Annotated in this window: 51 protein-coding genes and 1 pseudogene (1 of these 52 cut by a window edge); 24 read left to right on the forward strand and 28 right to left on the reverse strand. The window is 59.1% G+C overall.

Annotated elements, in window-relative coordinates; all coding sequences use genetic code 11:
- From IB246_RS16320 to IB246_RS16340, 5 genes are all read left to right on the forward strand, one after another.
- Positions 1–1,018 carry the 3' portion of a copper resistance system multicopper oxidase gene (locus IB246_RS16320; protein WP_008037671.1) on the forward strand. It extends 674 nt beyond the left edge of the window, so 1,018 of the gene's 1,692 nt are visible here — the last part of the coding sequence; the start codon falls outside the window, past its left edge; its stop codon occupies positions 1,016–1,018.
- Positions 1,019–1,028: 10 nt separating this feature from the next.
- Positions 1,029–1,940, forward strand: coding sequence for a copper resistance protein B (locus tag IB246_RS16325; protein WP_008037672.1), 912 nt, complete (start codon positions 1,029–1,031; stop codon positions 1,938–1,940).
- 54 nt (positions 1,941–1,994) lie between these two features.
- On the forward strand, positions 1,995–2,366 hold the full coding sequence (gene copC, locus IB246_RS16330; protein WP_008037673.1) for a copper homeostasis periplasmic binding protein CopC: 372 nt from the start codon (positions 1,995–1,997) through the stop codon (positions 2,364–2,366).
- Positions 2,367–2,369: 3 nt separating this feature from the next.
- A complete protein-coding gene (copD, locus tag IB246_RS16335) occupies positions 2,370–3,305 on the forward strand; it encodes a copper homeostasis membrane protein CopD (RefSeq protein WP_008037674.1) in 936 nt (311 codons plus the stop codon).
- A 92-nt stretch (positions 3,306–3,397) separates the two neighbouring features.
- Positions 3,398–4,183 carry a transporter substrate-binding domain-containing protein gene (locus tag IB246_RS16340; protein WP_008037675.1) on the forward strand — a complete coding sequence of 262 codons (786 nt, stop codon included), beginning with the start codon at positions 3,398–3,400 and terminating at the stop codon, positions 4,181–4,183.
- Between the two features lie 60 nt (positions 4,184–4,243).
- Here IB246_RS16340 and IB246_RS16345 read toward each other — a convergent pair whose 3' ends face one another.
- Positions 4,244–4,462, reverse strand: coding sequence for a hypothetical protein (locus tag IB246_RS16345; RefSeq protein ID WP_008037677.1), 219 nt, complete (start codon positions 4,460–4,462; stop codon positions 4,244–4,246).
- A 249-nt stretch (positions 4,463–4,711) separates the two neighbouring features.
- Between IB246_RS16345 and IB246_RS16350 the strand changes: the two genes are divergently transcribed.
- Positions 4,712–5,812 carry an acyltransferase family protein gene (locus IB246_RS16350; RefSeq protein WP_008037681.1) on the forward strand — a complete coding sequence of 367 codons (1,101 nt, stop codon included), beginning with the start codon at positions 4,712–4,714 and terminating at the stop codon, positions 5,810–5,812.
- A 118-nt stretch (positions 5,813–5,930) separates the two neighbouring features.
- On the opposite strand, the gene IB246_RS16355 is transcribed toward IB246_RS16350, so the two are convergent.
- Both IB246_RS16355 and IB246_RS16360 read right to left on the reverse strand, forming a co-directional pair.
- The gene (locus IB246_RS16355; RefSeq protein ID WP_008037682.1) at positions 5,931–6,593 is read right to left on the reverse strand and encodes a hypothetical protein; all 663 of its coding nucleotides are present in this window, start codon (positions 6,591–6,593) and stop codon (positions 5,931–5,933) included.
- Positions 6,594–6,691: 98 nt separating this feature from the next.
- A pseudogene (locus tag IB246_RS16360) lies at positions 6,692–6,811 on the reverse strand (site-specific integrase); the annotation flags it as partial.
- Between the two features lie 100 nt (positions 6,812–6,911).
- Between IB246_RS16360 and dusA the strand changes: the two are divergent.
- Together dusA and tal are read left to right on the forward strand one after the other, a co-directional pair.
- Positions 6,912–7,931, forward strand: coding sequence for a tRNA dihydrouridine(20/20a) synthase DusA (gene dusA / locus IB246_RS16365; protein ID WP_008037685.1), 1,020 nt, complete (start codon positions 6,912–6,914; stop codon positions 7,929–7,931).
- A gap of 178 nt (positions 7,932–8,109) precedes the next feature.
- Positions 8,110–9,036: a transaldolase gene (gene tal, locus IB246_RS16370; protein ID WP_008028427.1), complete on the forward strand. Its 927-nt coding sequence runs from the start codon at positions 8,110–8,112 to the stop codon at positions 9,034–9,036.
- 206 nt (positions 9,037–9,242) lie between these two features.
- Here the strand turns inward: tal and rssC are convergent, their stop codons facing one another.
- Both rssC and rssB read right to left on the reverse strand, forming a co-directional pair.
- Complete coding sequence (gene rssC / locus IB246_RS16375) at positions 9,243–9,725, reverse strand: anti-sigma factor antagonist RssC (RefSeq protein WP_007935262.1); 483 nt, start codon at positions 9,723–9,725, stop codon at positions 9,243–9,245.
- A complete protein-coding gene (gene rssB, locus IB246_RS16380) occupies positions 9,725–10,906 on the reverse strand; it encodes a two-component system response regulator RssB (RefSeq protein ID WP_032832382.1) in 1,182 nt (393 codons plus the stop codon). The genes rssC and rssB overlap by 1 nt, the downstream gene beginning before the upstream one ends.
- 276 nt (positions 10,907–11,182) lie before the next feature.
- Here rssB and IB246_RS16385 point away from each other — a divergent pair, with 276 nt between their 5' ends.
- Positions 11,183–11,482 (forward strand): PilZ domain-containing protein, encoded by a 300-nt coding sequence (locus tag IB246_RS16385; protein ID WP_008037695.1) that lies wholly within the window; start codon positions 11,183–11,185, stop codon positions 11,480–11,482.
- A 62-nt stretch (positions 11,483–11,544) separates the two neighbouring features.
- On the opposite strand, the gene IB246_RS16390 is transcribed toward IB246_RS16385, so the two are convergent.
- Entirely contained in the window at positions 11,545–12,234 is a 690-nt protein-coding gene (locus IB246_RS16390) for a VacJ family lipoprotein (protein WP_008037696.1), read from the reverse strand.
- 201 nt (positions 12,235–12,435) lie between these two features.
- On the opposite strand from IB246_RS16390, the gene IB246_RS16395 reads away from it, so the two are divergent.
- Positions 12,436–13,056 (forward strand): hypothetical protein, encoded by a 621-nt coding sequence (locus tag IB246_RS16395; protein WP_008037697.1) that lies wholly within the window; start codon positions 12,436–12,438, stop codon positions 13,054–13,056.
- A gap of 109 nt (positions 13,057–13,165) precedes the next feature.
- Entirely contained in the window at positions 13,166–13,429 is a 264-nt protein-coding gene (locus IB246_RS16400) for a DUF4404 family protein (RefSeq protein ID WP_008028435.1), read from the forward strand.
- A gap of 172 nt (positions 13,430–13,601) precedes the next feature.
- On the opposite strand, the gene queF is transcribed toward IB246_RS16400, so the two are convergent.
- Together queF and IB246_RS16410 are read right to left on the reverse strand one after the other, a co-directional pair.
- Positions 13,602–14,432, reverse strand: coding sequence for an NADPH-dependent 7-cyano-7-deazaguanine reductase QueF (gene queF / locus IB246_RS16405; protein ID WP_008028439.1), 831 nt, complete (start codon positions 14,430–14,432; stop codon positions 13,602–13,604).
- A gap of 61 nt (positions 14,433–14,493) precedes the next feature.
- Complete coding sequence (locus IB246_RS16410) at positions 14,494–15,015, reverse strand: plastocyanin/azurin family copper-binding protein (RefSeq protein WP_008037698.1); 522 nt, start codon at positions 15,013–15,015, stop codon at positions 14,494–14,496.
- Positions 15,016–15,170: 155 nt separating this feature from the next.
- Between IB246_RS16410 and IB246_RS16415 the strand changes: the two genes are divergently transcribed.
- Both IB246_RS16415 and IB246_RS16420 read left to right on the forward strand, forming a co-directional pair.
- The gene (locus IB246_RS16415; protein ID WP_008028443.1) at positions 15,171–15,851 is read left to right on the forward strand and encodes a heavy metal response regulator transcription factor; all 681 of its coding nucleotides are present in this window, start codon (positions 15,171–15,173) and stop codon (positions 15,849–15,851) included.
- Positions 15,851–17,200, forward strand: a complete 1,350-nt coding sequence (locus IB246_RS16420; RefSeq protein WP_008037699.1) for a heavy metal sensor histidine kinase — start codon at positions 15,851–15,853, stop codon at positions 17,198–17,200. Before IB246_RS16415 ends, IB246_RS16420 begins: the two co-directional genes overlap by 1 nt.
- Positions 17,201–17,338: 138 nt before the next feature.
- Here the strand turns inward: IB246_RS16420 and IB246_RS16425 are convergent, their stop codons facing one another.
- From IB246_RS16425 to IB246_RS16435, 3 genes are all read right to left on the reverse strand, one after another.
- Complete coding sequence (locus IB246_RS16425) at positions 17,339–18,583, reverse strand: lipoprotein-releasing ABC transporter permease subunit (RefSeq protein ID WP_008037700.1); 1,245 nt, start codon at positions 18,581–18,583, stop codon at positions 17,339–17,341.
- A gap of 64 nt (positions 18,584–18,647) precedes the next feature.
- The gene (gene lolD / locus IB246_RS16430; protein ID WP_167362922.1) at positions 18,648–19,331 is read right to left on the reverse strand and encodes a lipoprotein-releasing ABC transporter ATP-binding protein LolD; all 684 of its coding nucleotides are present in this window, start codon (positions 19,329–19,331) and stop codon (positions 18,648–18,650) included.
- A 7-nt stretch (positions 19,332–19,338) separates the two neighbouring features.
- Positions 19,339–20,589, reverse strand: coding sequence for a lipoprotein-releasing ABC transporter permease subunit (locus IB246_RS16435; RefSeq protein WP_008028449.1), 1,251 nt, complete (start codon positions 20,587–20,589; stop codon positions 19,339–19,341).
- 94 nt (positions 20,590–20,683) lie between these two features.
- On the opposite strand from IB246_RS16435, the gene IB246_RS16440 reads away from it, so the two are divergent.
- Positions 20,684–21,262 (forward strand): PilZ domain-containing protein, encoded by a 579-nt coding sequence (locus tag IB246_RS16440; protein WP_008037701.1) that lies wholly within the window; start codon positions 20,684–20,686, stop codon positions 21,260–21,262.
- A gap of 14 nt (positions 21,263–21,276) precedes the next feature.
- Positions 21,277–21,999: a glycerophosphodiester phosphodiesterase gene (locus tag IB246_RS16445; protein ID WP_008028453.1), complete on the forward strand. Its 723-nt coding sequence runs from the start codon at positions 21,277–21,279 to the stop codon at positions 21,997–21,999.
- A 42-nt stretch (positions 22,000–22,041) separates the two neighbouring features.
- On the opposite strand, the gene sthA is transcribed toward IB246_RS16445, so the two are convergent.
- Both sthA and IB246_RS16455 read right to left on the reverse strand, forming a co-directional pair.
- The gene (sthA, locus tag IB246_RS16450) at positions 22,042–23,436 is read right to left on the reverse strand and encodes a Si-specific NAD(P)(+) transhydrogenase (protein WP_008028455.1); all 1,395 of its coding nucleotides are present in this window, start codon (positions 23,434–23,436) and stop codon (positions 22,042–22,044) included.
- A gap of 207 nt (positions 23,437–23,643) precedes the next feature.
- Positions 23,644–24,630, reverse strand: a complete 987-nt coding sequence (locus IB246_RS16455) for an FAD:protein FMN transferase (protein WP_008037702.1) — start codon at positions 24,628–24,630, stop codon at positions 23,644–23,646.
- A 118-nt stretch (positions 24,631–24,748) separates the two neighbouring features.
- On the opposite strand from IB246_RS16455, the gene IB246_RS16460 reads away from it, so the two are divergent.
- Positions 24,749–26,047 carry an MFS transporter gene (locus IB246_RS16460; RefSeq protein ID WP_008037703.1) on the forward strand — a complete coding sequence of 433 codons (1,299 nt, stop codon included), beginning with the start codon at positions 24,749–24,751 and terminating at the stop codon, positions 26,045–26,047.
- 186 nt (positions 26,048–26,233) lie between these two features.
- On the opposite strand, the gene IB246_RS16465 is transcribed toward IB246_RS16460, so the two are convergent.
- Entirely contained in the window at positions 26,234–27,697 is a 1,464-nt protein-coding gene (locus IB246_RS16465; protein ID WP_008028461.1) for a glyceraldehyde-3-phosphate dehydrogenase, read from the reverse strand.
- A gap of 363 nt (positions 27,698–28,060) precedes the next feature.
- On the opposite strand from IB246_RS16465, the gene mfd reads away from it, so the two are divergent.
- The 3 genes from mfd to IB246_RS16480 are packed head-to-tail and all read left to right on the forward strand — an operon-like array spanning position 28,061 to position 34,789.
- The gene (mfd, locus tag IB246_RS16470; RefSeq protein WP_008037706.1) at positions 28,061–31,510 is read left to right on the forward strand and encodes a transcription-repair coupling factor; all 3,450 of its coding nucleotides are present in this window, start codon (positions 28,061–28,063) and stop codon (positions 31,508–31,510) included.
- 10 nt (positions 31,511–31,520) lie between these two features.
- A complete protein-coding gene (locus tag IB246_RS16475) occupies positions 31,521–32,087 on the forward strand; it encodes a CsiV family protein (RefSeq protein WP_008028464.1) in 567 nt (188 codons plus the stop codon).
- 11 nt (positions 32,088–32,098) lie between these two features.
- The gene (locus IB246_RS16480; RefSeq protein ID WP_008037707.1) at positions 32,099–34,789 is read left to right on the forward strand and encodes a DEAD/DEAH box helicase; all 2,691 of its coding nucleotides are present in this window, start codon (positions 32,099–32,101) and stop codon (positions 34,787–34,789) included.
- Positions 34,790–34,907: 118 nt separating this feature from the next.
- Here the strand turns inward: IB246_RS16480 and IB246_RS16485 are convergent, their stop codons facing one another.
- The 3 genes from IB246_RS16485 to IB246_RS16495 all read right to left on the reverse strand — a co-directional run bounded on the left by IB246_RS16485 (position 34,908) and on the right by IB246_RS16495 (position 37,534).
- A complete protein-coding gene (locus tag IB246_RS16485) occupies positions 34,908–35,645 on the reverse strand; it encodes an S-methyl-5'-thioinosine phosphorylase (RefSeq protein WP_008028469.1) in 738 nt (245 codons plus the stop codon).
- 12 nt (positions 35,646–35,657) lie between these two features.
- Positions 35,658–36,668: a beta-N-acetylhexosaminidase gene (nagZ, locus tag IB246_RS16490; protein WP_008037708.1), complete on the reverse strand. Its 1,011-nt coding sequence runs from the start codon at positions 36,666–36,668 to the stop codon at positions 35,658–35,660.
- Between the two features lie 158 nt (positions 36,669–36,826).
- Positions 36,827–37,534, reverse strand: a complete 708-nt coding sequence (locus IB246_RS16495) for a TetR/AcrR family transcriptional regulator (RefSeq protein WP_008037709.1) — start codon at positions 37,532–37,534, stop codon at positions 36,827–36,829.
- Positions 37,535–37,763: 229 nt separating this feature from the next.
- On the opposite strand from IB246_RS16495, the gene lexA reads away from it, so the two are divergent.
- Positions 37,764–38,372: a transcriptional repressor LexA gene (lexA, locus tag IB246_RS16500; protein ID WP_007944149.1), complete on the forward strand. Its 609-nt coding sequence runs from the start codon at positions 37,764–37,766 to the stop codon at positions 38,370–38,372.
- Between the two features lie 10 nt (positions 38,373–38,382).
- Positions 38,383–38,856 carry an SOS-induced cell division inhibitor SulA gene (gene sulA, locus IB246_RS16505; RefSeq protein ID WP_008028477.1) on the forward strand — a complete coding sequence of 158 codons (474 nt, stop codon included), beginning with the start codon at positions 38,383–38,385 and terminating at the stop codon, positions 38,854–38,856.
- Between the two features lie 86 nt (positions 38,857–38,942).
- Here sulA and IB246_RS16510 read toward each other — a convergent pair whose 3' ends face one another.
- The 7 genes from IB246_RS16510 to IB246_RS16540 form a co-directional block, all read right to left on the reverse strand.
- A complete protein-coding gene (locus IB246_RS16510) occupies positions 38,943–39,176 on the reverse strand; it encodes a hypothetical protein (protein ID WP_008028479.1) in 234 nt (77 codons plus the stop codon).
- A 154-nt stretch (positions 39,177–39,330) separates the two neighbouring features.
- A complete protein-coding gene (locus IB246_RS16515) occupies positions 39,331–39,855 on the reverse strand; it encodes a DUF6586 family protein (RefSeq protein WP_008028481.1) in 525 nt (174 codons plus the stop codon).
- Between the two features lie 141 nt (positions 39,856–39,996).
- Positions 39,997–42,624: a type I DNA topoisomerase gene (gene topA / locus IB246_RS16520; protein WP_008037710.1), complete on the reverse strand. Its 2,628-nt coding sequence runs from the start codon at positions 42,622–42,624 to the stop codon at positions 39,997–39,999.
- A 114-nt stretch (positions 42,625–42,738) separates the two neighbouring features.
- Positions 42,739–42,975 (reverse strand): DUF1653 domain-containing protein, encoded by a 237-nt coding sequence (locus IB246_RS16525; RefSeq protein ID WP_008028485.1) that lies wholly within the window; start codon positions 42,973–42,975, stop codon positions 42,739–42,741.
- A 98-nt stretch (positions 42,976–43,073) separates the two neighbouring features.
- Positions 43,074–44,249: an acetyl-CoA C-acyltransferase FadA gene (gene fadA, locus IB246_RS16530; RefSeq protein WP_008037712.1), complete on the reverse strand. Its 1,176-nt coding sequence runs from the start codon at positions 44,247–44,249 to the stop codon at positions 43,074–43,076.
- Positions 44,250–44,281: 32 nt separating this feature from the next.
- Complete coding sequence (gene fadB / locus IB246_RS16535) at positions 44,282–46,429, reverse strand: fatty acid oxidation complex subunit alpha FadB (protein ID WP_008037714.1); 2,148 nt, start codon at positions 46,427–46,429, stop codon at positions 44,282–44,284.
- 602 nt (positions 46,430–47,031) lie between these two features.
- On the reverse strand, positions 47,032–47,469 hold the full coding sequence (locus tag IB246_RS16540; RefSeq protein WP_008028493.1) for a hypothetical protein: 438 nt from the start codon (positions 47,467–47,469) through the stop codon (positions 47,032–47,034).
- 104 nt (positions 47,470–47,573) lie between these two features.
- On the opposite strand from IB246_RS16540, the gene IB246_RS16545 reads away from it, so the two are divergent.
- Complete coding sequence (locus IB246_RS16545) at positions 47,574–48,014, forward strand: universal stress protein (RefSeq protein ID WP_008028495.1); 441 nt, start codon at positions 47,574–47,576, stop codon at positions 48,012–48,014.
- Positions 48,015–48,180: 166 nt separating this feature from the next.
- Here IB246_RS16545 and IB246_RS16550 read toward each other — a convergent pair whose 3' ends face one another.
- Complete coding sequence (locus IB246_RS16550; protein WP_008028498.1) at positions 48,181–50,100, reverse strand: ATP-binding cassette domain-containing protein; 1,920 nt, start codon at positions 50,098–50,100, stop codon at positions 48,181–48,183.
- A gap of 213 nt (positions 50,101–50,313) precedes the next feature.
- Between IB246_RS16550 and IB246_RS16555 the strand changes: the two genes are divergently transcribed.
- Complete coding sequence (locus IB246_RS16555; protein WP_008037718.1) at positions 50,314–52,242, forward strand: transglycosylase SLT domain-containing protein; 1,929 nt, start codon at positions 50,314–50,316, stop codon at positions 52,240–52,242.
- 63 nt (positions 52,243–52,305) lie between these two features.
- On the opposite strand, the gene IB246_RS16560 is transcribed toward IB246_RS16555, so the two are convergent.
- A complete protein-coding gene (locus IB246_RS16560) occupies positions 52,306–53,340 on the reverse strand; it encodes a Fic family protein (protein WP_008037719.1) in 1,035 nt (344 codons plus the stop codon).
- Between the two features lie 67 nt (positions 53,341–53,407).
- Positions 53,408–55,183, reverse strand: coding sequence for an ABC transporter transmembrane domain-containing protein (locus IB246_RS16565; RefSeq protein WP_162130706.1), 1,776 nt, complete (start codon positions 55,181–55,183; stop codon positions 53,408–53,410).
- Between the two features lie 247 nt (positions 55,184–55,430).
- Here IB246_RS16565 and IB246_RS16570 point away from each other — a divergent pair, with 247 nt between their 5' ends.
- A complete protein-coding gene (locus tag IB246_RS16570; RefSeq protein WP_008037721.1) occupies positions 55,431–55,610 on the forward strand; it encodes a PA1571 family protein in 180 nt (59 codons plus the stop codon).
- 191 nt (positions 55,611–55,801) lie between these two features.
- Here IB246_RS16570 and pdxB read toward each other — a convergent pair whose 3' ends face one another.
- Positions 55,802–56,944 carry a 4-phosphoerythronate dehydrogenase PdxB gene (gene pdxB / locus IB246_RS16575; protein ID WP_008037722.1) on the reverse strand — a complete coding sequence of 381 codons (1,143 nt, stop codon included), beginning with the start codon at positions 56,942–56,944 and terminating at the stop codon, positions 55,802–55,804.
- Positions 56,945–57,141: the final 197 nt, after the last annotated feature.

Genomic DNA, 57,141 nt, shown 5'->3' on the forward strand with positions numbered 1-57,141 from the left:
AAAGATGTGGGCCGAAATGAAGATGAATCCCACAGACCTCGCCGACGTCAGCGGCGCCACTTACACCTATTTAATGAACGGCCAGGCGCCGGACTCGAACTGGACGGGCGTGTTCCGGCCAGGTGAAAAACTGCGACTGCGGTTTATCAACGGTTCGGCCATGACCTACTTCGACGTGCGCATTCCCGGCCTGAAAATGACGGTGGTCGCGGCGGACGGGCTGCATGTCAAACCGGTGAGCGTCGATGAATTCCGCATTGCGGTGGCCGAGACCTTTGATGTGATTGTCGAGCCGACGCAGGACGCTTATACCGTGTTCGCCCAGTCGATGGATCGCACCGGTTATGCACGCGGCACGCTGGCGATGAAGGCGGGTTTGTCCGCACCTGTGCCTGCACTCGATCCACGACCGTTGGTGAGCATGGACGACATGGGCATGGGCGGGATGGATCACGGCAGCATGGCCGGCATGGACCACAGCGCGATGGGTGGCATGCAAGCGCATCCCGCGACGGAAAACGACAACCCGCTGGTGGACATGCAAGCCATGAGCACTTCGCCGAAACTCGACGATCCCGGCCTTGGCTTGCGCAACAACGGCCGCCGCGTCCTGACCTATTCCGACCTGCGCAGCACCTTCGAAGACCCGGACGGCCGCGACCCGGGCCGCACCCTCGAACTGCACCTCACCGGCCACATGGAGAAATTCGCGTGGTCGTTCAACGGCGTGAAATTCTCCGATGCCGAACCGCTGCGCCTCAAGTACGGCGAGCGCGTGCGCATCGTGCTGGTCAACGACACGATGATGACCCACCCCATCCACCTGCACGGCATGTGGAGCGACCTCGAAGACGAAAACGGCGAGTTCATGGTGCGCAAACACACCATCGACATGCCCCCCGGCTCTCGACGCAGTTACCGGGTGACCGCCGACGCACTCGGCCGCTGGGCCTATCACTGCCACCTCCTGTACCACATGGAAATGGGCATGTTCCGTGAAGTTCGCGTGGAAGAATGAGGCGCTACCCATGACCAGACTTACATCGATTTTTCTCGCCGTTTGCACAACGGGCCTGACGCTTTCTTCGGCGAGCGCCGCCACCGGCGACATGCAGAACATGGATCACAGCCAGATGCCGGGCATGGACCATGGCCAGATGCAGGGCATGGACCATAGCCAGATGCAAAGCATGGACGACGGCCAGATGCAGCCCGCCGCTCCAACTGAAAGCCGCACGCCGATCCCGCCGCTGACCGATGCCGACCGCGCCGCCGTGTTCGTCAGCCCCGGCGGCCATAACGTGCATGACTCTGCACTCAATCACTACTTCCTCGCCGACAAACTCGAATGGCAGGACGCCGACGATGGCAGCGCGCTGGCCTGGGATTTATCGGGCTGGATCGGCGGTGACATTGATCGCCTGTGGCTGCGATCCGAAGGTGAGCGCAGCAACGGCAAAACCGAAGACGCTGAAGTCCAGGCGTTATGGGGCCACGCAATCTCGCCGTGGTGGGATGTGGTGAGCGGCGTGCGCCAGGACTTCAAACCCGGCGCCCCGCAAACCTGGGCCGCGTTCGGCGTGCAAGGCATGGCGCTGTACAACTTCGAAGCCGAAGCCACGGCGTTCATCGGCGAAGGCGGCCAGAGCGCGGCGCGGCTGGAAGGTGACTACGACATCCTGCTGACCAACCGGCTCATTTTGCAGCCGACCGCCGAGCTGAACATTTACGGCAAAAACGATCCGCAGCGGGGCATTGGTTCCGGGCTCTCCAACACCGAAGCCGGGCTGCGGTTGCGCTATGAAATTCGTCGGGAAATCGCCCCCTACATCGGCGTGACCTGGAACCGCACCTACGGCAAAACCGCCGATTTCGCCAAAGACGATGGCGAGGATCGCAGTGAAACACGCGTCGTTCTCGGCGTTCGACTGTGGTTCTGATCGCACTCACATCACCATCAAAAAAAACCGCTTCGAGCGGTAAAGAGGCCTTGCATGCGCACAATGAAAACCACCGCTGTTGTCATCGGCTTGCTCATGAGCACACTGGCTCAGGCGCACCCGAAACTGCTCTCCTCCACCCCGGCCGAAGGTGCGGATGGCGCGGCACCGAGCACGATCGAACTGCACTTTTCCGAAAGCCTCATGACCCAGTTTTCCGGCGCGAAACTGGTCATGACCGAAATGCCAGGCATGGCGCATTCCCCGATGCCGATGAAAGCCAAAGTCACCGGCGGCAGCGACCCGAAAACCATGCTCATCACCCCGCTCTCGCCGTTGCCCGCCGGCAGCTACAAAGTCGAATGGCGCGCGGTGTCTTCGGACACTCACCCGATCACCGGCAACGTTACGTTCAAAGTGAAGTGATTGATGAGCGACTGGGTCAGCATTGCACTGCGGTTTGGGTTGTATGTGGATTTGATGGTGCTGTTTGGGCTGGGTTTGTTCGGGCTCTACAGCCTTGCGGGCCGGGAGCGGGTGTCCGGGGCGGTGCTGCCGTTTCGGCCGATCCTTCAGGTGACGGCCGCGTTCGGCGTGCTGTTGTCCGTGGCGGGCATGCTGACGATGGTGAGTGCGATGAGCGGAGAGTCGGACTTCACCGAGCTGCGCCCGCATGTCCAGATGATGGTGTTCGAGACGGATTTCGGGTTGGCCTGGGCAGCGCGCATCACCGTGCTGGTTATCGCCGGTTTGGCGGTTACGCTTAATGACCGTGCGCCGGGATTCAGCCTGCTGATTGCGTCTTTTGCCGGCGCTATCGCCTTGGCCAGCCTGGCCTGGAGCGGTCATGGGGCGATGGACGAAGGCAGCCGTCGTTATTGGCATTTTGCGATGGATATTCTGCATCTGCTGGCGGCAGGCGCGTGGCTGGGTGCGCTGGTAGCGTTTGTGCTGATGGCGAAAATCAACGCGCTGAAAACCGCAGAGCGCATCAGGTTACTGGCTCGGGCCGTCGCTCGATTTGAATCGGTGGGCGCGGTGATCGTGGTCGTCATCACGGTCACAGGCGTGGTGAATTACCTGTTCATCGTCGGGCCGAAGCTTGATGACTTGTTGCTAAGTACCTACGGGATTTTGCTGTTTATCAAAGTGGGGTTGTTTGCCGGGATGCTGGTGCTCGCCGCGTTGAACCGGTTTCACCTTGGGCCGTTCCTGGAGCGGTCGTTACGGGAGGGGAAATACGAAGTTGCCGCCAACGCGTTGCGACGCAGCATGGTTGTTGAGTTGGCGCTCGCGGTGTTGATTGTGGGGCTGGTGGCCTGGTTGGGGACGCTGAGTCCGGAAATGGAGGCCGCTGCGCAATAGCCAATCGAGCAGCAGAATCCGAAGTACTTATAACCATCGGCAGGAAAAATTAAGTACTCTCAGCCCCAATCCATCACGGAAGTCGGGTACACATGAAAACCAATAAATGCACAGTAATGCTCGGTAGCCTGCTCGCACTATCGTTCGGCGCCCAGGCCGAACAATCGCACCTGGACAGCGTCATCCAGCAAGGCCAGCTACGCGTGTGCACCACGGGCGATTACAAGCCCTACACGTTCAAAGCCGAGAACGGCGAATACTCGGGCATCGACATCGCCATGGCCCGCTCGCTGGCCGACAGCCTTGGCGTCAAGGTCGAGTGGGTACCGACCACCTGGAAAACCCTGATGCCCGACATGCTGGCGGGCAAATGCGACATCGGCATGGGCGGGATCTCGGTCACCCTGGAACGTCAGAAAAAAGCCTTCTTCAGCACCACGCTGGACGTCGACGGCAAAATCCCGTTGGTGCGCTGCGAAGATCAGGCGAAGTATCAGACCGTCGAGCAAATCAACCAGCCTTCGGTTCGCTTGGTCGAACCGGCCGGCGGCACCAACGAAGCGTTCGTTCACGCCTTCCTGCCCAAGGCGCAATTGAGCCTTCACGACAACGTGACCATCTTCCAGGAGCTGCTGGACAAGAAGGCGGACGTGATGATCACCGATGCGTCGGAGGCGTTGTATCAGCAAAAACTCAAACCCGGTTTGTGCGCGGTGAATCCAGGCCAGTACATGCAGTACGGTGAGAAAGCTTATTTATTGCCGCGAGACGACATGACGTGGAAGTTGTACGTCGATCAATGGCTGCACCTGGCCAAAGTGACGGGCAACTACCAGAAAGTTTTAGGCCAGTGGATCGCCACACCCGAGACTAAATAGGCTTATTTCAGGTAACAGCTGGGCGAACAGGCAACGGCAGGATTACCGCGCCGTTGCCGGTCAGTCGTCGTGCAACAGTCCCGAACCGTATTCACCGAAGCTGCTGCCCAATGCACTGCCATGGAAGTTCAGCTGACTGTGGCTATTGGTCGGGCCAGGACCGAAGCCGGCGGACGGCTCGAGGTCTTCTGAATAGTCGTTATGGGTGCTGACGCCCGAACAGGCGCTCAACAGCAGCGCACCACCGATCAGCAAGACTTTGAAGAAGTTCGAGATCATTTTTCAGGTTCCCTGTGGCCGGAGGTGGGGTGATGCAATCTTCAGTGTCCATCCTAGGCTGCGAACCCGGCAGCATCGTGAAACTTCACGCAGCGACAGCATTTGTTCAGGTATTCCGATTTCCCGAGCCCTCCAAAAAGGCTGTGGACGGTGGTGTTCGCAAGTTCGACAGGCTGCTGCAGCTGCTAAGCTCTGCGTTCAGTGCCCGCACAAAAAACAACATCCGCCGCGAGAGAAAGGAAGCATTGAATGAGTGGAATCACCGTTGATGACAAACATCGTCTTGCCCTGGTTGACGCATTGCGCTGTTTTGCATGCTTCTGGGTGGTTCTGTTTCATTTATCCGAAGGAAATCACATCCCAACCCTGCTGGCAGCCATTCCAGGCTGGTTGAAATACATGGTCTTTGACGCAGGCCATTTGGGAGTGCCTATATTTTTCGTACTAAGCGGCATTGTCATGGCGACCACGACATCCCGGGTGCCAATGAATAACGTGAACGCCACAAACTTTGTGGCACGTCGCCTGGTACGCCTCGCCCCTCCCTACTACGCCGCCATTGCACTGGGCGTGGCCGTGATCGCCGTAAAACACATGCTTGGGCAACCCGGAATCGAAATCCCCGGCGTGACGGCCATACTCGCCCACGTGCTGTTTCTCCAAGATTTCCTTGGCATCAGAAACATCATCACGGTGTTCTGGACCCTGTGTATCGAGGTGCAGTTCTACATCTTTTTTGCGGTGCTGCTGTGGTTAGCCGATCGTGCTGGAGAGGGTGTAACACCCAAGCGTCGCAACCTCTGGATTTGGGGCAGCGCATTGCTGGCGCTGCTGTGGCCCGCCGGGATAATTCATGCGATAGGCTGGAAAGGCGGATTTATTGCGTTCTGGTTCAGCTTCATGGCCGGGGTGCTGTGCGCTCAAACCCTGAGCGGCACTAAACAAAGCCATTACATCGCCATTGGTTACTGTGCATTGGCGCTTGTTATCGGTCTTGCAACTAAAAACTCATTCACCATTGCTGCCGGGTTGACGGGCTTACTGTTCTGCTTCCTGGTTAATCGCTCCACCACGCTGGGTTTTATATCCAGCTACCCCGTGCAGAAAATTGCCCTGATTTCCTACAGCCTGTACTTGTTCCATTCTCCTGTGACCGGTTTCTTCATGCGCGTTTACCGGGCTTTCATGCCAACCGGCCTTTTCTCGGATGCACTGGCCGCCGTCCTGATCATTGCAACGTGCATCGCATTCTCGGCCATGGCCTATCTATTGTTCGAACGTCCCGCCATCGCGTGGAGCAGACGCATCAAGTTCAAGCGGCCTGATGCCGTCGTTCTGAATCGTACGTAAAGTCAGGCCAACCTGAGTCGCCCGCTCGCGGTCACAGACAGGGCTTGTCGGTGGTAGTGAACTCCAGAAATGAAAAAACCTCGCTTTGGCGAGGTTTTTTACATAACAAGGATCGACGTCAGAAAGCCTCGACAGGCTTCTTGGCCTGCTGAGCCATTTTGTGCTCATCGAGTTTCGGGAAAGAAAATTTGATGATGATCATGGACTCATCGCCCTCACCAGAAACAATCAAATCAGCCCCTCGAATGTTGTCAGGCGCTGATGCCACCACGCTATGAGCGCTAGAAGCACCACTGGCCGAGGTAATTCCTTCAAAAAAGGTGTAGGTCAAATCGTTGGCGGCCAAAGCAACACTCTCGTAATTTGAGAGCTTGGCGGCGTATTCATCTTTGTTTTTTACTTTGCCTGCGAGATCAACAAGGTCCAACACCGATTTCCCATCAGTCAGTGCAAGCAGACCAAACGTCTTGGAAAGAGCGCCAATTGACCGTGCGAACACATCGCGATCGTAGGGCGTAAACAGCGAAACAATAACCAGTTTGTCACCACTGAAAACTAGACTCGCTGTGAATTTATGATCGATAAAACCCACATCGTCGAGACACCTTGCAGTAGCTCCCACATCTGCTGAGCAGTCATAGAAGCCCGCGGCCTCGGTGTAATTCGCGAGAGGACTGTCATAGGCGTAACTTTTAAACAGGTTGTCACTGGCAAGAGCACTCTGCATTCCAGTGATAGCTCCCATAGCGCCTAGCGCTATGGCAAAAATTCTTTTTGGCATGGACTCCCTTCCTAAACGCACATCGAAATTGATAGCCAGATGCTATCAGGTGCGTATCAGATCTGTCTTCCTCAATCCCGGAGCGTCACGCCTCCAGCCTGCTTGCGGTCGAAAGTCTGGCTTTCCTGATAAACTGTGCGCCCGTCCCTATTGATCCGTATCTGCGCCGTGTAGGCCGTCGAGTTGTCCTTGCGCTTGCGTGATGTGATCGTGCCCATTTCCAGTTGCTACCTGCGGAATTCGCTTGCTACTTCATGGCAATCGACGTTCAACAACAAGGAAAATGGGTAAAAACCGCCGTATAAAAGATCAGTACCAATGACCGTCGAAAAACCTGAAGCACCCGTAACGACTAGCCTTTCGCGCTCTGAGCCTTCCCGCCGCTTCAGTGTGGCGCCGATGATGGACTGGACTGACAGGCATTGCCGGTTTTTCCTGCGCCTGCTCTCCAAGAACGCCCTGCTCTACACCGAAATGGTCACCACCGGCGCGCTGCTCAATGGCGATCACGAGCGTTTTCTGCGTCACAACGAAGCCGAGCACCCTCTCGCCCTGCAACTCGGTGGCAGCGTTCCGCTGGACCTGGCCGCGTGCGCCCGCATGGCGCAGGAGCACGGTTACGACGAGGTGAACCTGAACGTCGGCTGCCCGAGTGATCGGGTGCAGAACAATATGATCGGTGCGGTGTTGATGGGGCATCCGCAGTTGGTGGCCGATTGTGTGAAGGCGATGCGCGATGCGGTGTCGATTCCGGTGACGGTGAAGCACCGGATCGGGATTAACGGGCGGGACAGTTACGAAGAGCTGTGTGATTTCGTCGGCACGGTGCGCGATGCCGGGTGCACGAGTTTTACGGTGCATGCGCGGATCGCGATTCTGGAGGGGTTGTCGCCGAAGGAGAACCGCGATATTCCGCCCCTGCGTTATGACGTGGCGGCGCAGTTGAAGAAGGATTTTCCGGAGCTGGAGATTATTCTCAACGGCGGGATCAAGACGCTGGAGGCCTGTCACGAGCATTTGCAGACCTTTGACGGTGTGATGCTCGGTCGTGAGGCGTATCACAATCCTTATGTGATGGCTGAGGTCGATCAGCAACTGTTCGGCAGCACGGCACCGGTGATCACTCGGGCGCAAGCGCTGGCGCAGTTGCGGCCTTATATCGCGGCGCATATTGATGCAGGCGGTTCGATGCACCACATCACCCGGCATGTGCTGGGGCTGGGCAGCGGGTTTCCGGGGGCGCGCAAGTTTCGGCAGTTGTTGTCGGTGGATATCCATAAGGCCAAGGAGCCTCTGGCGTTGCTGGATCAGGCAGCGGAGTTGCTTGAAGGGCGTTAACGGTCAACCGCGTTGAACCTGCGCCCGGATTTGGCATCGTATTTACGGACACCGCGCCCCGCCTTTCAAACATCCGTTTTCCAGATGTTGCCGCCGGGGCCTTCGATACGTACATGTGCCCTTGAGTGGCTGTCAGCGCTCGGGTAATGTCATTAGACCCATAGGACAGAGCACGCCCATGACTTCCAAGCTGGAACAACTCAAACAGATGACCACCGTGGTTGCCGACACCGGCGACTTCGAAGCGATCGCTCGCGTTAAACCGGTGGACGCTACCACCAACCCTTCCCTGTTGCTCAAAGCCGCGGCCATTCCAGGCTATGCCGAGTTGTTGAACGCTTGCGTCAGCGACTGCAAGGGCGATGTGGGCCTGGCCAGCGACCGTTTTGGCGTCGCGGTAGGGCAAGAGATCCTGAAAGTGATTCCTGGCCGTATTTCCACAGAAGTGGACGCGCGCCTCTCGTTCGACACTGACGCCGTATTGAAGCGTGCGCACCGTCTGATCGAGCTGTATGAAAAGGCCGGCATCGGCCGCGACCGCGTGCTGATCAAGATCGCTTCCACCTGGGAAGGCATCCGCGCTGCCGAAATCCTGGAAAAAGAAGGCATCCAGACCAACCTGACATTGCTGTTCTCGTTCGCCCAGGCGGCGGCGTGTGCCGATGCGGGTGTGTTCCTGATTTCGCCGTTCGTGGGCCGTATCTATGACTGGTACAAGAAGGCCAACGGCAACGACTACACCGGCGCGGATGATCCGGGCGTGCAGTCGGTGACGCGTATCTACAACTACTACAAGGCCAATGACTACAAGACCGTGGTCATGGGCGCGAGCTTCCGTAACCTGAATCAGATCGAGCAACTGGCCGGTTGCGACCGTCTGACCATCAGCCCGGACTTGATCGACAAACTGGCGGCGGACACTGGCAAGCTGGAGCGTAAATTGGCGCCGGGTCATACCGGTGAAGCGCGCTTGAGCCTGAATGAAGCGCAGTTCCGTTGGTTGTCCAACGAAGATGCGATGGCGACCGAGAAACTGGCGGAAGGGATTCGTCAGTTTGCCCGGGACCAGGAGAAGCTTGAGGCGCTGTTGCAGGCCAAGCTGTGATCTAGTTCAGTGCAATGCAAAAAGGGCGAACCTAGATGGGTTCGCCCTTTTTTGTGTGCGTTTGTTTGGTGCGGGTTTTGTGCCTGGGAATTTGGGGGATTTCAGGCCGCCATCGCCAGCAAGCTGGCTCCTACACAGATGATGATTTTGTAGGAGCCGGCTTGCTGGCGATGAGGCCAGTACAGGCTTCCTACCTTTTCAAAGGATCAGTGACGCTCCAACGCATTCACCAGATCATGAAACGCTTCACGATTCGAATCATTCAGCCCCATGAGGATCTTGTGCGCTTCGAGCACTTTGATCCGCACCACTTCTTCCGACTGGTCCTGGTCAGGCAAGTCGGTCAGGCACTCAGGGCACGGGATCGGGCGGTCAACGATGTTGAACACCTGCTCGAAGCCCATGGACTGCAACAGACGGGTGATGTCTTCGTGGGTGGTGACGACGGTCGGCAGCAGGCCGACTTTCTGCCGCGACAGGATCGACAGTTTGGCCAACAGGCCAAGGGTGGTGCTGTCGATGCTGCGGGTTTCGGTCAGGTCGATCACGATCGCGTTGAAGTTCAACGCCGTGAAGATCCGCTCAATAGTCGCATCCAACGCCGAACACAGGGTCAGGCGAACTTCACCGACGAACTTCAAGACGAAGGTGCCGTCCTGCTCGGCGAACTGGATTCTACCGGTACTCATTAAAGATTCCTGCTCAACACCAACAGGGCGATATCATCCGGCATCTCCCCTAGCGTGGCCAATCCAAAAACCTGCCGCAGCCCATCCAGGGTGCCGCCCGCTGCTTTGACCCGCTGGGGCAAAGCCGCTTCTTTTTCTTTGAGTGTAGGTTCTGGCAAAAGGTCCAGAATGCCATCGGACATCAGCGTCAGGCTGAACGTCGGCGGCAGCTCCAGCACGTGATCTTCATAGGTGGCTTCATTGAAGAGGCCCACCGGCAGACCACGCCCTTCCAGATATCGAACACTGTCTGGCGTGTACAACACAGGCAACGGCAAATGACCACCGATGCTATAGGTCAACAAACCTGTCTCCTCGTCGATGACTCCACCGACCATTGTGACGTGTTTACCCAGCTTACAACTGATCAGGCCCCGGTTGATATGACCAAGGACCTCTGAAGGCTTGAATTCCGGCAATGTGCCGTTGCGCTTGGATTCGAACAGCAAGCGCGTGGTCATGAATTTCAGCAGCACCGTAACGAAGGCTGAAGAAGCGCCATGACCGGAAACGTCCGCCAGGTAGAACGCTACCCGACGCTCGTCGACCCGAAAGTAGTCGACGAAATCACCCGACAGATACAAAGACGGGATGATCTGGTGTGCAAACTTGAATTCGTCAATGGTCCAGGGGCTAACCGGCAGCATGTTCATCTGCACCTGGCGACCGGCATTCTGGTCTTCCTGGAGCAGGTTCAGGCTGGCTTCGAGCTCGCGATTGGCCTTTTCCAGCTTCTCACGGTAGCGCTGGTTTTCCAGCAGCAGACGCGCGCGATCCAGGGCCCGGCGCACAGAGTGCTCGAGCACGGCCAGATCTTCGAGAGGCTTGATCAGGTAATCCGCCGCGCCCAGGCGCAAGGCCTCGACTGCGTCGTTCATCACGCCGGCACCCGAAACCACAATCACTGGGGTTTGCGGTGACCGCTCGGTGACCTGGCGAATGAGTTCGAGTCCGCCCATCTGCGGCATGCGCAGATCGCAGATGACCAAGCCGGGCTTGTCTTGCTCGAATACCTGAAGACCCTGCTGGCCATTGCTGGCCTGCAAGACGCTGAAACCACTGTCTTCCAAATAGGCGGCGAGGCTCGCGCGCACTACTTCGTCATCATCGATTATCAGCAGCGTGGCACTGGTTTTTGGCATGTGGGCAAACGGCGCCAGAATTAGGTTGGCGTAGCAGGCTGGGCAATTGACCCCGCACACACTACTGGATTCGCTTTCTAGCCTCTCTGTTGCACCGCTTTCGGGCATCGACCCTACTGACAGGCACACCAGAGGTGCCCTTCTAAGGCGCAGACGGTACTCCCATCCGCGGGGCGTTTCAAGCTCACGCCGATGGTCGCTTGACGTCTTTACTTGTCAAATCACCGAGAGTTATAAGAACTGATAAAACCGTAACCCAATGGAAGGATGAAGCCCATGAGCCAAACCGAACGGGACTACAGCGAAAAGCGTGATTTCATCCGCATGCGAGTCGATGCTGATGTCGCGCTGATTCATGAAGGGGACGAAGTTGCAGCCGTCTGCATCGACCTTTCCAGCAGTGGCATGCAGGTTGAGGCACCGCGTCGGTTCAAGGTCGGCGACCGGCTCAGCGTGCGCATCGACTCCGATCATGCGGCACTCAAAGGGCTCGAAGCCGACACTGAGGTGGTCCGGGTTAAAGAACAGGACGGCGCCAGTCAGAAACTCGGCCTTACAATCTTGAAAATGAAATAACCCGGATCCAAAACCAAAAAAGGCGGCCAACAGGCCGCCTTCTTCGTTTTTACCGGTCTAGATCAAAAATCGTCTTCGACCTGACCGTCTTTGACTTTGAACTCGCGGTTCTGCAAGTACGCATTGCGGATGAAGGTGTACTTGTCGCCGCTGATCAGCTTCTCGGCCGACAGCAGACTGGCGCGGGTGTCGACGACGTTCAGGGCGAAGATCGAGTTACGCACCGGTACGTCGTGGATGTACGGGTACGGGCCGGTGTAGCCGTCGACAAATTTGGCGGGTGCATCACGCAGAGTGCTTGGGCCCAGCAACGGCAGCATCACGTACGGGCCGCTTCCTACACCCCAGTAGCCCAACGTCTGACCGAAGTCTTCGTCGCTGCGATTGAGGCCCATCTTGGTGCCCACATCGAAGAAGCCCAGCAGGCCGAAGGTGGTGTTGAAGATCAGGCGTGCGGTGTCGACGCCGGCAGCTGCCGGTTTGGCCTGCAAGATGTTGTTGGCAAGGTTGGTGACATCACCGACGTTGCGGAACATGTTGTGGATGCCGTCTTCGAGAAATTGCGGGGTCACGAACTGATAGCCCTGCGCCAGAGGCTTCAGCGCATAGGTGTCGAGCACATCGTTGAACTTGTAGATCGGACGGTTGATGCTTTCCCAAGGGTCCTCTTCCGTGGCTGCCTGGGCAGCGAACGGAGCCAGCAACACACTGGCGCACACACAAAACTGAGCTAGATGATTGCTCCAGCGCATAGAAAAACTCCTTGGTTTGTACTGGCGCGGGCGTCTTGGCCCGAACATTAAGCTGGTGAGTATAAGACGGAAAAGCCGCTTTAGGCAGCATCGTGCGTGATGGCCTACGGATGATTCGCCATGACTGTGAGCGATTCACATCCATGTCACTCAACTGTCACCGGCGGCGCATAGCCTTGACGCTATTTCAGGGATGTTGACATGCCGCACGCCGAAACCTTGCCCCTCGCCGCCCCCAGCCTGACCGCCGTCCTGTTTGGCCTCAGTGGTTGCCTGGTGGACTTCGGCGCCCGCACGCGCCAGCACGGCGACCATTGCGCCGAACATGCCGAAGTCACACCTGGCGCTCTGGACAGCCTGCACAGTTTGCAGCGCCAGCAGATTCCCTGTGCCTGGCTCGACGAACTTCCCCCCGCATTGAGCCTCTCGCTGGCCGCCGCCCTGCCCGACTGGGTCAAGCCGTCGCAACACCCCGCAACAATCAATCCGTGGCCCGCGCCGAATGCATGCTGGCAAGCCTTGATGGCGTTGAATGTCGGGCAACTGGATGGTTGCGTGCTGGTCAGCGGCGAACCGCGATTGCTGCAATCGGGCCTGAATGCCGGGTTGTGGACGATTGGCCTGGCGTCCTGCGGCTCGCTCTGCGGGCTGGCGCCCAGCGAATGGCAGGCCTTGAGCCAAAAGGAACGCGAACACCTGCGCGGCAAGGCCACCGTGCAATTGTTCGGCCTGGGCGTGCATTCGGTGATCGATCACCTCGGCGAACTCGACACCTGCCTGGCCGACATAAGCCTGCGTCGGCTCAAGGGTGAAAAGCCCTGATCGAGATCATGCAGGTTGCGCGCGAGTGGATTAATCTAAAGGTCAGCCATAGACCTTTGGCGCGCTGCCACGGTCTATGCCAGTGCCTATCGATAAAAGGAAGAACGCCATGCCTGCCCGCGAACTGCAACAACAGCTCAATGCCCTGCGCGAGCAATTGGAACAGAATCCTCCGCTGACCGAAGCAGAGCGCGCCGACCTGCATGCGCTGATGCAACAGATCGAACTTGAGCTTGAACTCGAAACCAAAACCCAGGACTCCAGCCTCGCCGATGGCGTAAACCTGGCCGTCGAACGCTTTGAACTTGAACACCCCGCCATTGCCGGCACCTTGCGCAACATTGTGCAATCTCTGGTCAGCATGGGGATCTGAACCCGCCAGATACAAAAAAGCCCCGCTAGTGATAGCGGGGCTTTTTCATAGTCCGGATTTGCAATGCAACCCCCTGTAGGAGCGAGCCTGCTCGCGATGGCTGAGTGTCAGTCAACATCAATGTTGAATGTGCTGGACTAATCGCGAGCAGGCTCGCTCCCACAGGGGTACTTTACTGGCGGACCAGGCGATGGTTCGGCAGTTGCACGTCTTCAGTGCTGCGATACGGGTTGATGTCCAACCCGCCGCGACGCACATACCGCGCGTACACCGTCAATTTCTCCGGTTTCAGCAAGCGTTGCAGGTCGAGGAAGATCCGTTCCACACATTGCTCATGGAAGTCCGAGTGCTGACGGAAGCTCACGATGTACTCCAGCAGACTCGCGTGATCCAGCGCCGCGCCACGGTATTCCACCACCACGCTGCCCCAGTCCGGCTGACTGGTCACCGGGCAGTTGGATTTGAGCAAATGACTGTGCACGCTCTCCTCGACGATGCGCGAATCATCACAACGCAGCAGCTCCGGACGCGGATGCTCATAGTTGCTGACGCTGATGTCCAGGTCATCGATGCACACACCCGGCAGCGCCACGACGCCTTCGGCTTCAACGTCTTTCAGGCGGCGAACCCGCACGCCGACCGGCTTGCCTGCCGCAGCGGACAGGTCGTTCACCAGCGTCGCTTCAAGGCTTGCGATATCGGCAAACGGAGTCTGATTCAACGAGTTCAGATACAGCTTGAACGACTTGGATTCGATGATGTTCGGCGAATCCGCCGGGATGCAGAATTCGCCGATCGCCACCACGGGTTTACCGGACGGCAACAGCCACGACAGCTCGAAGCAGTTCCAGAAATCCACGCCTTTATACGGCAGGGTTTCAGCCGTCAGCCCCAACTCGGCCCATTTCGCGGTGCGCGGGATCGGAAACAGCAAGGACGGCGTGTAAGTGGCGATGTATTCGCTGGATTTACCCAGCGGCGAGTGTTCGGCTGCGGGATGCATGGCGGAAACCTGACTGAAGAATCAGCGGATTCTACCAGCCTTTGCTCGCGCCTTAGAGTGCTTACTGACTGACTGTCAGTTTACCGACCATGCCAGCCTGATAGTGACCTGGAATATTGCAGGCAAATTCCAGGTTGGTGGCCTTGGTGAAGGTCCAGGTCAGTTCGGCGGTTTTACCCGGCTCGACCAGCACGCTATTGGGGTCATCGTGTTTCATACCATGATCCATTCCCGCCATCGCGCCGTGGTCCATTTCCTTCATCCCTGTAGGTGTAAGCATGCCGCTCTGCTGCATCTTCATCATTTCCTGCTGATGTTTTGCATGCATCGCCGCGTCACCGAGGTTGAATTCGTGCAGCAACTGGCCTTTATTCACCAGCACAAAGCGAACTGTCTCACCGGCCTTGATATCGATGGTCTTTGGGGTGAACGACATGTCGCCCATCACCACCTCAACGCTGCGGGTCGCCTTGGCAGCCGGGGCCGGTTGCCCGAAGTCGTAGGTGTGCGCCGGCGATGCCCACACCGGCGAACTCAGCACCAGCAGGCACGCAGCCAGCACCAGGGGTTTGCGCAAAAACATAGTCGTACTCCAACAAGATAAAGTTCAGCCTGTGGAAAACACTAAACTGCTGCCACTGCCCGTAACCTGACAGCCAGATTACAACTTTGTCAGGTTGACCTGCACAACCGCTGCCCACGGTATAAAGCGTTCGTTCCATTTGCCTCGAGTCGCCCATGAAACTGCTGATCGTCGAAGACCAACCGAAAACCGGCCATTACCTGCGTCAGGGCCTGACCGAAGCCGGGTTCAACACCGAACTGGTGGCCGACGGCGACACTGGCCAGCAATTGGCATTGAGCGGTGACTACGCGCTGTTGATCCTCGATGTGATGTTGCCCGGTCGCGACGGCTGGCAAATCCTCCAGGCAGTGCGCAGCGCAGGCCTCGACACGCCAGTCCTGTTTCTGACCGCGCGAGACGCGGTGGAAGACAGGGTTCACGGCCTCGAACTGGGCGCCGACGATTATCTGGTCAAGCCGTTCGCCTTCTCCGAACTGCTGGCCCGGGTTCGCAGCCTGTTGCGTCGCGGCAGCACCACTCCGCAGGAAACCAGCCTGCAACTGGCCGATTTGCGCCTGGACCTGATCCGCCGGCGCGTCGAACGCAGTGGCCAACGCATCGACCTGACCGCCAAGGAATTCGCCCTGCTCGAAATGCTCCTGCGCCGTCAGGGCGAAGTGCTGCCCAAATCGCTGATCGCTTCCCAGGTCTGGGACATGAATTTCGACAGCGACACCAATGTCATCGAAGTCGCCATCCGCCGTTTACGCCTGAAAATCGACGACGAGTTTCCAAACAAATTGATCCATACCGTGCGCGGCATGGGTTACGTCCTCGAAGAGCGCCCGGCCTGATGCGCCGACTTTCATTGAGCAGCCGTCTGGCGCTGCTGTTTGCAGCTTGCACCGCCGTGGTTTCGTTGTTCGCGGGCGTGTTGTTCAGTCGAGCCAGCGAGGCGCATTTCGTTGAACTGGACCAGCAATTGCTGGACGGCAAACTCATTGGTTTGCGCCGAGCGCTTCACGATCTTCAGTCCAGTGAAAGCGAAGTCAGACTGGCGGATGAATTGAACCGTCAGGCTGATTTGTCCCTGCGCATTTCCGGCAGCGACGGCAAGCGCTGGTACGACAGCGCCGCGAGCCTGCCCGATAAACTTCCGCAGAGGCCGGGTTTGTCGACCATGAACGACAACGGCACCGACTACCGCGTCCTCAATGCGCCGTTGTTTGTCGACAAGCCTGACTCACCGCAATTGACCCTGCTGTTGGACATCACCCACCACCAGCACTTTCTGCAGCGCATGCAGCACTTGATCTGGCTGACCGTCGGCTTGTCGGCCCTGGCCACCGCTCTGCTGGGTGCCTGGGCGGCGCGTAGCGGGCTGCGTCCGTTACGGCGCATGAGTGCGATCGCCAGTGGCGTTTCCGCGCAGTCGCTGAATGCCCGACTGCCCGAAGAGAACATGCCCCCCGAACTTGCGGAAATGGCCCACAACTTCAATGCCATGCTCGGACGCCTCGACGACTCTTTTCAGCGGCTATCGGCGTTTTCTGCCGACATCGCCCATGAACTGCGCACCCCCCTGTCAAATTTGCTGACCCACACCCAGGTCACCCTCACCCGCCCACGCCCCCTTGAGGATTACCGCGAAGCACTGCACAGCAACCTCGAAGAACTGCAATGGATGGCGCAACTGGTCAACGACATGTTGTACTTGGCCAAGGCTGATCACGGGTTGCTGATGCCCAAACGTGAACCCCTGGAATTGGCGGAAGAAGCAGATGTGTTGCTGGAGTTTTTTGCGCCATTGGCCGAAGACGCCCAGGTGACGTTGAGCCGTGAAGGCGACGCGCGCCTGGAGGGCGACCGGAGCATGTTGCGTCGGGCACTTTCGAATTTGCTGGATAACGCGCTGCGATTCACGCCGGCCGATGGCGAGGTTCGGGTGCGGATTATCGAGCGGCCTGAAGGTTTGAGTCTGACGGTCGAGAACAGCGGCGACGGCATTGACGGGGCATTACTGCCGCGTTTGTTTGATCGGTTTTATCGGGCAGATCCGGCGCGACAGGAAGGCAGCAGTGAACATGCTGGGTTGGGGTTGGCGATTACCCAGTCGATCATTCGGGCCCATGGCGGGCAGATTCGTTGCGAATCGGAGAATGGGTGGACGCGGTTTGTGATTGAGTTGCCGAAGGGAGATTGAGGCCAGCAGGTCCGACCCCTTCGCGGGCAAGCCGGGTCGCCGCACCGCTCGCTCCTACAGGTTTTGTATCGACGCAATAAAACCTGTAGGAGCGAGCGGTGCGGCGACCCGACTTGCCCGCGAAAGCGATATTACGCCTTACGAATACCGCAACGCGTGAGCCGGTTCGATCTTCGCCGCCCGCCACGCCGGGTAAACCGTCGCAAGGAAGCTCAACACAAACCCGGCCGAGCAAATCAACAGCACATCCCCACCCTGCAATTCCGAAGGCAGGTTGCTGACGAAATACACGTCAGAACTGAAGATGTGCTGCCCACTGACCCGCTCCACCCAGCCCACCAGCTCACTGACGTTCAGCGCGGCAATCACGCCGAGCACGCCACCGATCAAGGTGCCGACCACGCCAATCACCGTGCCCTGAACCATGAAGATCGCCATGATCTGCCGTGGCGTGGCACCGATGGTACGCAGGATCGCGATGTCCGCGCCCTTGTCGTTCACCACCATGATCAAGGTCGCGATGATGTTGAACGCTGCCACCGCAACGATCATCAGCAACAGCAGGCCGATCATGGTTTTTTCCATCTTCATCGCGCTGAACAGGCTGCCCTGGGTGTGAGTCCAGTCGTCAGCCTTGTATGCCGTGCCCAAGCCGCCAGCGATATCGCTGGAGACCTTCGGTGCCGCGTACAAATCCTTCACCGCCAGACGCACGCTCTGCACCTGATTCGGTTCCCAATGCTGCATCTGCGCGGCATCTGCAACGTGGATCAACGCCATGGAGCCGTCCAGCTCTGCGCCGACCTTGAACACGCCCACCACGTTAAGCCGCTGCATCCGCGGGGTGATCCCGCCCGGTGCGGTGCTGACTTCCGGCACGATCAGGGTGATCTTGTCGCCGACATTCAAGCGGAAACGTCGTGCGGTGATCTCACCGATCACCACACCGAACTCGCCCGGCTTCAAGGCATCGAGACGACCCTGGACAATGTGCTGGGCAACGATCGAGACCTTGCCTTCCAATGCCGGATCGACGCCACTGACCTGAATCGGCTGCATCGTGCCTTTATAGGAGAGCATGCCTTCCATCTCGGTGAACGGCACGGCGGCGGTCACTTCCGGGTTTTTCATCGCGGCGTCGGCCACCGGCTGCCAATCGTCGATCGGGTTCACGCCGACGATGGTCGCGTGAGGCACCATGCCGAGGATGCGCGAGCTCATTTCGCGCTGGAAGCCGTTCATGACCGACAACACCACGATCATCGCCAGCACACCGAGGGCGAGGCCGATCATCGAGGTCATCGAGATGAACGAAACAAAGCGATTGCGGCGCTTGGCGCGGGTATAGCGCGTGCCGATAAAGATCGATAACGGTCTGAACATTCGCTGGGGCACCGTATAAAAACAAAAAGACCCGATGTCTTTTCAGACATCGGGTTTCGGCCAATCAGATAGGCGTCAGGCAACCTTCCTGCAAGTGCAGGACGCGATCCATCTGGCGAGCCAGGTTCATGTCGTGAGTCACCACCAGGAACGCCGTGCGCATCGAAGTGCTGAGTTCCAGCATCAAATCCTGAATACCTTGGGCGGTGTGAGAGTCGAGGTTACCGGTCGGCTCGTCGAGCATCACCAGCCCTGGCTTGTTCACCAGCGCGCGGGCGATGGCCACGCGTTGACGTTCGCCACCGGACAATTCCGCCGGTTTGTGCTCCAGGCGATGGCCCAGCCCTACCCGCTCCAGCAACGCCGTCGCACGCTGACGCGCTTCCGGGATCGCGGTCTTGCCGATCAGCAGCGGCATGCAGACGTTTTCCAGCGCGGTGAATTCCGGCAGCAAATGGTGGAACTGGTAAACGAAACCCAGCGACCGATTGCGCAACAGGCCACGATTCTTCTCGCTGAGTGCCGACAGCTCTTCGCCGTCGAGCCAGACGCTGCCCTTGGTCGGCGTATCGAGACCGCCCAGCAGGTTGAGCAAAGTACTTTTGCCCGAACCCGAGGTGCCGACAATCGCCACGCGCTCACCCGGATGCAGCTCCAGTTGCAGACCGGCCAACACTTCTACCGATTCCGGGCCTTCCTCGTAGGATTTGCCCAGGTTGCGGCAGCTCAAGATTGCTTTATCACTCATGCCCGACTCACTCATAACGTAGCGCCTCCGCAGGCTGGGTGCGCGCGGCACGCCAGGCTGGATACAGGGTGGCGAGGAAACTCAGGACCAACGCGGCGGCGCAGACCATCAACACATCCTGGCTCTGCACTTGCGACGGCAGGTAATCGATGAAGTACACGTCGGCGTTGAGGAACTTGTGTCCGATCAGGCCTTCGAGCACCGAGATCGCGGCGCTGACGTTCAGCGCGGCGAAGATCCCGACCACGGCGCCGATCAGCGTACCGACCACACCGATGACCGTGCCCTGCACCATGAAGATCGCCATGATCGAACCCGGCGTGGCGCCGAGGGTACGCAGAATGGCGATGTCGCCCTTCTTGTCGTTCACCACCATCACCAGCGTGGAAATGATGTTGAACGCGGCCACGGCAACGATCAGCAGCAACAGCAGACCGATCATGGCTTTTTCCATGCGGATAGCCTGATACAGATTGCCGTGGGTGCGGGTCCAGTCGCGGGCGTAGAAATGGTCTTCACCGAGCTGCTGGGCGATGTTCCACGCGGTGCGTGGCGCCTGGAACAGGTCGTCGAACTTCAGGCGGATGCCCTGCACCTGATCCGGTTTCCAGCGGTGCAGCTTCGCCAGATCCTGCAGATTGGTGACGCCCAGGTAACCGTCGATTTCACCGGCGCCAACATGGAAGATGCCGACCACGGTAAAGCGTTTCATGCGCGGGAACATGCCGGCCGGGGTCACGGTGACTTCCGGCGCCACAAAGGTCAGCTTGTCGCCGATGGCCGCGCCAAGCTTGGCGGCCGCCTTGTCGCCGATGACGATGCCGAAACTGCCGGGTGCAAGGTCATCGAGTTTGCCCTGCAGCATGAACTTGTCAATGATCGACACCTGGCGTTCCAGCGCCGGGTCGATGGCATTGAGCAGCACCTTGGAGACCTTGCCGTTATTGGTCAGCAATCCCTGCATCTGGGTAAACGGCGCCACGGCCGTCACTTGCGGGTTCTGCTTGACCTTGGCGGCGAGGCCCTGCCAGTCGCTGATCGGTTCACCGGACTCGATGGTCGCGTGGGGCACCATGCCCAACACGCGCGTGCGCATCTCATGATCGAAGCCGTTCATGACCGACAGCACGACGATCATCACGATCACGCCGAGGGCAAGACCGATGATCGAAGTCAGGGAAATGAACGACACAAAATGATTGCGACGCTTTGCACGGGTATAACGCGTGCCAATAAATACGAAGAGAGGTCTGAACATGTCGGGGCTTGTTCGGAGGGAAAAGGAACGTCCTTGTGGCGGGGGTCGATAACCAGCTTTACACTCAGACCACCGCCGCTACCATGGGTTCGCCATGTCGACATTAGATGAAGAAGATCGCCGCGAATACTACCGTATCGAGGACACGATCGCACTGGAAATTCGGCCCCTGTCCGCTCCCGAAGCCGCAGGCCAGGAAGTGTTGCAGGATGCTTCCCCACTCTTCAACCTGCTCAGCGAATTGCACCTGAGCGAATTCGAGTCGCAACACCTGCTGCGCCAGATCAGTGAACGCGACCGCACCCTCGCGGCGTTCCTGAAATCCCAGAACAAACGCATCGATCTGCTCAGCCAGGTGATCGCCATCACCGTGCTTGGGCAGATCGGCGAGCCGCAGCCAGTGATCATCTCGGAAGGCGGCATCGACTTCCAGAATCCGACCGCTATCGCTGAAGGCACTCACTTGTCGGTGAAACTGGTGTTGATGCCACAAGCCCTCGGCCTGTTGCTTCGGGCGCGCGTCACCCATTGCGACCGCAAGGGCGGCGGCTTCGACATCGGCACCGAGTTCGAACGCCCGACCGATGCCCAGCGCCAACTGCTGGCCCGCTACATTCTGCAAAAGCAGGCCCAGGAACGACGCCTGGCCCGCGAAAACGAATCAGGCAATTAATTTAAGGAAGAACCGTGACCCTCATCTACGGCCATCGCGGCGCCAAGGGCGAAGCACCGGAAAACACGCTGAACAGCTTTCAGCAATGCCTCAAGCACGGCGTGCGCCGTTGCGAGCTGGACCTGCACCTGTCCATGGACGGCGAGCTGATGGTCATCCACGACCCAACGCTCAAGCGCACCACCGACCGACGCGGCAAGGTGGTCGAGCACACGGCCGCCGAGCTGGTGACCTACGACGCGCGCAAGGGCGGACCGGGCTGGATCAAGCCGTGCCCTATTCCTACGCTGGAAGAGCTATTCGAGAAATGCGATTTCGAACACTGGCAGCTGGAGGTCAAAAGCGCTTCACGCACCCGCGCCGCGACCACCGTCCTGGCGATTCGTGAAATGGCCGTGCGTCACGGCCTGCTCGACAAGGTGACCATCACTTCAAGCTCGCGCGAAGTACTGAAAGCCGCGCTGGACCTGGTGCCGGACGTGTCTCGCGGATTGGTAGCCGAGTACGCCTGGCTCGACCCGTTGAAGGTCGCGGCAAGCTATGGCTGTGAGATTCTGGCGCTGAACTGGACCCTGTGCACGCCGGAGCGCCTGGAGAAGGCACAGCGACAGGGGTTGCATGTGTCGGTGTGGACAGTCAACGAGCCCGCGCTGATGCGCAGACTCGCCGACTTCGGCGTTGACAGCCTGATTACAGACTTTCCCGGTTTGGCCACCGCCACGCTCGAGAATTGCTGAAATCGGTCTCCCCGGCCGGCTCAGGCCACCGGCCGGAGCCGCTCAAAAAAGCCGGTTGAGGCCATCGTACGCCGCTACCCGATAGGCTTCGGCCATGGTCGGGTAGTTGAACGTGGTGTTGACGAAGTACTTCAGCGTATTCAGCTCGCCCGGCTGGTTCATGATCGCCTGACCGATGTGCACGATCTCCGACGCCTGATAACCGAAGCAGTGCACGCCCAGCACTTCCAGCGTTTCGCGGTGGAACAGGATCTTCAGCATGCCCTGAGGCTCGCCGGCGATCTGCGCACGCGCCATGCCCTTGAAGAACGCCTTGCCCACTTCGTACGGCACTTTGGCCTGAGTCAGCTCCTGCTCGTTCTTGCCGATCGAGCTGATCTCCGGAATGGTGTAGATGCCGGTCGGTACGTCGTTGACGAAGCGCCAGCTGCCATTGTCGACAATGCTGCCAGCAGCCGAACGGCCCTGGTCGTGTGCGGCACTGGCCAGGCTCGGCCAGCCAATCACGTCACCGGCGCCGTAAATGTTCGGCACGCAGGTGCGGTAGGCTTCGTCGACTTCGATCTGGCCACGGCTGTTGACCTTGACGCCGATGTTTTCCAGACCCAGCTGATCGGTGTTGCCGGTACGACCGTTGCACCAGAGCAAGGCGTCGGCCTTGATCTTCTTGCCGGACTTGAGGTGCAGGATCACGCCGTTGTCCACGCCTTCGACGCGGTCGTAGTCTTCGTTGTGGCGAACCGTGATGTTGTTGTTGCTGAAGTGGTAGCTCAGCGCCTGGGAGATTTCCGAGTCGAGGAAGCTCAACAACTGGCCGCGGTTGTCCACCAGCTCAACCAGTACGCCCAGACCACTGAAGATCGACGCGTATTCGCAACCGATCACGCCGGCGCCGTAAACGATGAGTTTGCGCGGGGTGTGGCCGAGGCTGAGGATGGTGTCGCTATCGTAGATACGCGGGTGATGGAAATCGATGTCCGCCGGACGATAAGGACGCGAGCCGGTGGCGATGATGATGTGCTTGGCCACCAGTTTTTCAACTACACCGTTGGCGCAGACCACTTCGATGGTTTGCTCGTCGGCGAAGCTGCCGGTGCCGAAGAACACGTCGACGCGGTTACGGGCGTAGTAGCCGGTGCGCGAAGCGACTTGTTTGGAAATGACTTTCTCGGCGCTTTTCAGCACGTCCGGGAACGAGAACCAGCGCGGCTCACCAATGGCCCGGAACATCGGGTTGGTGTTGAACTGCATGATCTGCCGGACGGAGTGACGCAGTGCCTTGGACGGGATGGTGCCCAGGTGGGTGCAGTTGCCGCCAACCTGGCGACGACTATCGACCATCGCCACCTTGCGCCCTGCTTTGGCGGCGTTCATTGCCGCGCCTTCTCCCGCCGGGCCGGAACCCAGCACCACCACGTCGTAGTTGTAGACAGCCATGCATACTCCTCAGAACAGGCCGCGGCACTCTCGGCACCTGCGGCTAAATCACGCCGATCTGCGGCGTGAAGGAACAATTTGGGGCCAGTGCAGAACCCGGACACAGTCTATAGAAGCGTCAACGTCGCGCACATTAACCCTTGGTCGCGTCGTAGGCTACTTTTGCCTGCACTACAACGCCAGTTTTCAATGCGCGAATCACCGTAATCATTCAGTTTTGCCGCCACTGAGACGCTCAAAAGCCTGATTGGTACGTATGACGAAACCTGTATCGGCACGAATCACAAAGAATGCACCAATGTTGTGGGTTTCGGCATAGTCCCAACCCCGTTCAGGACCGAGAATCAGCAACAGCGTCGATAGGCCATCGGCCATCAACGCTGAAGGATGAATGACCGTGACTGACGCCAGCGTGTGTGAGACCGGCGTACCGGTGTGAGCATCGAAGGTGTGGGAATAACGCCGACCGTCCTGCAGAAAATAGTTGCGATAGTCGCCTGAAGTGGACACGCCGTAGCCGTCGACCGCGATGATGCGTTCTGCAACTTGCTGATCGTCTCGGGGTTGTTCAAGCGCGATGCGCCACGGCGAGCCATCAAGTTTCTTGCCGGCAGCCTTGAGCTCTCCGGTGGCTTCGGCGAGGTAGTTGTGAATGCCCATCGCGTCGAGTTTTGCGGCAATCGTATCGACGGCGTAGCCGGCGGCGATGCTATTGAAGTCGACTTCGACGGCGGCGTCCTTGCACAACTGTTCGCCTTCGATGCGCAGATGCTGATAACCGACTCGCTGCCGCACCTCGGCAAGCGCTTGGGCATTGGGCACTTTTTCTTCACGCGCCCGGGGGCCGAATCCCCAGAGATTGAGCAGTGGCTCCACGGTCAGATCGTAGGATCCTTCGCTTTGCTCTGACAGTTGTTCACCAACGCGGATCAATTTGAGGATGGACGCGGGCATTTTCTGACAGCGATTGGCGGGCAGATCGTTGAAGCGCTCGATGTCCGAATCGCTGCGATAGGTAGACATTTGCTTGTCGACCTCGGCGAGGATCTTCTCCACCTCGCTGCGCACCTGTGCGGGCGCGGGGAGATTGGCGTGGCGCACGTATTTGATTGAATAAGTGCTGCCCATAGTCGGGCCGCCGACGCTTTCCATGGAATCGCCATTGCCGCAGCCAGCCAAAACACCAGCCAGCATCACAACCACCTTCCAACGTCCAGTTAACAAATCTTCATCTCCCAGTAAAAGCACGCCAGCCATTATGGGACACACGCGAAACGCTTTCTTACAAGATTTAAAAAGTGAGTATCCAGACATGTCCTCCACGACCGGCAAAGGCAAAGCGATTTTTCGCGTTGTCAGCGGCAACTTTCTCGAGATGTTCGATTTCATGGTCTACGGCTTTTACGCCACAGCCATCGCCAAAACCTTCTTCCCCGCCGACAGCGCTTTCGCTTCCCTGATGCTGTCGCTGGCCACCTTCGGTGCCGGCTTCCTGATGCGACCGTTGGGGGCGATTTTCCTCGGTGCCTACATCGACCGTCATGGCCGCCGCAAAGGCTTGATCATCACCCTCGCGATGATGGCGGCCGGCACGGTGTTGATTGCCTGCGTGCCGGGTTACGCCACGCTGGGCGTGGCCGCGCCGCTGATCGTGCTGTTCGGCCGACTGCTGCAAGGCTTCTCTGCCGGCGTGGAACTGGGCGGTGTGTCGGTCTATCTCGCGGAGATTTCCACACCGGGGCGCAAAGGGTTCTTCGTCAGTTGGCAGTCTGCCAGTCAGCAAGCGGCGGTGGTGTTTGCCGGCCTGCTGGGGGTGGGTTTGAACCACTGGCTCAGCCCGGAAGAAATGGGTGAATGGGGGTGGCGCGTGCCGTTCCTGATCGGCTGCATGATCGTGCCGGTGATCTTCGTGATTCGCCGTTCGCTGGAAGAAACGCCTGAGTTCCAGGCACGAAAACACCGCCCTACCCTGCGGGAAATCGTCCACTCGATCGGTCAGAACTTTGGCATTGTCATCGCCGGCATGGCGTTGGTGGTGATGACCACGGTGTCGTTCTACCTGATCACCGCCTACACCCCGACCTTCGGCAAAGCCGAACTACACCTGTCGGATCTGGATGCGTTGCTGGTGACGGTCTGTATCGGCCTGTCGAACTTTTTCTGGCTGCCGGTGATGGGCGCTGTGTCCGACAGGATCGGGCGAAAACCCCTGCTTCTCGCAGCGACCATTCTAGCGATTCTCACCGCTTACCCGGCCCTGTCGTGGCTGGTGGCGAATCCGAGCTTCAGCCATTTGCTGATCGTCGAGTTGTGGTTGTCGTTCCTGTATGGCTCGTACAACGGCGCCATGGTCGTGGCGCTGACCGAGATCATGCCAGTGGAAGTTCGTACGACCGGCTTCTCGTTGGCCTACAGCCTGGCGACGGCAACCTTCGGCGGGTTTACGCCGGCAGCCTGTACGTACCTGATTCATGTGCTGGATAACAAGGCTGCGCCGGGGATCTGGCTCAGCGGCGCGGCAGTGCTGGGGTTGATTGCGACGGTGGTGTTGTTCAAAGGCAATCGGCATGAACTGCGGACCGCACAGGCTGCCGTGGTCGGTGGCGCCTGATCGATCGCCTTCGCGGGCAAGCCTCGCTCCTACAAGTCATGCGTCAACTCAAAATTGGCGCATGACTTGTAGGAGCGAGGCTTGCCCGCGAAGAGGCCAGCACAAGCAACACACCTGAAACTGACCAAACCACACAAACAAAAACGCCCCGACCAAAGTCGGGGCGTTTTCATGTGCAGCTAAGGCTTAGCGCGGGAATGCTGGCGGGTTTACACCAGCCATGTCTTCCATCACGCGAACCACCTGGCAGCTGTAACCGAATTCGTTGTCGTACCAAACGTACAGAACAACGCGGTTGTCTTGGGTGATGGTTGCTTCAGCGTCCACAACGCCTGCGTGGCGCGAGCCAACGAAGTCGGTGGAGACCACTTCCTGCGAATTGACGAAGTCGATTTGCTTGTGCAGATCGGAGTGCAGCGCCATGTAGCGCAGGTACTCGTTCATCTCTTCACGGGTGGCGGCTTTCTCAAGGTTCAGGTTGAGAATGGCCATCGACACGTTTGGCGTCGGAACACGGATCGCGTTACCGGTCAGCTTGCCAGCCAGCTCAGGCAAAGCCTTGGCAGCAGCGGTGGCAGCGCCGGTCTCGGTGATCACCATGTTCAACGCGGCGCTACGGCCACGGCGATCGCCCTTGTGGAAGTTGTCGATCAGGTTCTGGTCGTTGGTGTACGAGTGAACCGTTTCAACGTGACCGTTGACGATGCCGAACTTGTCGTTGACAGCCTTCAGCACCGGCACGATGGCGTTGGTGGTGCAGGAAGCAGCCGAAACGATCTTGTCGTCAGCGGTGATTTCGCCGTGGTTGATGCCGTGAACGATGTTCTTCAGCTTGCCTTTGCCAGGCGCGGTCAGAACAACGCGGTCGATACCCGGGCAGGCCAAGTGCTGGCCCAGGCCATCGGCGTCACGCCATACACCGGTGTTGTCCACCAGCAGCGCGTCTTTGATGCCGTACTGGGTGTAATCCACTTCAGTCGGGTTCTTCGCGTAGATAACCTGAATCAGGTTGCCGTTGGCGGTGATGGTGTTGTTTTCTTCATCGATGGTGATGGTGCCGTTGAACGAACCATGTACCGAATCGCGGCGCAGCAGGCTGGCGCGTTTGGTCAGGTCGTTCTCGGCGCCCTTGCGCACCACGATGGCACGCAGACGCAGGCCGTCGCCGCCACCGGTTTTTTCGATCAGGATGCGCGCCAGCAGACGGCCGATACGACCGAAGCCGTACAGCACAACGTCGGTGCCTTTGCGAGCGGAGGCGTTTTGCTGGCCAACCACTTCAGCCATTTCTTCACGGACGAACTGCTCGGCAGTACGGCCATTGCCTTCGACGCGGAATTTGTACGCCAACTTGCCCAAATCTACCGAAGCTGCGCCGAGCTTGAGCTCGCTCATGGCTTTCAGCAGAGGGAATGTTTCGTGGACGGAGAGTTCGCTATCGTCGGAAGAACGATGGCGAGCAAAGCGGTGAGCTTTGAGAATCGCGATGACAGACTGGTTGATCAGGCTGCGGCCATAGATCGAGCTCACCACGTTGTTATTGCGGTAGAGCTGACCGATAAGCGGAATCATCGCTTCTGCGAGTGCTTCACGGTCGATCCATTCACCAAGACACTGGTCGGGCTTCTGAGTCACGGGAACCTTCCACATGTAGGGGCAGAAAAAAGGGGCTACATTATGCCGCCGAGTGTCTCTCGTAGCAATGCGCGCCTGTCGTGCGATCCGTAACAATTTCTTCTTCAAAAAAATTACGCACCGCCGAAGCCCAGTAAAACCGCGGCTTTCAGCGAAGTCAATTTTTTGGAGACATCGCCGTCTTATCCGTAACCCTCCCTAACACTCAGTCGTTTTGCCACTACATAATCAGTAATTTTCAGCAAAAAACCGGCGTTTTTTGTCTTTACCACTACATTTCGCCAAACCTGCGTAATAGACACAGTCAGCAACTGACAGGCGGCACCCGGGGCCGCTACAATTACCGACTTTGTCGCAACGCTTGGAGCTCAACCTTCCGTGCCCGTTCTGCGTCTACCGCTTCTCCCTGCCGCGGCAGGTAAACAGCACTGGGGCAACCTGCCCGGTGCCGCCCTGAGCCTGGCCATTGCCGAGGCTGCCAGCGCTGCCAAGCGCTTTACCCTGCTACTGACCGCCGACAGCCAAAGTGCCGAGCGGCTGGAGCAGGAGCTGGGTTTCTTCGCCCCGGATTTGCCGGTGCTGCATTTCCCGGACTGGGAAACCCTGCCCTACGATCTGTTTTCGCCACACCAGGACATCATTTCCCAGCGCATCGCTGCTCTATATAGATTGCCGGAGTTGAGCCATGGCGTGCTGGTGGTGCCGATCACCACGGCCCTGCATCGCCTGGCGCCGACCAAATTCCTGCTCGGCAGCAGCCTGGTGCTGGACGTTGGCCAGAAGCTAGACGTCGAGCAAATGCGCACCCGGCTTGAGGCCAGCGGTTATCGCTACGTCGACACGGTGTACGAGCACGGCGAATTCACTGTCCGCGGCTCGCTGATCGATCTGTTCCCGATGGGCAGCAAACTGCCCTTCCGGATTGACCTGTTCGATGACGAAATCGAGACGCTGCGTACCTTCGATCCGGAAAACCAGCGCTCCATCGATAAAGTCGACACCGTCCGCTTGCTGCCTGCACGGGAATTCCCGCTGCAGAAAGATGCGGTCACCCGTTTCAAGGCACGCTTCCGTGAGCGCTTCGACGTCGATTTCCGCCGCTGCCCGATCTTTCAGGACCTGAGCAGCGGGATTACACCGGCGGGTATCGAGTACTACTTGCCGCTGTTCTTCGACGAAACGTCCACGCTGTTCGATTACCTGCCCCAGGACACCCAGGTGTTTTCCCTGCCGGGCATCGAGCAGGCGGCGGAAAATTTCTGGAACGACGTGCGTAATCGTTATGAAGAGCGCCGTGTCGATCCGTCCCGTCCTTTATTACCGCCAGCCGAATTGTTCCTGCCGGTGGAGGACTGCTTTGCACGCCTGAAGAACTGGCCGCGCGTCGTCGCCAGTCAACAGGACGTTGAAACCGGTGTCGGCCGCGAGCGCTTCCCGGCCCGAGAACTGCCGAACCTGGCCATCGAAGCCAAAGCCACTCAACCGCTGGCCGCACTGGCCGGTTTCCTCGACGAGTTCCCTGGTCGCGTGCTGTTCACCGCCGAGTCTGCGGGCCGTCGTGAAGTGCTGCTGGAACTGCTGGAACGCCTGAAGCTGCGACCGAAAACCGTCGACAGCTGGCCCGACTTTGTCGCGAGCAAGGAGCGCCTGGCGATCACCATCGCACCGCTCGACGAAGGCCTGGTGCTCGACGATCCGGCCCTGGCGCTGGTCGCCGAAAGTCCGTTGTTCGGTCAGCGCGTGATGCAGCGCCGTCGCCGTGAAAAACGCGCCGACGCCAACAACGACGCCGTGATCAAAAACCTCACCGAACTGCGCGAAGGCGCGCCGGTGGTGCACATCGATCACGGCGTTGGCCGCTATCTGGGCCTGGCAACGCTGGAAATCGACGATCAAGCCGCCGAGTTCCTGACCCTGCAATACGCAGAAGGCGCCAAACTGTACGTGCCGGTGGCCAACCTGCACCTGATCGCACGCTACACCGGCAGCGACGATGCCCTGGCCCCATTGCATCGTCTCGGCTCGGAAACCTGGCAGAAAGCCAAACGCAAAGCCGCCGAACAGGTGCGCGATGTGGCGGCTGAATTGCTCGACATCTATGCCCGCCGCGCTGCTCGCGAAGGTTATGCCTTCGAAGATCCGAAAGCCGATTACGCCACTTTCAGCGCCGGGTTCCCGTTCGAAGAAACCCCGGACCAGCAAACCACCATCGAAGCCGTGCGCGCCGACATGCTCGCGCCAAAACCGATGGACCGCCTGGTCTGCGGCGATGTCGGTTTCGGCAAGACCGAAGTGGCAATGCGCGCAGCGTTCATTGCGGTACACGGTGGTCGTCAGGTGGCGATCCTGGTGCCGACCACCCTGCTCGCCCAACAGCACTACAACAGTTTCCGCGACCGCTTTGCCGACTGGCCGGTGACTGTGGAAGTGATGAGCCGCTTCAAGTCGGCCAAGGAAGTGAATGCCGCCGTCACCGACCTTGCCGAAGGCAAGATCGACATCGTCATCGGCACGCACAAGCTGTTGCAAGACGACGTAAAAATCAAAAACCTCGGGCTGGTGATCATCGACGAAGAACACCGTTTCGGTGTCCGTCAGAAAGAACAGCTCAAGGCCCTGCGCAGTGAAGTCGACATCCTCACGCTGACCGCCACGCCGATTCCGCGCACGCTGAACATGGCAGTGTCCGGCATGCGTGACCTGTCGATCATCGCGACACCGCCGGCCCGCCGCCTGTCGGTGCGGACGTTCGTCATGGAGCAGAACAAGAGCACGGTCAAAGAGGCGTTGCTGCGGGAGCTGCTGCGTGGCGGCCAGGTCTACTACCTGCACAACGACGTGAAGACCATCGAGAAATGCGCCGCCGACCTCGCCGAACTGGTGCCGGAAGCGCGGATCGGCATCGGCCACGGGCAGATGCGCGAGCGCGAACTCGAGCAGGTGATGAGCGACTTCTACCACAAGCGCTTCAACGTGCTGATCGCCTCGACCATCATCGAGACCGGCATCGACGTGCCGAGCGCCAACACCATCATCATCGAGCGCGCCGACAAATTCGGCCTGGCGCAGTTGCACCAGTTGCGTGGCCGCGTCGGTCGCAGTCACCACCAGGCCTATGCTTATCTGCTGACACCGCCGCGCCAGCAAATCACCCCGGACGCAGAAAAGCGCCTGGAAGCGATCGCCAATACCCAGGACCTCGGTGCGGGCTTCGTGCTCGCCACCAACGACCTGGAAATCCGTGGCGCCGGTGAACTGTTGGGCGACGGCCAGAGCGGACAGATTCAGGCGGTCGGCTTCACCCTGTACATGGAGATGCTCGAGCGTGCGGTGAAGTCGATCCGCAAGGGCGAACAACCGAATCTCGATCAGCCGTTGGGCGGTGGCCCGGAAGTCAATTTGCGTGTTCCGGCGCTGATTCCCGAAGACTATCTGCCGGATGTCCACGCGCGACTGATTCTCTACAAACGCATTGCCTCGGCCACCGATGAGGAGGGTCTCAAGGACCTGCAAGTCGAGATGATCGACCGTTTCGGCCTGCTGCCGGAGCCGACCAAGAACCTGATGCGCATCACGGGGCTGAAGCTGCAAGCCGAAGTGCTGGGCATCAAGAAAGTCGACGGCGGCCCGCAAGGCGGCCGGATCGAGTTCGCGGCGCAGACACCGGTCGATCCGCTGACCCTGATCAAACTGATTCAGGGCCAGCCTAAACGCTACAAATTCGAAGGGGCCACGATGTTTAAATTCATGGTCCCGATGGAGCGCCCGGAAGAGCGCTTTAATACTGTAGAGGCATTGCTTGAATGCCTCATTCCGAAAACTGCTTGAAGGACGCCGCATGCGCCTGTTTCGTTTACTGACTTTGCTGACCACCCTGGTCGCCCCAACGGCGTTTGCCGATGACCTGTATCAGATCGAAATGATTCTGGTCCGACAAAACGCCGTGCCCGCCATCGTCAGCCGCGCCGCGCCGGAAGACTGGGCCGCCGGCGCCCAGCAAATCCGCCCCGAGAGCCTGCGTACGCCGAGCCTGAATGGCGAAGTGGAAAAACTCACCGCCAGCAATGAATACACGGTGTTGCTGCACAAGGCCTGGCAGCAAAATCTCGGCGAAGAAGCCAGCAAAGTTGCGGTCAGCGACGGCAAGGAACAGTTCGGCCAGTTCCCGATCGAGGGCACGCTGAACCTGAAACTGGGGCGTTTCACCGACGTTGACGCCGACTTCTGGGTCAACCAGATCGACGCCAACGGCATGGTGACCGCCAGCGAACGCCTCAAACAAGAAAGCCACACCAAGAACGGCCAGCTGAACTTCCTCGACAACGGTCACCTCGGCCTGCTGATCAAGATCACCTCGCTCACCGCCCCTGCGCCTCGGCCAGTCCCCGAACAAATTCCGGACTGATTGAAGTCCCTATGCCCGCGACCCTGAGCAAACCCCTGGCACCTTCATGGGTCAGTCGATTCAAGGAACAAAGCCTGGAGCGCGGCCGCCGCTATGCGCTGGAGAACCGCGTCAGGATCGTGGAAGTCGGCGACGCAACCATTACGGCCGCGTGCGAAGGTTCTGGCGGTAACGTTTACCGTCAGACCATTCGCCTGCGCGAGTCAGCCAAAAGCACGCTGCTGATGGTCGATGCCACGTGTACATGCCCGGTCCGCAGCAACTGCAAACATTGCGCAGCCGTGCTGTTGAAGGTGCAGGAAACCCTCGCCTACCCCGCCGCCGCACAAGACGCCGAATTGCTGGAAAAACTTCAGGCCGTACTGGAAAACCGCAGCCCGAAAGCACCGCCGCAAGTGCTGGTGGACAACGTGCAACCGGTGCCGCGCCTGTGGCTGGCAAGCATTGAGTTCAGCGCCTTCGAGCCGCGCAACGGCAAGATGCAGCGTTACATCCAGCATCGTGCTGCGTTGTCCTTCAGCTATCTGGATGAATACGTTTGCGGGCAGAAAAACGCCGACATCCTGATACGTCAGGAGGCGCAGACATTACGGATAAAACGCCACCCGGAAGTCGAACAGGCCTACAGGGAACAGTTACGAATCCTCGGCTTCAAGATCGCCACCCGGCAAAGTAAAGCGCTGCCGGAAAGTGCCGGCGAACTCTATGAGATGGTCAATGACAGTGCCTGGCTGACCTTCACGCTCAATGAGTTGCCGAAGCTGCGCACTCAAGGCTGGGAGTTGCAGATCGACGAGGATTTCGGTTTCGACCTGACCGCCGTGGACGACTGGTACGCCACCGTCGAACAGGCGCCGGAGCGCGACTGGTTTGATCTGGAACTGGGGATCATCGTCAATGGCGAGCGGTTGAGTCTGCTGCCCATCCTGTTGAACCTGATGCGCTCCCACACCGAGATCCTCAACCCGGAACGCCTCGCACGGCGTCGCGACGATGAATTGATTTTGGTGAACATCCCCCATCGCCCGAACTCCGAGCATGGGCCGTTGCAAGTCGCCCTGCCCTTTGGCCGATTGAAACCGGTGCTGGCGACCCTCGGCGAGTTCTATCTGCAAGAGCCCGGCGAAACCACGCTGCGCCTGAGCAAGGCCGACGCGACGCGCCTGAATCCGCTGGAAGACCTGCCGCTGCTCTGGGAAGGTGGCGAACAGATGCGCAGCTTTGCCCAGCGTCTGCGGGACATCAAAGACTACACCGCGACAGCACCGGAAGGCTTGAACGCGACCTTGCGCCCCTATCAGCTGGAAGGCTTGAGCTGGATGCAGTCGCTGCGGCAACTGGAGGTTGGCGGGATTCTCGCGGATGACATGGGCCTGGGCAAAACCCTACAAACCCTGGCGCATGTTCTCAGTGAGAAAGACGCCGGGCGCCTCGATCGTCCGTGCATGGTGGTGATGCCCACCAGCCTGATTCCCAACTGGCTCGACGAAGCGGCGCACTTCACACCGCAACTGAAAGTACTGGCGCTGTACGGCGCCAGTCGTAAAAAGCATTTCGACAGTCTGGCCGATTACGACCTGATCCTGACCACCTACGCGCTGCTGCCCAAGGACGTCGAACGCCTGGCCGCACAGCCACTGCACGTGTTGGTGCTGGACGAAGCGCAATACATCAAGAACCCCAACAGCAAAGCCGCCCACGCCGCACGCGAGCTGAATGCACGCCAGCGTTTGTGCCTGAGCGGTACGCCACTGGAAAACCACCTGGGTGAGCTGTGGTCGCTGTTTCACTTCCTGCTGCCCGGCTGGCTCGGCGACGTGAAAAGTTTCAACCGTGATTACCGCGTGCCGATTGAAAAGCGCGCCAGCGAAGTACGACTTCAACACCTCAACGGCAGGATCAAACCGTTCCTGCTGCGCAGGACAAAAGAGCAGGTGGCGACGGAATTGCCGCCGAAAACTGAAATCATCCATTGGGTCGAGCTCAACGAAGCCCAGCGTGACGTGTATGAAACCATGCGTTTGGCGATGGACAAAAAAGTCCGCGACGAAATCACCCGCAAAGGTGTGGCACGCAGCCAGATCATCATCCTTGAGGCGTTGCTGAAGCTGCGTCAGGTCTGCTGCGACTTGCGCCTGGTCAATGACGCGGCCCTGCCGACGCGCGGAAGCACCTCGGGCAAGCTCGACAGCCTGATGGAAATGCTTGAGGAGTTGTTCGAGGAAGGCCGACGGATTCTGCTGTTTTCGCAGTTCACTTCGATGCTTGCGTTAATCGAGGTCGAACTGAAGAAGCGCGGCGTGGAGTATGCGTTGCTGACCGGGCAGACTCGCGACCGACGCTCCCCGGTGAAAGACTTCCAGAGCGGCAAGCGTCAGATCTTTCTGATCAGCTTGAAGGCAGGCGGTGTCGGCTTGAACCTGACGGAAGCGGATACGGTGATTCACTACGACCCGTGGTGGAACCCGGCGACGGAAAACCAGGCAACCGACCGCGCGTATCGCATCGGCCAGGAGAAACCGGTGTTCGTTTACAAGATGATTGCCCGGGGCACGGTGGAAGAGAAAATTCAGCACCTGCAGAAGGAAAAATCCGATTTGGCAGCAGGCGTGCTGGATGGGCGCAAGGCTGGGGACTGGAAGCTGCAGAGTGATGATATTGAGGCGTTGTTTGCGCCGCTGCCGGAGAAGATCGATAAGTAGCGGCGCCAGTTAGATTGCCATCGCGAGCAGGCTCGCTCCCACAAGGGTTCTGGCCTACCCAAATCCCCCTGTGGGAGCGAGCCTGCTCGCGATAGCGTCGACTCGGTCTATCGACAGACTAACCTTTAAGCACCCGCGCCAACGTCGACTTCACCTTGCCCATTCCGTCATGCAACGCCTGCTCGATCTCGGCCATGGTAATCACAGCCGTCGACTTGCCCGCCGCCGGGTTCACCACCAACGCCAGGCACGCGTAATCCAGCTCCAGCTCACGCGCTAATGCCGCTTCCGGCATACCGGTCATGCCGACGATGTCGCAACCGTCGCGCTCCAGACGCGCAATTTCCGCAACCGTTTCCAGGCGTGGCCCCTGCGTGCAGGCATACACGCCATGACTGCTGTAACCAACGCCTTCAGCCGCCAATGCCGCGATCAATTGCTCGCGCAGCGGTTCGCTGTAGGGATAGCTGAAGTCGATGTGGGTGACCTGTTCCAGGTCATCGGCAAAATAGGTGTGTTCGCGACCGCTGGTGTAATCGATCAGTTGATGCGGCACGCAGAAATGCCCGGTGCCCATCGCAGCATGAATTCCGCCGACAGCGTTGACCGCAAGAATCGCTTCGGCGCCAGCCTGCTTTAGCGCCCAAAGGTTGGCGCGGTAGTTCACCTGATGCGGCGGGAAACGGTGCGGGTGACCATGACGCGCGAGGAACAGCACTTCCTTGCCGGCGTACTCACCGATCTGCACCTCGGCCGAAGGCGTGCCGTAAGGGGTGTCCACCGCCAGTGACTGACGAATGCTCAGGCCTTCCAGTTGAGTCAGGCCGGTGCCACCGATAATCGCGTAAACCGTCATAACGTAAAGTCCTTATTCAATCAGTTGAGCGTCTTTGAGCGCACCAATGGCCGTCAGCCAGCGCGGGTCTTGACGGTATTCAGTGCTGGCATACGACTGGCCGCGCATCCGCGCAATGCGCTCGGACGGCTTGACCTTCAGACGCTGGGCGGCACTCAGCGCGAGCTCCGCAGCGGCGCGGTCGTTGCACACCAGGCCCATGTCGCAACCAGCGCTCAGCGCGGCTTCGATACGGCTGGCAGCATCGCCGACCACGTGAGCGCCGGCCATCGACAGGTCGTCGCTGAAGATCACGCCGTCGAACTGCAACTCGCCGCGCAGGATGTCCTGCAACCAGCGACGGGAGAAGCCGGCCGGCTGGGAATCGACTTGTGGATAAATGACATGGGCCGGCATCACGGCGGCCAGTTGCTTGCTCAATTTGGCAAACGGCACCAGGTCGTTGGTGCGGATTTCATCGAGGCTGCGCTCGTCATTCGGGATCGCGACGTGGGAATCGGCCTCCGCCCAGCCGTGGCCGGGGAAGTGTTTACCGGTGGCGGCCATGCCGGCGCTGTTCATGCCACGGATAAATGCACCTGCCAGCAGCGCGGCGCGTTCCGGGTCACCTTCGAACGAACGGGTACCGACCACGGCGCTGCGCTGGTAATCCAGGTCCAGAACCGGGGCAAAGCTCAGGTCGAGGCCGACGGCCAACACTTCGGTCGCCATGATCCAGCCGCACTGCTCGGCCAGGTATTCGGCGTTCGGGTTGTCGGCAATGGCGCGCATGGCCGGCAGTCGCACGAAGCCCTGGCGCAGGCGCTGCACCCGCCCGCCCTCCTGATCCACTGCCAGCAGCAGATCAGGTCGAACGGCGCGGATTGCGGCGCTCAGTTCGCGCACTTGGCGCGGGTGTTCAATGTTGCGGGCAAAAATGATCAGGCCGCCCACTTCCGGTTGGCGTAACAATTGGCGATCTTCAGCCGTCAGCCAGGTACCGGCGACGTCCACCATCAACGAGCCTTGCAGGCCAGCAGTCATAGAGATTCCTTGATAACGATAAACCCGGCTCGCACGCGCTCACCGCCGCGGGCTTTGCCCGGCAGGTCGGCGACATCAATGGGGAGCGGGTTCAGAACGAGAGTCGGCATGGGCGGCTAGCTTAGCGGATGTCAGCTGCCGCGCCCACCCGTGCGCGGTTAAACCTTGGCGGCAACCTGTGTCGATTTGCTGCGCGGACGCAATTGCGCAGTGGCCATGGCCGAGTCGGTCACGCCGGTTTCGGCGCGCATGCCTGCAGCCAGGAACGGCACCATCAGGCGCATCACTTGCTCAATGGAGGTGTTGACGCCGAAATCGGTCTCGGCAATTGCACGCAAGGCCTTGATACCGGACATGCTGAACGCTGCCGCACCCAGCATGAAGTGCACGCGCCAGAACAGCTCGATCGGTGGAATGCGTGGCGCGGCTTCGTTGACCAGCATCATGTAGCGACGGAATACCTTGCCGTACATGTCTTCGAGATAACGACGCAGGTGACCCTGGCTCTGACTGAACGCCAGCCCCAGCAAACGCATGAAAATCGAGAGATCGTTGCCGCTGCGTGGCTGTACCACCAGGGCTTGCTCGACGAGGATTTCGAGCAGCTCTTCAAGTGTCGGCTTGTTCTCGGGCTTGGCCTGACGCCGCTCCAGCTCTTTATCAAGGCTTAAACAGAACGGCCCGAGAAAGCGCGAGAAGACGGCTTGAATCAGCGCCTTCTTCGACCCGAAGTGATAGTTCACCGCCGCCAGATTGACACCGGCCTTGCTGGTGATCAGACGCAACGAGGTTTCTGCGAAACCTTTTTCCGCGAACAACTGCTCGGCAGCATCAAGAATGCGTTCAACGGTTTCCGACTGGGCCATGGCTACTCCGCCTGACAAACACTTGTTTGAAACATACGTTTCAGCCCAGGCCTTGTCAAGTCTGGTGGTTCGTTTTGGGAATGGCCGGTCAGCTATTTAACCATACAACGACGACGCTTTAATCAGCCGGCTGATCGACCGTCTGGCGGCCGGTAAAAAAAGGGGCATTGCCAAGTCGCTTTCACTGTATATAATCCCAGTCACTGTATAAAAAGACAGAGCGATCAATATGCTAAAGCTGACGCCACGCCAAGCCGAGATTCTGGCCTTCATCAAACGCTGCCTGGAAGACAACGGCTACCCGCCGACCCGCGCGGAAATCGCTCAGGAACTGGGTTTCAAGTCGCCCAACGCAGCGGAAGAACACCTCAAGGCGCTGGCTCGCAAGGGTGCGATCGAGATGACGCCGGGCGCATCCCGCGGCATTCGCATCCCTGGTTTCGAAGCCAAGGCCGACGAATCCACCCTGCCCATCATTGGCCGAGTGGCTGCCGGTGCACCGATCCTTGCCCAGCAGCACATCGAAGAATCCTGCAACATCAACCCAGCCTTTTTCCATCCTCGCGCTGACTATTTACTGCGCGTTCATGGCATGAGCATGAAGGACGTGGGCATTTTCGACGGCGACCTTCTGGCTGTCCATACCACCCGTGAGGCCCGCAACGGCCAGATCGTGGTAGCGCGGATCGGCGACGAAGTTACGGTCAAACGCTTCAAGCGTGACGGCAGCAAAGTCTGGTTGATTGCAGAAAACCCTGAATTCGCCCCTATCGAAGTGAACCTGAAAGATCAGGAACTGGTGATCGAAGGCTTGAGTGTCGGCGTCATTCGCCGCTAAAGGAGGCTTTATGCAGTTCCCACACACATCACAGCAAGCCCAACTGCCGTTGTTCGAGGCATTCATGGTGCAGCCGATGGCACCGATTCTGAAGGATGTGGTCGAGTCGCCCTGGAGCGCCGAACCTGAAGTTTTCAGTGAGCTGTCATTGCGTGGTGCGGCCGGGAACTGCCTGAGCCTTCTGGCACCGATCCTCAGGGAACTGAGCGAGGATCAGGATGCGCGCTGGCTGACATTGATCGCCCCGCCGGCCAGCCTGACACAAACCTGGCTTCGAGACGCCGGCCTGAATCGTGAACGCATTCTGTTGCTGCAACCGCGCGGCACCCAGAGTGCACAACAGCTGACCTGCGAAGCGTTGCGTCTGGGTCGCAGCCACACGGTCGTCAGCTGGCTCAATCCACTGAGCACCACTTCACGGCAACAGTTGATCAGCGCCGCCCGGACCGGGGACGCACAAAGTCTGAACATTCGACTGGGTTAAACGAAGCGCACATTGAACTGCGCGGGGCTTCTCCAAGGATAGAGAAGCCGGTCTGTAGCGGTATCAGGAAAAAGCGACGAACGGGATCAATGAAGGACCCGTGAGCTCTCATCCGTATTGAAATCACCTTCAACCAAGCGGCCAGCCATCTGAACGCCGACGCTCAACATCGCCTTGGCGACTTCCACGTGTTGGCCCTGCAGGAACGCTTTGGCATCCTCAGAGAAATCCAAAGTAACCAGAGAACCCTCGTCCTCGGCCCTGCGCAGCTCGATTCGGCCGTCTGGTAACTCGACAATTTCTAGAAAGGACGTTGGCATAAAGGTCTGTTCTCCACGAAAGGCGGCGATTATATAGGCATCGGACAGGCTTCGCTCAGGATCTTGACCAGATGCCATTACGAAGAGACATTTCTCACAGCACTCATCCCTGAAACGGACAGCCCGTCGGACCCTCCGTTAAACACTCAATCCTTCAGCACTCGTTCAACCCTTCGCGAAAACGAATCGCCAGGCCTTTCAGGTTCTGACGCCAGCTCTCCAACTCCTCCCGGCTCAGCTCTTCCGGCGAATCTTCTTCATCCAGATTAACGGCCAGGATCAGCGGCTGCGTCACGTCGCCCTTGGGTTTGTGCGGTGCACGCGGCGGCTGGAACAACGCAGCATGAGCCGACAGCAGCTTGGCCAGCCAGGTTTCCGGGTTTTGCGCCAACTCGACCATCTCGGCCATTTCGGGAATGGCAATGGCTTCCAGCACTTCCCGAGTCAGCAACATCTCCGCCCGAGGCGCATTGGCCTGAGGCAAGCGATAGAAACCGGCAATTTCATGACACAGCCCCAGCAACGCACCGTACAAGTGAAACAACGCCGATTCGCGCCCGGCCTGAATCAGCGCCAGGGAGTTCATCGCCCGCCCCTCTTCAGCCTTGGCAAGCGCTTCCAGCGACAGGCCGGCGAAATAAATCTTCTGATTGGTACGGGTATAGAGTTCGTGGGCCATGACGGCAGCCTCCACAACGAAATAATTGCTTCACGCAGGTCAGACAGTGTCGTGGATCACCCAAGCACACCGCAAGCCCCAAACAAAAAGGCCGCATGAAAACCCGAGGGTTGTCATGCGGCCTTTTAATTACAGCGCTGTTTAAGCTTTGGCTGCTGGACGCTTGTCTTCAACCGTCCACTTGCCACCGTCGTAGTACGCTTTCCAGCCAGTCGGCTTACCGTCGACTTCTGTCTGCACGTACTGCTCTTTGGTCTTGCGGCTGTAACGGATCACAGCAGGGAGACCGTCCGGGTCCTTTTTCGGCGCTTCACAGAGGAAGTGGTACTTCGGATCGATCTCATCCTTGTGCGGGATGATTTCCATGACCAGCGGCGCACGGGTCTCGCGGTTTTTCGGGAACTGACTGGCGGCCAGGAACAGGCCGGAAGCCCCGTCGCGCAGGATGTAGGTGTCGTTGACCTTTTCGCATTTCAGCTCAGGCATCTTCACCGGATCCATCTTCGGCGGCGCAGCATCACCGCTTTTCAGCAGTTTGCGGGTGTTCTTGCACGTTGCGTTGGTGCAACCGAAGAACTTGCCGAAACGGCCCGTCTTGAGTTGCATCTCGCTGCCACACTTGTCGCATTCCAGGCTCGGACCTTCGTAGCCCTTGATGCGATAGGTGCCCTCTTCGATTTCGTAGCCGTCGCAATCCGGGTTGTTGCCGCAGATGTGCAGCTTGCGCTTCTCGTCGAGCAGGTAAGCGTCCATCGCCGTGCTGCAGATCGGGCAACGATGCTTGCCACGCAGCACCAGCGATTCCGATTCACCCTCGTCGTCCGCGGCGATTTCATCACCCGGCACCAGGTTAACGGTGGCCTTGCAGCGCTCTTTCGGCGGCAAGCTGTAACCCGAGCAACCGAGGAACACGCCGGTCGATGCGGTACGGATCTGCATCGGACGGCCACAGGTCAGGCACGGAATGTCGGTCATCACCGGCTGGTTGGCACGCATGCCGCTTTCCGGGCTTTCGGCCACTTCGAGCTTCTTCTTGAAGTCGCCGTAGAACTCGTCCAGCACGTTTTTCCAATCGCGCTCGCCCTGGGCCACGTCATCGAGGTTCTCTTCCATGCCGGCGGTGAAGCCGTAGTCCATGAGATTGGAGAAGCTCTCGGACAGGCGTTCGGTGACGATGTCACCCATCTTTTCCGAGTAGAAACGACGGTTGTGCAGCGCTACATAACCACGGTCCTGGATGGTCGAAATGATCGCCGCGTAGGTCGAAGGACGACCGATACCGCGTTTCTCCATTTCTTTCACCAGGCTCGCTTCCGAGTAACGCGCCGGCGGCTTGGTGAAGTGCTGGGTCGGATCAAGCTTGATCAGCTTCATCGCGTCGCCCTGGGCCATGTCCGGCAGCACGTCGTCATCGCCAGGCTTGGCGATTTGCGGCATGACGCGGGTGTAACCGTCGAACTTCAGGATACGGCCCTTGGCGCGCAGCTCGAAATCGCCGGCACCGACAGTGACCGTGGTCGACAGGTATTGCGCCGGCAGCATCTGGCAGGCGAGGAACTGGCGCCAGATCAGCTCGTAAAGCCGCTCTGCATCACGCTCCATGCCCGACAGCTTGCTTGGCTCGGTGTTGGCGTCGGACGGACGAATCGCTTCGTGAGCCTCTTGCGCGCCTTCCTTGCTGCTGTAGACGTTCGGGGTTTCCGGCAGGTACTTCTTGCCGAATTCGCCTTCAATATACGTACGCGCCATCGTCACGGCATCGGCCGAGAGGTTGGTGGAGTCGGTACGCATATAAGTGATGTAGCCGGCTTCGTACAAGCGCTGGGCCATCATCATGGTTTTCTTCACGCCGAAGCCCAAACGGTTGCTCGCGGCCTGCTGCAGGGTGGACGTGATGAACGGTGCCGACGGCTTGCTGCTGGTCGGTTTGTCTTCGCGCTTGACGATGCTGTAGCTGGAAGCCTTGAGCTTCTCCAGCGCGGCCATGGCCTGGGCTTCGTTCAGCGGCTTGAACGCTTCGCCCTTCTCGCGAGCGACGTCGAAACGCACGGTTGCGCCCTTGGCGGTGCCGAGGTCAGCGTGGACTTCCCAGTACTCTTCCGGGATGAACGCGCGGATTTCACGCTCACGCTCGACCACAAGCTTCACGGCAACCGACTGCACGCGACCGGCGGACAGGCCACGGGCGATCTTGGCCCACAGCAGCGGCGAAACCATGTAACCCACCACGCGATCGAGGAAACGACGCGCCTGCTGGGCGTTGACACGGTCGATGTCCAGCTCGCCTGGTTTGGAGAAGGCTTCCTGAATCGCTTTCTTGGTGATTTCGTTGAACACCACGCGCTTGTAGCGGCTGTCGTCACCACCGATGGCTTCGCGCAGGTGCCAGGCAATGGCTTCCCCCTCGCGATCCAAGTCGGTTGCGAGATAGATGGTGTCAGCATCCTTGGCGAGCCGGCGCAGCTCTTCGATAACCTTTTCCTTGCCCGGGAGGATCTCGTACTTGGCTTTCCAGCCATGATCGGGATCGACACCCATGCGCGAGACCAGCTGCTTGCGCGCTTTCTCTTTAGGCGAGAGCACCGGACCTTCACCCGCAGCGGCTTTGCCGCGCTTGGCGGCTGGCTCTTTGCTGGCGCTAGCCGAACCGCTGGTGGGCAGGTCTCGGATATGGCCGATACTCGACTTCACCACGTATTGGTTACCCAGATACTTGTTGATGGTCTTGGCCTTAGCCGGGGATTCCACAATGACCAGCGATTTGCCCATGGATCAGAAAATTCCTGAATTCTAGAAGTGAAAGGCGGTTGGCGCCTGACGCGGCACCGCTATATATAGTGGCTACAAGGTGAGGTCAAGCGCAGGGTTCTGCGCGCTCTCAGCTTATGGCTTGGTAAAAAGGCTCGGTTCGGCTTGCACCAAAGCAAAGCGTGGCACCTGTTCACCGTCAACCTCGACCGACTCCAGGAACATGCTCAAGGGGCGCACCCAAAAGCCGTAATCGCCATACAGGGCTTGGTAAAAGACCACTTCTTCTTCCGTTTCCGAATGCCGCGCAATACTGAATACGCGGTACTGCGGACCTTTGTAATGTTGGTAGAGCCCAGGTTGTATCGGCATGGTTTGGCCCTCACTCAAATTTTTTCAAAATAAAAACAAAATAAATCCGGAAAAACAAAAACCGGGGCACTTGGCCCCGGCTTCCGTCAACGGAACGCTTAAACGCGTTCGAAGACGGTGGAGATGCCTTGGCCGAGACCAATGCACATGGTGGCTACCCCGAAGGTGCCGCCATTTTGCTTCATCACGTTCAGCAAAGTGCCGGAGATACGCGCACCGGAGCAACCGAACGGGTGACCCAGGGCGATCGCGCCGCCGTGCAGGTTAACCTTCTCGTTCATCTTGTCGAGCACTTTCAGATCTTTCAGCACTGGCAGGGCCTGTGCGGCGAAAGCTTCGTTGAGCTCGAAGAAGTCGATATCGTTGATGCCAAGGCCCGCGCGCTTCAGTGCTTTCTGTGTTGCCGGTACTGGACCATAGCCCATGATTGCCGGATCCACACCTGCCACTGCCATCGAACGAATCACCGCCAGAGGCTGGATACCCAGATCCTGTGCACGCTGCGCCGACATCACGATCATGCACGAAGCACCATCGGTGATTTGCGACGAAGTACCGGCTGTCACGGTGCCACCCTTCGGGTTAAACGCTGGCTTCAACGCCGCCAGGCTTTCCAGGGTAGTTTCCGGACGAATGGTTTCGTCGTAGTCGAACAGTTTCAGGAAACCGTTCTCGTCGTAGCCCTGCATCGGGATGATTTCGTCTTTGAACTTGCCTTCCACAGTCGCCTTGTGGGCGAGCTGGTGGGAGCGCACGCCAAAAGCGTCCTGCTGTTCGCGAGTAATGCCGTGCATTTTGCCGAGCATTTCAGCGGTCAGGCCCATCATGCCCGAGGCTTTCGCCGCGTGCAGAGACATGTGCGGGTTCGGATCGACACCGTGCATCATGCTCACGTGGCCCATATGCTCGACGCCGCCGACGACGAATACGTCACCGTTGCCGGTCATGATCGCTTGCGCAGCAGTGTGCAGAGCGCTCATCGACGAGCCGCACAGGCGGCTGACGGTCTGGCCGGCAGCGGTGTGCGGGATCTGAGTCATCAGCGACGCCATGCGAGCGATGTTCCAGCCCTGCTCCAGGGTCTGGTTCACACAGCCCCAGATCACGTCTTCGACTTCGTTCGGGTCGACCTTGACGTTGCGTTCCAGCAATTTGCTGATCAGGTGTGCCGACATATCTTCAGCACGGGTGTTGCGGTGCATGCCGCCCTTGGAGCGGCCCATCGGAGTACGACCGAAGTCGACAATCACGACGTCTCTTGGATTCAAGCTCATAAAATTTCACTCTCGCTCAAAAGTTGGGACGCTTAACCGAAGAACCGTTGGCCGGTTTTGGCCATTTCACGCAGTTTTGCGGTCGGGTGGTACAGCGCGCCCAAATCAGCGTACTGGTCAGCCAGGGCAACGAACTCGGCAACACCGATCGAATCGATGTAGCGCAGCGCACCGCCACGGAATGGAGGGAAACCAATACCGTAGACCAGACCCATGTCGGCTTCGGCAGCGGTTTCGACGATGCCGTCTTCCAGGCAACGCACGGTTTCCAGGCACAGCGGGATCATCATCCAGTTGATGATGTCTTCGTCAGTCACTTCGCGCTGTTCAAAGACGATTGGCTTGAGCACTTCCAGTACCGACGGGTCGGCAACTTTCTTCTGCTTGCCCTTCTTGTCGGTCTCGTAGGCGTAGAAGCCCTTGCCATTCTTCTGGCCCAGGCGCTTGGCTTCGTAGAGCACGTCGACAGCCGAACGGCGGTCGTCTTTCATGCGGTCCGGGAAGCCTTCAGCCATAACGTCGCGACCGTGGTGGCCGGTGTCGATGCCGACCACGTCCATCAGGTACGCCGGGCCCATCGGCCAGCCGAATTTTTCCATGACCTTGTCGATACGGACGAAGTCCACACCGGCGCTGACCAGTTTGGCGAAGCCGCCGAAGTACGGGAACAGGACGCGGTTGACCAGGAAGCCCGGGCAGTCGTTGACGACGATCGGGTTCTTGCCCATTTTCTTGGCGTAGGCAACGGTAGTGGCAACGGCCAGCTCGCTGGACTTCTCGCCACGAATCACTTCAACCAGCGGCATCATGTGCACCGGGTTGAAGAAGTGCATGCCGACGAAGTTTTCCGGGCGCTTGAGGGCTTTGGCCAGCAAGGTGATGGAAATGGTCGAGGTGTTGGACGCGAGGATGGTGTCCTCTTTGACCTTGTCTTCCACTTCAGCCAGCACAGCCTGCTTGACCTTAGGGTTCTCGACGACCGCTTCAACCACCAGATCCACGTGACCGAAGTCGCCGTAGGACAGGGTCGGACGAATGCCGTTGAGCACTTCGGCCATTTTCGCCGCGGTCATGCGACCTTTATCAACGCGACCGACCAGCAGCTTGGCGGCTTCAGCCAGGCCTTGCTCGATGCCGTGCTCGTTGATGTCTTTCATCAGGATCGGCGTGCCTTTGGAGGCCGACTGATAAGCGATACCGCCACCCATGATGCCGGCGCCCAATACGGCAGCCTGCTTCACGTCTTTGGCGATTTCGTCGTAGGCCTTGGCCTTTTTCTTCAGTTCCTGGTCGTTCAGGAACAGACCGATCAAGCTCTGCGCGGCAGAGGTCTTGGCCAGTTTGACGAAACCGGCGGCTTCGACTTCCAGCGCTTTGTCGCGACCGAAGTTCGCGGCTTTCTGGATGGTCTTGATCGCTTCGACCGGTGCCGGGTAGTTCGGGCCAGCCTGGCCTGCCACGAAACCTTTGGCGGTTTCGAAAGCCATCATTTGTTCGATGGCGTTCAGCTTCAGCTTTTCCAGCTTCGGCTGACGCTTGGCCTTGTAGTCGAACTCGCCGGAGATGGCGCGTTTGATCAGTTCCAGAGCGGCTTCCTGCAGTTTCCCAGGCTCAACCACTGCATCGACTGCGCCGACTTTCAGCGCGTCTTCAGCACGGTTTTCCTTACCGGCGGCAATCCACTCGATGGCGTTGTCGGCACCGATCAGGCGCGGCAGGCGCACAGTGCCGCCAAAACCTGGGTAGATGCCCAGTTTGACTTCCGGCAGACCGATCTTGGCCGTGACGGACATGACGCGGTAGTCCGCCGCCAGGCACATTTCCAGACCGCCACCCAGGGCGATGCCGTTGATCGCGGCGACAGTCGGGACGTTGAGGTCTTCGAAATCGCTGAAAATCTTGTTGGCTTCGAGGTTGCCAGCGACAAGCTCTGCATCCGGCAGCTTGAAGTTCTCGACAAATTCGGTGATGTCGGCGCCGACGATGAACACGTCCTTGCCGCTGCTGACGATCACACCCTTGATCGAAGCATCTGCCTTGATGGTGTCTACGGCCTGACGCAGTTCGTTCAGGGTTAGACGGTTGAACTTGTTGACGGACTCACCCTTGAGGTCGAATTTCAATTCGACGATGCCACTTTCAAGAGCCTTAACCGTGATGGCTTTACCTTCGTAAATCATCAACTGATCTCCACGATATGGAAGCTGAACAGTACACGTCGGAAGCAGGCGAATGGCTTGGCAGTGACGTTTATCGTCGATGCTACGCCAATCCACCCGGCACACCCGCCAACGCGATAGTCGGGATTCTGTAGGAGCGATCTGAAATACAAACGCTCAATTCATACGCCCGTTTGATTTGGGTACGTCACCTTCACGGAATTTCCGACAATTGTCAATCGCCCAAAACACGGGTTGAAACGCGACTTTCCGGTCATTTCCGTAACACGAAGACCTGCAACACCCGGCTGCATGTGAGGCCATTCATAGAATCAATAGTTAGAAAAGTCGCCCTAATTCACGGCAGCCTTTGTTTAACGGGCTACGCTGGGCGGGAGATTGAGGAAAAAATATGAACGCGTCGGCGAATGCCCGGCGTAAGATCAGTGCACAGCGAATTACCGGCCTGCCTGGCCAACTCCAGCCCGATGTTGAATGTCGGGCTTTTTATTGCCTGGACAATCGTAGGAGCGAGGCTTGCCCGCGAAAGCGGTGTGTCAGGTTGGACGCCTTCGCGGGCAAGTCGGATCGCCGCACCGCTCGCTCCTACAGGGGATCGGGGGTCAGGCGAGGGCCTTGAGGGTCGCATCGATTTGTTGCAAAACTGTCGCTTCGCCCTTCTCGCCCCAGTACAACGTGATCATCTGCTTGTCCGCTTCGACCTTGTAGACGTTGGCCGGCAACTTTTCGAAATGAATCAGCAATGCCGGATCCTCGCAGACCTCCTGCCATTGATTCACCCATACGCCCGGCGACTTTTGCCAGTAACTCCAGCAAGCAGGCTGATTGCCGCGACGCGGTCGATGGTACTGCGCGCAAGGGCTCGGCGGTTCCTGGCTCAGCCAGTGCGGCCACTCCTGAGGCGCCAGCTGCATGGCCAGCCCGATACGCCGCGCCTCCATGCGCAGGGCCATGCGGCCGCTCTGCCCACGGGACGGACGCAACCACGCCAGCGGACTGAGAACCACCAACAGGATTGACACCACTATCCAGACCGTCATATCTGTACTCCCGATTCTTGATGAGCGCTTTGAGTCACTTTGAAAACACTGCGCTTGAAACCAGCCATACTTACCAATATTGCAATCCTCAGGAGGAGCACCTCATGCCCTACAACCACATTCTGGTCGCTGTAGACCTGACCGAAGAGTGCGACCCTGTCATCCACCGAGCTCGCGAACTGTCGGTGAGCAACGGCGCGAAACTGTCCCTGGTGCACATTGTCGAGCCGATGGCCATGGCCTTTGGCGGCGACGTGCCGATGGACCTTTCCCAGTTGCAGCAGCAACAGTTCGATCAGGCCAAGGAACGTCTTGACCGGCTGATCGTGAAGTACCCGGAACTCTCCAAAGAGTACAGCCACCTGACCTACGGCCAGCCACGCCAGGAGATTCATCACCTGGCCAAAGAGCAGACCTGCGACCTGATCGTGGTGGGCAGCCATGGCCGGCATGGCCTGGCATTGCTGCTGGGCTCCACCGCCAATGACGTACTGCACGGCGCACCTTGCGACGTACTTGCCGTGCGCCTGCAAAACAAAAGCTGATAACCGATCCTTGTAGGAGCCGGCTTGCTGGCGATCACGGTGCATCAGTCGACATCAATGCCAGCTGACAAACCGCGATCGCCAGCAAGCCGGCTCCTACAAGGGATCGCATACGAAAAGCCCGGCGTTCATCACTGAGCGCCGGGCTTTTTTATTGCAGGATCAATCAGGCATCCAGCTCGGCCCAACGCTCGACCATCACGTCGAGCTCAGCCTGCAACTGCTCCAACTGAGCGATCACAGCGGCCGTCTCGGCAGCAGGACGCTGATAGAAGCCAGCATCGGCCATCTGGGCCTCAACGACGGCGATCTGCTGCTCCATGGCTTCGATCTGGCTCGGCAACATTTCCAGCTCACGCTGCAACTTGTAGCTGAGTTTCTTCTTCGCCACCGGCGCTTCGACCGCCGCCGCAACCGGTGCAGGCTCAGCCGTCACGACCGCCGACGTCAGGTCGGCCTTGCCAGACTTGCTCTCGGTCACGCCCAGCAGGCGCGGCGAACCACCCTGACGCAGCCAGTCCTGATAACCACCGACGTATTCGCGAACCTTGCCTTCACCTTCGAAGACCAGCGTGCTGGTGACCACGTTGTCGAGGAATGCCCGGTCGTGGCTGACCATCAGCACGGTGCCGTTGAAGGTCAGCAGAACCTCTTCCAGCAGTTCAAGCGTTTCCACGTCGAGGTCGTTGGTCGGTTCGTCGAGGACCAGCAGGTTGGCCGGTTTGCTGAACAGTTTCGCCAGCAACAGACGCGCACGCTCACCACCTGACAGCGCCTTGACCGGCGTGCGGGCACGCTGCGGGCTGAACAGGAAGTCGCCGAGGTAACTCAGCACGTGACGGCTCTGACCATCGATGTCGATGAAGTCGCGACCTTCGGCCACGTTGTCGATCACGGTCTTTTCCAGGTCCAGCTGATGGCGCAACTGGTCGAAGTACGCCACGTCGATGCGCGTGCCCTCTTCCACTTTGCCGCTGGTCGGTTGCAGACCGCTGAGCATCAGCTTCAGCAGCGTGGTCTTGCCGGTACCGTTGGCGCCGAGCAGGCCGATACGGTCGCCGCGCGTCAGGACCATCGAGAAATCCTTGATCAGGAACGGACCGCCCGGGTGAGCGAAACTCACGTTCTCGAGGACCATCACCTGCTTGCCGGACTTGTCAGCGGTGTCCAGCTGAATGTTGGCCTTGCCGGTGCGTTCACGACGCTCGCTACGTTCAACGCGCAATGCTTTCAGGGCGCGGACGCGGCCTTCGTTACGGGTGCGACGGGCCTTGATGCCCTGGCGGATCCAGACTTCTTCCTGGGCCAGTTTCTTGTCGAACAACGCGTTGGCGGTGGCCTCGGCGGCCAGTTCGGCTTCTTTGTGCACCAGGAAACTGGCGTAGTCGCCATTCCAGTCGATCAGGCCACCGCGATCCAGTTCAAGAATGCGGGTCGCGAGGTTTTGCAGGAAGGAACGGTCGTGCGTGATGAACAGCACGGCGCCCTGGAAATCCTTCAGCGCTTCTTCGAGCCAGGCAATCGCACCGATGTCCAGGTGGTTGGTTGGTTCGTCGAGCAGCAGCAGATCGGGCTCGGACACCAGCGCCTGCGCCAGCAGGACGCGACGACGCCAGCCGCCGGACAATTCGGCGAGGGTCTTGTCGGCCGGCAGTTGCAGGCGGCTGAGGGTGCTGTCGACCAGGGTTTGCAAACGCCAGCCGTCGCGGGCTTCGAGGTCGTGCTGGACGTGCATCAGCTTGTCCAGGTCGGCGTCGGTGACGATGTTCTGGCTCAGGTGGTGATACTCGGCAAGCAGTGCACCGACACCGTCCAGGCCTTCAGCCACTACGTCGAACACGGTCCGCTCGTCGGCTACCGGCAATTCTTGCGGCAATTCGCCAATCTTGAGGCCGGGTGCGCGCCACACGGAGCCGTCGTCAGGCTTCTGGTCGCCCTTGACGAGCTTCATCATGCTGGACTTGCCAGTGCCGTTGCGGCCGATGATGCACACCCGCTCACCACGGGCGATCTGCCAGGACACCTTGTCCAACAACGGCATAGCGCCGAAAGCAAGGGACACATCGCTGAATTTGAGCAGGGTCATGAGCTTCTCCAAAAACCGGGCGCGCATTCTACCTGACTTGAGGCTTCAGAAGGCCGGCAATTTCACCTTCGGGGCACTCTGCATGACAAATGTTGCGAACTGATGCTGACAGGCCCGCAAAGCTTTCGCCGGTTGCTGGCAAAAGGCTAAGCTACAGATTATTCAGTGCGGGCATGCCTCGCACTTGTCATGATTTCTCTGCCCGGACGTCTCATGCGCAGTCGCCTTTTCAGTCTTTTATCCTGCTTTCTTCTCTCTGCCGCTGCCGTTCAAACTGCCCAGGCGGTGGACCTGTCCACCCAACGCCAGTATTACGATGAAGCCAAGCGCGCCCTGGCCAAGGGTGATACCGGCCCGTACTTCCGTTATAGCAAGGCGCTCAGCGACTACCCGCTGGAGCCGTACCTGGCCTATGACGAACTGACCGCACGCCTGAAAACGGCGAGCAACGCCGAGATCGAAAAATTCCTCGCCGAACACGGTGACTTGCCGCAAGCCAACTGGATGAAATTGCGCTGGTTGCGCTGGCTGGCCGATCGCGGCGAATGGGCGACTTTCGTCAAGTACTACGATCCCAAGCTGAATTTCACCGAGCTGGACTGCCTGAACGCGCAGTACCAGATCGGGCACAACCTGAAATCCGAAGGCTACGCCAACGCCAACAAGCTCTGGCTGACTGGCAAATCCCTGCCTGCGGCGTGCGACGGCTTGTTCGGAGTCTGGGCTGCCGAAGGCCAACTGACTGAACAGAAACGCTGGGAACGCACCAAGCTTGCCGCCCAGGCGCGCAACTATCCCCTGGCCAACAGCCTGGTCAACGGCCTGACCACCCTCGCCCCTCGCGGCCGTTTGCTGGTGGACGTGGCGCAGAAACCCGAACTGCTCAACCAGCCGTCGCGTTTCACACCGGCCGACGAACCGATGTCCGACATTGTCAGCCTCGGCCTGCGCCGCCTGGCCAAGCAAGACCCGGACAAGGCCATGGCGTTGCTCGACGGTTACGCCAGCAGCATGCATTTCTCCCGTGACGAAAAAGTCGCGATCGCCCGGGAAATCGGCCTGACCCTCGCTCGCCGTTTCGACAGTCGCGCGTTGGACGTGATGACCAAATACGACCCGGAATTGCGTGACAACACCGTGTCCGAGTGGCGCTTGCGCCTGCTGCTGCGCCTGGCCCGCTGGGACGATGCCTATCAGTTGACCCGCCGTTTGCCCCAGGACCTGGCGACCACCAACCGCTGGCGTTACTGGCAGGCCCGCAGCCTGGAACTGGCGCAACCGCAAAATCCGGAGGCGCAGACGCTGTACAAAGGCCTCGCTCGTGAACGTGACTTCTACGGCTTCCTCGCTGCCGACCGTTCGCAGTTGCCTTACTCGCTGAACAACAAGCCGCTGGTATTGAGCCAGGCGCTGATCAACAAGGTTCGCAACACGCCGGGCGTGCGTCGCGCCCTGGAATTCCATGCGCGCGGGCAGATCGTCGATGGGCGTCGCGAGTGGTATCACGTCAGCCGCCACTTCAACCGTGACGAAATGGTCGCCCAGGCCAAACTGGCCTACGACCTGAAATGGTATTTCCCGGCGATCCGCACCATCAGTCAGGCGCAGTATTGGGACGATCTGGACATCCGCTTCCCGATGGCCCACCGCGAAACTCTCGTGCGCGAAGCCAAGGTTCGCGGCCTGCATTCGAGCTGGGTATTCGCCATTACTCGCCAGGAAAGCGCGTTCATGGCCGACGCCCGCTCAGGCGTAGGCGCCAGCGGCCTGATGCAACTGATGCCGGGCACCGCCAAGGAAACCGCACGCAAGTTCAGCATCCCATTGGCCTCGCCACAGCAGGTGTTCGATCCGGACAAGAACATCCAGCTCGGCGCCGCGTACCTCAGCCAGGTGCACAGCCAGTTCAACGGCAACCGCGTCCTCGCCTCCGCCGCCTACAACGCCGGCCCGGGGCGCGTGCGTCAGTGGCTGCGCGGTGCGGATCACCTGAGCTTCGACGTCTGGGTGGAAAGCATTCCGTTCGACGAAACCCGCCAGTACGTGCAAAACGTGCTGTCGTACTCGGTGATCTACGGCCAGAAGCTCAACTCGCCACAGCCGTTGGTGGATTGGCATGAGCGGTATTTTGATGATCAATAAGCCTGTCTGAGGCGAAAACGAAAATGCCCGCATTGAGAAATGCGGGCATTTTTTATGGCGCATCTACCTGGATCTGCACCGTGCTGCAACAAGCTCGCCCTGCGCGGTCAAGCGGTAGCGTTGCACCGGGCTACGGGGGGAATCAGGATCAGTCATCTCAATCAAGCCTTCTACCAATGCAGGCTTGAGGTAGTTGGCCCGAAATGTCGCCTTGTGAGCCAATCCGAGCTCGGCCATCAGATCGTTAACCTTCACAGGAGCGCTTCCGCAAAGAGCACGAAGCAGTTTCGCTACTTGGTCGGTTACTTGGTCGGCTACTTGGTCGGTTACCGGCTCGGTTCTAACCGCCTCATCAAGCGCAAGGCTCAACGCTTGCAGCATGAACTCGACAAAAGGCGTCGACTCGGCCATTTGGTCGGCTGCCGATAACGCCGCGTAATAAGCATCCTGCTGCTCTCGAATCACGGCTTCGACCGGCAGATAAGCCAACACCGGGCGCCACCGACTGAGAATCAATGTCTGCCAAAGACGCCCCATACGTCCATTGCCGTCGGCGAAGGGATGGATGAACTCGAATTCATAGTGGAAGACACAACTGATAATCAACGGATGCCAATCAGAATCGCCGAGCCACGCCAGCAAATCATCCATCAAATGCGTAATGCGGCTCGGTGGCGGTGCCATATGAACCAATTTCTCGCCACGGTAAATGCCCACACCGGCTCGGCGAAACTGCCCACAGTCGTCAATCAAGCCGCCCATCAGTAACTCATGCGCCCGAAGCAGATCAACACGACTACTCGGCTGCCAATCCGGCATGGCTTCGTAAGCCGTGAAGGCATTACGCACCTCCTGGATTTCCCGAGGCAATCCCAGCACTCGCTGCCCTGCCAAAACAGCAGTCACCTGCTCGATGCTCAGGGTATTGTTCTCGATCGCCAATGAAGCCTGAATCGTGCGAATCCGATTACCCCGCCGCAGTTGAGGCGTCTGCCGTCGATCATCCACAGCCGAAAGTTGACCGATCCGCTCACTGATTTCGGCAATCAACGTGAGCATCTTGGTGGTCAGGGTCAACGGTGGTTGATAACGGCTCATATCCTCATCCATGCTCGCACTGAGCTCGACATAATGCCCGAACCCGGCAGTATTCAGCAGCGTTCATTCATGCCGCTTCATGCCCGTCGTTGAACTGCAACGCCGCCAACCGCGCATACAGCGCATTGCTCGCAATCAGCTCTTGGTGCGTGCCCACCGCCACCAGTTTCCCCTGGTCCATCACTGCAATCCGGTCGGCGTTTTTAACCGTGGCCAGACGATGAGCGATGACCAGGGTGGTGCGGTTTTTCATCAGGCTGGGCAGGGCTTGCTGGATCAGGTGTTCGCTCTGGGCGTCGAGGGCGCTGGTGGCTTCGTCGAGCAGCAGGATGGGCGCATCCACCAGCAGCGCTCGGGCGATGGCCAGGCGTTGGCGCTGGCCGCCGGACAAACCGAGGCCTGCGTCGCCCAAATGAGTCTGATAACCGTGGGGCATCGCCTCGATAAAGTCATGGGCGTAGGCGATTTTCGCCGCTTCCTGAACCTGTTCCAGCGTCGCTGTCGGGTTACCGTAGCGGATGTTCTCTTCGATGCTGCCGAAGAACAGCGCCGGGGATTGGGAAACCAGCGCGAAACAACGGCGCAAGTCCAATGGATCGAGTTGAGTCAGCGGCACGCCGTCGAGCAGGATGCGCCCTTCGGCAGGATCGTAAAAACGCAACAGCAGGTCGTACACCGTCGATTTTCCAGCACCGGACGGCCCGACCAGCGCGAGGGTTTCGCCCGCCTTGATGGTCAGATTCAAACCATCGACGGCGTAGCTTTCCGGGCGCGACGGGTAGGAAAAGCGCACGTCCTGCAGAACGAGATTGCCCGTCACCCGCTCGGGCAACGTCACCAGGCCAGTCGCCGGTGGCTGGATGATGTTTTCCGAGCGCAGCAATTCGGCAATCCGCTCAGCGGCCCCGGCGGCGCGCTGCAACTCACCAATGACTTCACTCAACGTGCCGAATGCACTGCCGACAATCAGGCTATAGAAGACGAACGCCGCCAGTTCCCCCGCTGAAATCCGCCCGGCCATCACGTCCATGCCGCCCACCCAGAGCATCACACCGACCGCCCCCAACACCAGCACGATCACCAGGGTAATCAGCCAGGCCCGCTGGAAAATCCGTTTGCGTGCCGTGTTGAACGCCTCTTCCACGGTCACGGCAAAACGTTGTTCGTCCTGGGTCTGGTGGTTGTAGGCCTGCACGGTTTTGATCTGGCCCAGGGTTTCGGAAACATAACTGCCGATATCGGCAATCCGGTCCTGACTCAGGCGTGACAGGCTGCGCACCCGGCGACCGAAAATCAGGATCGGCGCAATCACCAGCGGCAAAGCCACAACGACGATGCTGGTGAGTTTGGGGTTGGTGATAAACAGCAACACAATCCCGCCGATCACCATCAGCAGATTACGCAGGAACAGGGACAGCGATGAACCGATCACTGATTGCAGCAGCGTGGTGTCGGCGGTCAACCGCGACTGGATTTCGGAGCTGCGGTTGTCTTCGTAAAACCCGGGATGCAGATAAACCAGATGGTTGAACACCTGACGGCGGATGTCGGCGACCACACGCTCACCGATCCACGACACCAGGTAGAAACGCGCGAAGGTGCCAATCGCCAGGCCTATCACCAGCAACATGAACAAACCAATCGTCTGGTTGAGCAGGTGCGGGGACTGGGTCATGAACCCCTGATCCACCAGCAGGCGAATCCCCTGCCCCATGGACAAGGTGATGCCGGCCGTGACGACCAGCGCGAGCAAGGCGCCAAAGGCCTGCCAACGATAGGGCGCGAGAAAAAGGCTGGCCAGGCGAATCGCGCGGCGGTGACGGGCAGAGAGCATCGGGTTCATCCAGTTACACAATTGATAGGGCCAGCCTGACGGTTCAATGGGGTTGAACGCTGTAAATCACAATGAGTCAGGTTAATTATGACCGCGATGACTAGCTCCTAGACGCTATTGGTCTAAAGTCCGGGTGGCAACGTCTGGGTATTTCTGGTGGACTGGTGCTGCCGCTCTGGAAAGATCGCAGGGAGTTGTCATAGCCCGGTCACCTGACGGTTCTACAGTAAGCACACACCTGAAGAGGAGACAGGCCATGTCCTTGCAAAATAGCAGCGATGACAAGATTCAAGTGATCCGCACACAGCCAGATCAGTCTCTGGGTTGCTCAATCATTGACGAAAAAGGCCGCGAAGTACCGATCACTGAGGGCATGATCCAGGACGCTTGCCGCGAACTGGAAAAGCGATTGGTCAAGCCTGCCAAACAAGATTGATATAGCCCCGTCTTCTTGACCCGGCCCTGATGGCCGGGTTTTTTGTGGGTGTTGATCCGGAATTGTGGTGTGACCATTCGCGGGCAAGTCGGGATGCCGCACCACTCGCTCCTACAGCGATCGGCGCCATTTTCAACATTACGCCTAACCTGTAGGAGCGAGGCTTGCCCGCGAATGGGCCAACTCGGTTTTCAGACAGCCGATGCGCCCAAAGCCGCCACAATCTTCAGCAACTCAGGCGAATCCCCCTCAATCCGCACCTGCAACCCGTCAATCTCGCGCCGCGATGGATAATTCTTGCGCAGCGCATCAAACGCCGCGCGCTGCTCACTCACACTGCCCACAAGACTGCGGCGGAAATCCGCGTCGTCGCGGCGCGGGTCGTACACGCCACGGCACATCATCGCCAGCGCCCAGGCAGGATCGCTCTCAGCGTTCAAGGTCACCTGCGACAACCACGGTGCAGGCAGCAAATCGCTCAAGCGGACCTGCGCCGGTTGCCCGAGAAAATCGCAGTAGGCTTGGTAGATCTGCGCCGTCCCGCGTTGCTTGCCGTCGAGGCTGTAACCGGCAATGTGCGGCGTGGCCAGCACGCAGAGCTCGGCCAGTGCCACATCGACCTCAGGCTCGCCCTCCCAGACATCCAGCACCGCTTGCAGGTCTTCGCGTTGCAGCAGCACCTCGCACAGGGCGGCGTTGTCCACCACCGGGCCACGGCTGGCATTGATCAGCCAGGCACCGGGCTTGAGCTGGTTCAAACGGTTTTGGTCGAACAAATGCCAGGTCGAACCGGCCCCGTGTTTTTTCAACGGTGTGTGCAGGCTGATGACATCGCACTGCTCGATGATCTGCTCAAGGCTGACGAAATCGCCCCCTTCAGCAGCTTGCCGTGGCGGATCGCAGACCAGCACGTTCCAGCCCAGCCCTTGCAGCACCTTGACCAACCGCCCGCCCACTTCGCCGGCACCGACCACGCCGTACGTGCGCCGGGTGAGATCGGCGCCTTCGATTTCGGCAAGGGTCAGCAAACTGCCCAGCACGTAGTCGACCACGCCACGGGCATTGCAGCCGGGAGCGCTGGACCAGGTGATGCCGGCCTGCTGAAAGTAATCGAGGTCGAGGTGATCGGTGCCGATGGTGCAGGTGCCGACAAAGCGCACCTTGCTGCCTTCGAGCAACCCGCAATTGACGTTGGTCACCGAGCGCACCAGTAGCACATCGGCCTGCTCGACGGTGGCGCGGTCGATTGAACGTCCCGGCACCCGGCGGATTTCGCCGAAACCTTCGAAGAAGGCATCGAGCAGCGGAATATTTTCGTCGGCAACAATCAGCATGGCAGGCTCCTTTGGCGGATCGGCAGTGTAGGCGCAGATGACACTTCACGCCTAGCACACACCTCTAATGTAGGAGCGAGCTTGCTCGCGATGGGCGTCAACGATGACGAGGGTTGTCTGAATGAACGCGGCGTCCTCACGTCCATCGCGAGCAGGCTCGCTCCTACAGGTTTTTGTGTGATTACAAATGGGTAACA

The organism is Pseudomonas sp. PDM01 (assembly GCF_014852325.1).
In the GTDB taxonomy this organism is placed as follows: domain Bacteria; phylum Pseudomonadota; class Gammaproteobacteria; order Pseudomonadales; family Pseudomonadaceae; genus Aquipseudomonas; species Aquipseudomonas migulae.

Excerpts from the sequence above, each read along its gene's own strand:
- IB246_RS16325 (WP_008037672.1), top strand. The coding sequence starts at position 1,029 with ATGACCAGACTTACATCGATTTTTCTCGCCGTTTGCACAACGGGCCTG.
- copC (WP_008037673.1), top strand. The coding sequence starts at position 1,995 with ATGCGCACAATGAAAACCACCGCTGTTGTCATCGGCTTGCTCATGAGC.
- copD (WP_008037674.1), top strand. The coding sequence starts at position 2,370 with ATGAGCGACTGGGTCAGCATTGCACTGCGGTTTGGGTTGTATGTGGAT.
- IB246_RS16340 (WP_008037675.1), top strand. The coding sequence starts at position 3,398 with ATGAAAACCAATAAATGCACAGTAATGCTCGGTAGCCTGCTCGCACTA.
- IB246_RS16345 (WP_008037677.1), bottom strand. The coding sequence starts at position 4,462 with ATGATCTCGAACTTCTTCAAAGTCTTGCTGATCGGTGGTGCGCTGCTG.
- IB246_RS16350 (WP_008037681.1), top strand. The coding sequence starts at position 4,712 with ATGAGTGGAATCACCGTTGATGACAAACATCGTCTTGCCCTGGTTGAC.
- IB246_RS16355 (WP_008037682.1), bottom strand. The coding sequence starts at position 6,593 with ATGCCAAAAAGAATTTTTGCCATAGCGCTAGGCGCTATGGGAGCTATC.
- dusA (WP_008037685.1), top strand. The coding sequence starts at position 6,912 with ATGACCGTCGAAAAACCTGAAGCACCCGTAACGACTAGCCTTTCGCGC.
- tal (WP_008028427.1), top strand. The coding sequence starts at position 8,110 with ATGACTTCCAAGCTGGAACAACTCAAACAGATGACCACCGTGGTTGCC.
- rssC (WP_007935262.1), bottom strand. The coding sequence starts at position 9,725 with ATGAGTACCGGTAGAATCCAGTTCGCCGAGCAGGACGGCACCTTCGTC.
- rssB (WP_032832382.1), bottom strand. The coding sequence starts at position 10,906 with ATGCCAAAAACCAGTGCCACGCTGCTGATAATCGATGATGACGAAGTA.
- IB246_RS16385 (WP_008037695.1), top strand. The coding sequence starts at position 11,183 with ATGAGCCAAACCGAACGGGACTACAGCGAAAAGCGTGATTTCATCCGC.
- IB246_RS16390 (WP_008037696.1), bottom strand. The coding sequence starts at position 12,234 with ATGCGCTGGAGCAATCATCTAGCTCAGTTTTGTGTGTGCGCCAGTGTG.
- IB246_RS16395 (WP_008037697.1), top strand. The coding sequence starts at position 12,436 with ATGCCGCACGCCGAAACCTTGCCCCTCGCCGCCCCCAGCCTGACCGCC.
- IB246_RS16400 (WP_008028435.1), top strand. The coding sequence starts at position 13,166 with ATGCCTGCCCGCGAACTGCAACAACAGCTCAATGCCCTGCGCGAGCAA.
- queF (WP_008028439.1), bottom strand. The coding sequence starts at position 14,432 with ATGCATCCCGCAGCCGAACACTCGCCGCTGGGTAAATCCAGCGAATAC.
- IB246_RS16410 (WP_008037698.1), bottom strand. The coding sequence starts at position 15,015 with ATGTTTTTGCGCAAACCCCTGGTGCTGGCTGCGTGCCTGCTGGTGCTG.
- IB246_RS16415 (WP_008028443.1), top strand. The coding sequence starts at position 15,171 with ATGAAACTGCTGATCGTCGAAGACCAACCGAAAACCGGCCATTACCTG.
- IB246_RS16420 (WP_008037699.1), top strand. The coding sequence starts at position 15,851 with ATGCGCCGACTTTCATTGAGCAGCCGTCTGGCGCTGCTGTTTGCAGCT.
- IB246_RS16425 (WP_008037700.1), bottom strand. The coding sequence starts at position 18,583 with ATGTTCAGACCGTTATCGATCTTTATCGGCACGCGCTATACCCGCGCC.
- lolD (WP_167362922.1), bottom strand. The coding sequence starts at position 19,331 with ATGAGTGATAAAGCAATCTTGAGCTGCCGCAACCTGGGCAAATCCTAC.
- IB246_RS16435 (WP_008028449.1), bottom strand. The coding sequence starts at position 20,589 with ATGTTCAGACCTCTCTTCGTATTTATTGGCACGCGTTATACCCGTGCA.
- IB246_RS16440 (WP_008037701.1), top strand. The coding sequence starts at position 20,684 with ATGTCGACATTAGATGAAGAAGATCGCCGCGAATACTACCGTATCGAG.
- sthA (WP_008028455.1), bottom strand. The coding sequence starts at position 23,436 with ATGGCTGTCTACAACTACGACGTGGTGGTGCTGGGTTCCGGCCCGGCG.
- IB246_RS16455 (WP_008037702.1), bottom strand. The coding sequence starts at position 24,630 with ATGCTGGCTGGTGTTTTGGCTGGCTGCGGCAATGGCGATTCCATGGAA.
- IB246_RS16460 (WP_008037703.1), top strand. The coding sequence starts at position 24,749 with ATGTCCTCCACGACCGGCAAAGGCAAAGCGATTTTTCGCGTTGTCAGC.
- IB246_RS16465 (WP_008028461.1), bottom strand. The coding sequence starts at position 27,697 with ATGTGGAAGGTTCCCGTGACTCAGAAGCCCGACCAGTGTCTTGGTGAA.
- IB246_RS16475 (WP_008028464.1), top strand. The coding sequence starts at position 31,521 with ATGCGCCTGTTTCGTTTACTGACTTTGCTGACCACCCTGGTCGCCCCA.
- IB246_RS16480 (WP_008037707.1), top strand. The coding sequence starts at position 32,099 with ATGCCCGCGACCCTGAGCAAACCCCTGGCACCTTCATGGGTCAGTCGA.
- IB246_RS16485 (WP_008028469.1), bottom strand. The coding sequence starts at position 35,645 with ATGACGGTTTACGCGATTATCGGTGGCACCGGCCTGACTCAACTGGAA.
- nagZ (WP_008037708.1), bottom strand. The coding sequence starts at position 36,668 with ATGACTGCTGGCCTGCAAGGCTCGTTGATGGTGGACGTCGCCGGTACC.
- IB246_RS16495 (WP_008037709.1), bottom strand. The coding sequence starts at position 37,534 with ATGGCCCAGTCGGAAACCGTTGAACGCATTCTTGATGCTGCCGAGCAG.
- lexA (WP_007944149.1), top strand. The coding sequence starts at position 37,764 with ATGCTAAAGCTGACGCCACGCCAAGCCGAGATTCTGGCCTTCATCAAA.
- sulA (WP_008028477.1), top strand. The coding sequence starts at position 38,383 with ATGCAGTTCCCACACACATCACAGCAAGCCCAACTGCCGTTGTTCGAG.
- IB246_RS16510 (WP_008028479.1), bottom strand. The coding sequence starts at position 39,176 with ATGCCAACGTCCTTTCTAGAAATTGTCGAGTTACCAGACGGCCGAATC.
- IB246_RS16515 (WP_008028481.1), bottom strand. The coding sequence starts at position 39,855 with ATGGCCCACGAACTCTATACCCGTACCAATCAGAAGATTTATTTCGCC.
- topA (WP_008037710.1), bottom strand. The coding sequence starts at position 42,624 with ATGGGCAAATCGCTGGTCATTGTGGAATCCCCGGCTAAGGCCAAGACC.
- IB246_RS16525 (WP_008028485.1), bottom strand. The coding sequence starts at position 42,975 with ATGCCGATACAACCTGGGCTCTACCAACATTACAAAGGTCCGCAGTAC.
- fadA (WP_008037712.1), bottom strand. The coding sequence starts at position 44,249 with ATGAGCTTGAATCCAAGAGACGTCGTGATTGTCGACTTCGGTCGTACT.
- fadB (WP_008037714.1), bottom strand. The coding sequence starts at position 46,429 with ATGATTTACGAAGGTAAAGCCATCACGGTTAAGGCTCTTGAAAGTGGC.
- IB246_RS16540 (WP_008028493.1), bottom strand. The coding sequence starts at position 47,469 with ATGACGGTCTGGATAGTGGTGTCAATCCTGTTGGTGGTTCTCAGTCCG.
- IB246_RS16545 (WP_008028495.1), top strand. The coding sequence starts at position 47,574 with ATGCCCTACAACCACATTCTGGTCGCTGTAGACCTGACCGAAGAGTGC.
- IB246_RS16550 (WP_008028498.1), bottom strand. The coding sequence starts at position 50,100 with ATGACCCTGCTCAAATTCAGCGATGTGTCCCTTGCTTTCGGCGCTATG.
- IB246_RS16555 (WP_008037718.1), top strand. The coding sequence starts at position 50,314 with ATGCGCAGTCGCCTTTTCAGTCTTTTATCCTGCTTTCTTCTCTCTGCC.
- IB246_RS16560 (WP_008037719.1), bottom strand. The coding sequence starts at position 53,340 with ATGAGCCGTTATCAACCACCGTTGACCCTGACCACCAAGATGCTCACG.
- IB246_RS16565 (WP_162130706.1), bottom strand. The coding sequence starts at position 55,183 with ATGAACCCGATGCTCTCTGCCCGTCACCGCCGCGCGATTCGCCTGGCC.
- IB246_RS16570 (WP_008037721.1), top strand. The coding sequence starts at position 55,431 with ATGTCCTTGCAAAATAGCAGCGATGACAAGATTCAAGTGATCCGCACA.
- pdxB (WP_008037722.1), bottom strand. The coding sequence starts at position 56,944 with ATGCTGATTGTTGCCGACGAAAATATTCCGCTGCTCGATGCCTTCTTC.